At 64.8% G+C, this 57671-nt stretch carries 54 protein-coding genes (1 of these 54 running past the window's edge); 30 read left to right on the forward strand and 24 right to left on the reverse strand.

Annotation, left to right across the window (positions count from 1 at the left end):
- The 15 genes from hutU to AC0J5K_RS19315 form a co-directional block, all read left to right on the forward strand.
- On the forward strand, positions 1-1671 hold a 1671-nt coding region (hutU, locus tag AC0J5K_RS19245), incomplete at its 5' end, for a urocanate hydratase (protein ID WP_283639098.1).
- Positions 1672-1695: 24 nt separating this feature from the next.
- Complete coding sequence (locus tag AC0J5K_RS19250) at positions 1696-2781, forward strand: TRAP transporter substrate-binding protein (protein ID WP_420398573.1); 1086 nt, start codon at positions 1696-1698, stop codon at positions 2779-2781.
- Between the two features lie 63 nt (positions 2782-2844).
- Complete coding sequence (locus AC0J5K_RS19255) at positions 2845-3342, forward strand: TRAP transporter small permease subunit (protein WP_048534965.1); 498 nt, start codon at positions 2845-2847, stop codon at positions 3340-3342.
- Positions 3339-4889, forward strand: coding sequence for a TRAP transporter large permease (locus AC0J5K_RS19260; protein ID WP_283638682.1), 1551 nt, complete (start codon positions 3339-3341; stop codon positions 4887-4889). Before AC0J5K_RS19255 ends, AC0J5K_RS19260 begins: the two co-directional genes overlap by 4 nt.
- A 100-nt stretch (positions 4890-4989) precedes the next feature.
- A complete protein-coding gene (locus AC0J5K_RS19265) occupies positions 4990-5910 on the forward strand; it encodes a LysR family transcriptional regulator (RefSeq protein WP_274590277.1) in 921 nt (306 codons plus the stop codon).
- Between the two features lie 184 nt (positions 5911-6094).
- Positions 6095-7399 carry an extracellular solute-binding protein gene (locus AC0J5K_RS19270; RefSeq protein WP_074837130.1) on the forward strand — a complete coding sequence of 435 codons (1305 nt, stop codon included), beginning with the start codon at positions 6095-6097 and terminating at the stop codon, positions 7397-7399.
- Between the two features lie 55 nt (positions 7400-7454).
- Positions 7455-8330, forward strand: a complete 876-nt coding sequence (locus tag AC0J5K_RS19275; protein WP_074837129.1) for a carbohydrate ABC transporter permease — start codon at positions 7455-7457, stop codon at positions 8328-8330.
- A complete protein-coding gene (locus AC0J5K_RS19280; protein ID WP_048534974.1) occupies positions 8327-9211 on the forward strand; it encodes a carbohydrate ABC transporter permease in 885 nt (294 codons plus the stop codon). The genes AC0J5K_RS19275 and AC0J5K_RS19280 overlap by 4 nt, the downstream gene beginning before the upstream one ends.
- Positions 9212-9220: 9 nt before the next feature.
- A complete protein-coding gene (locus AC0J5K_RS19285; RefSeq protein ID WP_420398572.1) occupies positions 9221-10753 on the forward strand; it encodes a sulfatase in 1533 nt (510 codons plus the stop codon).
- Positions 10750-11676, forward strand: coding sequence for a DUF4432 family protein (locus AC0J5K_RS19290; RefSeq protein ID WP_420398571.1), 927 nt, complete (start codon positions 10750-10752; stop codon positions 11674-11676). Before AC0J5K_RS19285 ends, AC0J5K_RS19290 begins: the two co-directional genes overlap by 4 nt.
- A 1-nt stretch (position 11677) precedes the next feature.
- Positions 11678-12742 carry an ABC transporter ATP-binding protein gene (locus tag AC0J5K_RS19295; protein ID WP_048534979.1) on the forward strand — a complete coding sequence of 355 codons (1065 nt, stop codon included), beginning with the start codon at positions 11678-11680 and terminating at the stop codon, positions 12740-12742.
- Between the two features lie 191 nt (positions 12743-12933).
- Positions 12934-14109: an L-rhamnonate dehydratase gene (locus AC0J5K_RS19300; protein WP_283638679.1), complete on the forward strand. Its 1176-nt coding sequence runs from the start codon at positions 12934-12936 to the stop codon at positions 14107-14109.
- Positions 14106-15017, forward strand: a complete 912-nt coding sequence (locus AC0J5K_RS19305; protein WP_283638678.1) for a dihydrodipicolinate synthase family protein — start codon at positions 14106-14108, stop codon at positions 15015-15017. Before AC0J5K_RS19300 ends, AC0J5K_RS19305 begins: the two co-directional genes overlap by 4 nt.
- A 1-nt stretch (position 15018) precedes the next feature.
- Positions 15019-15759 carry a GntR family transcriptional regulator gene (locus AC0J5K_RS19310; RefSeq protein WP_274590369.1) on the forward strand — a complete coding sequence of 247 codons (741 nt, stop codon included), beginning with the start codon at positions 15019-15021 and terminating at the stop codon, positions 15757-15759.
- On the forward strand, positions 15756-17267 hold the full coding sequence (locus AC0J5K_RS19315) for an aldehyde dehydrogenase (NADP(+)) (protein ID WP_274590368.1): 1512 nt from the start codon (positions 15756-15758) through the stop codon (positions 17265-17267). The genes AC0J5K_RS19310 and AC0J5K_RS19315 overlap by 4 nt, the downstream gene beginning before the upstream one ends.
- 51 nt (positions 17268-17318) lie before the next feature.
- Here AC0J5K_RS19315 and AC0J5K_RS19320 read toward each other — a convergent pair whose 3' ends face one another.
- Together AC0J5K_RS19320 and AC0J5K_RS19325 are read right to left on the reverse strand one after the other, a co-directional pair.
- The gene (locus AC0J5K_RS19320; protein WP_420398570.1) at positions 17319-18263 is read right to left on the reverse strand and encodes a DUF4432 family protein; all 945 of its coding nucleotides are present in this window, start codon (positions 18261-18263) and stop codon (positions 17319-17321) included.
- Entirely contained in the window at positions 18264-19808 is a 1545-nt protein-coding gene (locus AC0J5K_RS19325; protein ID WP_420398569.1) for a sulfatase family protein, read from the reverse strand.
- Positions 19809-19897: 89 nt separating this feature from the next.
- Between AC0J5K_RS19325 and AC0J5K_RS19330 the strand changes: the two genes are divergently transcribed.
- The 13 genes from AC0J5K_RS19330 (at position 19898) to AC0J5K_RS19390 (ending at position 34259) form a co-directional block, all read left to right on the forward strand.
- Positions 19898-20665 carry a helix-turn-helix domain-containing protein gene (locus AC0J5K_RS19330; protein ID WP_083416052.1) on the forward strand — a complete coding sequence of 256 codons (768 nt, stop codon included), beginning with the start codon at positions 19898-19900 and terminating at the stop codon, positions 20663-20665.
- Positions 20666-20693: 28 nt separating this feature from the next.
- Positions 20694-21950 carry an ABC transporter substrate-binding protein gene (locus AC0J5K_RS19335; protein WP_074837119.1) on the forward strand — a complete coding sequence of 419 codons (1257 nt, stop codon included), beginning with the start codon at positions 20694-20696 and terminating at the stop codon, positions 21948-21950.
- Between the two features lie 80 nt (positions 21951-22030).
- Positions 22031-22924 (forward strand): carbohydrate ABC transporter permease, encoded by an 894-nt coding sequence (locus tag AC0J5K_RS19340; protein ID WP_244526510.1) that lies wholly within the window; start codon positions 22031-22033, stop codon positions 22922-22924.
- A gap of 4 nt (positions 22925-22928) precedes the next feature.
- Entirely contained in the window at positions 22929-23753 is an 825-nt protein-coding gene (locus tag AC0J5K_RS19345; protein WP_048534995.1) for a carbohydrate ABC transporter permease, read from the forward strand.
- Positions 23754-23763: 10 nt separating this feature from the next.
- Positions 23764-24846 carry an ABC transporter ATP-binding protein gene (locus AC0J5K_RS19350; protein WP_048534997.1) on the forward strand — a complete coding sequence of 361 codons (1083 nt, stop codon included), beginning with the start codon at positions 23764-23766 and terminating at the stop codon, positions 24844-24846.
- Positions 24847-25043: 197 nt separating this feature from the next.
- On the forward strand, positions 25044-25853 hold the full coding sequence (locus AC0J5K_RS19355; protein WP_420398568.1) for an IclR family transcriptional regulator domain-containing protein: 810 nt from the start codon (positions 25044-25046) through the stop codon (positions 25851-25853).
- A 34-nt stretch (positions 25854-25887) separates the two neighbouring features.
- Positions 25888-27162: an ABC transporter substrate-binding protein gene (locus tag AC0J5K_RS19360; protein WP_274590366.1), complete on the forward strand. Its 1275-nt coding sequence runs from the start codon at positions 25888-25890 to the stop codon at positions 27160-27162.
- 65 nt (positions 27163-27227) lie between these two features.
- A complete protein-coding gene (locus AC0J5K_RS19365) occupies positions 27228-28124 on the forward strand; it encodes a carbohydrate ABC transporter permease (RefSeq protein WP_244526508.1) in 897 nt (298 codons plus the stop codon).
- The gene (locus tag AC0J5K_RS19370) at positions 28121-28951 is read left to right on the forward strand and encodes a carbohydrate ABC transporter permease (RefSeq protein WP_074837115.1); all 831 of its coding nucleotides are present in this window, start codon (positions 28121-28123) and stop codon (positions 28949-28951) included. Before AC0J5K_RS19365 ends, AC0J5K_RS19370 begins: the two co-directional genes overlap by 4 nt.
- Before the next feature lie 2 nt (positions 28952-28953).
- A complete protein-coding gene (locus AC0J5K_RS19375) occupies positions 28954-30444 on the forward strand; it encodes a sulfatase family protein (protein ID WP_074837114.1) in 1491 nt (496 codons plus the stop codon).
- Position 30445: 1 nt separating this feature from the next.
- Positions 30446-31450 carry an ABC transporter ATP-binding protein gene (locus AC0J5K_RS19380; RefSeq protein ID WP_074837113.1) on the forward strand — a complete coding sequence of 335 codons (1005 nt, stop codon included), beginning with the start codon at positions 30446-30448 and terminating at the stop codon, positions 31448-31450.
- 74 nt (positions 31451-31524) lie between these two features.
- Positions 31525-32769, forward strand: a complete 1245-nt coding sequence (locus AC0J5K_RS19385; RefSeq protein ID WP_420398567.1) for a sulfatase family protein — start codon at positions 31525-31527, stop codon at positions 32767-32769.
- An 11-nt stretch (positions 32770-32780) separates the two neighbouring features.
- Positions 32781-34259, forward strand: a complete 1479-nt coding sequence (locus AC0J5K_RS19390) for a sulfatase-like hydrolase/transferase (RefSeq protein ID WP_283638672.1) — start codon at positions 32781-32783, stop codon at positions 34257-34259.
- Between the two features lie 12 nt (positions 34260-34271).
- Here the strand turns inward: AC0J5K_RS19390 and AC0J5K_RS19395 are convergent, their stop codons facing one another.
- The 11 genes from AC0J5K_RS19395 to AC0J5K_RS19445 form a co-directional block, all read right to left on the reverse strand.
- On the reverse strand, positions 34272-35120 hold the full coding sequence (locus AC0J5K_RS19395; protein WP_274590362.1) for an ABC transporter permease: 849 nt from the start codon (positions 35118-35120) through the stop codon (positions 34272-34274).
- Positions 35121-35124: 4 nt separating this feature from the next.
- Positions 35125-35982, reverse strand: a complete 858-nt coding sequence (locus AC0J5K_RS19400) for an ABC transporter permease (protein ID WP_420398566.1) — start codon at positions 35980-35982, stop codon at positions 35125-35127.
- Positions 35982-37073 carry an ABC transporter ATP-binding protein gene (locus AC0J5K_RS19405; RefSeq protein WP_274590360.1) on the reverse strand — a complete coding sequence of 364 codons (1092 nt, stop codon included), beginning with the start codon at positions 37071-37073 and terminating at the stop codon, positions 35982-35984. The genes AC0J5K_RS19400 and AC0J5K_RS19405 overlap by 1 nt, the downstream gene beginning before the upstream one ends.
- Before the next feature lie 54 nt (positions 37074-37127).
- Complete coding sequence (locus tag AC0J5K_RS19410) at positions 37128-38189, reverse strand: extracellular solute-binding protein (protein WP_048535006.1); 1062 nt, start codon at positions 38187-38189, stop codon at positions 37128-37130.
- Between the two features lie 140 nt (positions 38190-38329).
- A complete protein-coding gene (locus AC0J5K_RS19415; RefSeq protein ID WP_420398565.1) occupies positions 38330-39475 on the reverse strand; it encodes an iron-containing alcohol dehydrogenase in 1146 nt (381 codons plus the stop codon).
- Positions 39472-40854 carry an aldehyde dehydrogenase family protein gene (locus AC0J5K_RS19420; protein WP_048535009.1) on the reverse strand — a complete coding sequence of 461 codons (1383 nt, stop codon included), beginning with the start codon at positions 40852-40854 and terminating at the stop codon, positions 39472-39474. Before AC0J5K_RS19420 ends, AC0J5K_RS19415 begins: the two co-directional genes overlap by 4 nt.
- Positions 40855-40878: 24 nt before the next feature.
- A complete protein-coding gene (locus tag AC0J5K_RS19425) occupies positions 40879-42234 on the reverse strand; it encodes a glutamine synthetase family protein (protein WP_074837105.1) in 1356 nt (451 codons plus the stop codon).
- Between the two features lie 115 nt (positions 42235-42349).
- Positions 42350-43390 carry a TRAP transporter substrate-binding protein gene (locus AC0J5K_RS19430; RefSeq protein WP_048535012.1) on the reverse strand — a complete coding sequence of 347 codons (1041 nt, stop codon included), beginning with the start codon at positions 43388-43390 and terminating at the stop codon, positions 42350-42352.
- Between the two features lie 47 nt (positions 43391-43437).
- Complete coding sequence (locus tag AC0J5K_RS19435) at positions 43438-44760, reverse strand: TRAP transporter large permease (RefSeq protein WP_048535013.1); 1323 nt, start codon at positions 44758-44760, stop codon at positions 43438-43440.
- Positions 44760-45356 carry a TRAP transporter small permease subunit gene (locus AC0J5K_RS19440; protein ID WP_420398564.1) on the reverse strand — a complete coding sequence of 199 codons (597 nt, stop codon included), beginning with the start codon at positions 45354-45356 and terminating at the stop codon, positions 44760-44762. Before AC0J5K_RS19440 ends, AC0J5K_RS19435 begins: the two co-directional genes overlap by 1 nt.
- Complete coding sequence (locus AC0J5K_RS19445) at positions 45349-46110, reverse strand: N-formylglutamate amidohydrolase (protein ID WP_420398563.1); 762 nt, start codon at positions 46108-46110, stop codon at positions 45349-45351. Before AC0J5K_RS19445 ends, AC0J5K_RS19440 begins: the two co-directional genes overlap by 8 nt.
- A gap of 141 nt (positions 46111-46251) precedes the next feature.
- Between AC0J5K_RS19445 and AC0J5K_RS19450 the strand changes: the two genes are divergently transcribed.
- A complete protein-coding gene (locus AC0J5K_RS19450) occupies positions 46252-47130 on the forward strand; it encodes a MurR/RpiR family transcriptional regulator (protein WP_420398562.1) in 879 nt (292 codons plus the stop codon).
- Positions 47131-47278: 148 nt separating this feature from the next.
- On the opposite strand, the gene minE is transcribed toward AC0J5K_RS19450, so the two are convergent.
- The 9 genes from minE to AC0J5K_RS19495 form a co-directional block, all read right to left on the reverse strand.
- On the reverse strand, positions 47279-47551 hold the full coding sequence (minE, locus tag AC0J5K_RS19455; RefSeq protein ID WP_420398561.1) for a cell division topological specificity factor MinE: 273 nt from the start codon (positions 47549-47551) through the stop codon (positions 47279-47281).
- Positions 47548-48396, reverse strand: a complete 849-nt coding sequence (minD, locus tag AC0J5K_RS19460) for a septum site-determining protein MinD (RefSeq protein ID WP_048535023.1) — start codon at positions 48394-48396, stop codon at positions 47548-47550. Before minD ends, minE begins: the two co-directional genes overlap by 4 nt.
- Entirely contained in the window at positions 48393-49139 is a 747-nt protein-coding gene (gene minC, locus AC0J5K_RS19465; protein ID WP_420398560.1) for a septum site-determining protein MinC, read from the reverse strand. The genes minD and minC overlap by 4 nt, the downstream gene beginning before the upstream one ends.
- 224 nt (positions 49140-49363) lie before the next feature.
- Positions 49364-50866, reverse strand: a complete 1503-nt coding sequence (locus AC0J5K_RS19470; protein ID WP_048535027.1) for an inorganic phosphate transporter — start codon at positions 50864-50866, stop codon at positions 49364-49366.
- 56 nt (positions 50867-50922) lie between these two features.
- Positions 50923-51447, reverse strand: coding sequence for an NUDIX hydrolase (locus AC0J5K_RS19475; RefSeq protein ID WP_283638667.1), 525 nt, complete (start codon positions 51445-51447; stop codon positions 50923-50925).
- A gap of 187 nt (positions 51448-51634) precedes the next feature.
- Positions 51635-52750, reverse strand: a complete 1116-nt coding sequence (locus AC0J5K_RS19480) for an NAD(P)/FAD-dependent oxidoreductase (protein ID WP_283638666.1) — start codon at positions 52748-52750, stop codon at positions 51635-51637.
- Positions 52751-52756: 6 nt separating this feature from the next.
- Positions 52757-53953 carry a sialidase family protein gene (locus tag AC0J5K_RS19485; protein WP_074837174.1) on the reverse strand — a complete coding sequence of 399 codons (1197 nt, stop codon included), beginning with the start codon at positions 53951-53953 and terminating at the stop codon, positions 52757-52759.
- A 164-nt stretch (positions 53954-54117) separates the two neighbouring features.
- On the reverse strand, positions 54118-54612 hold the full coding sequence (locus AC0J5K_RS19490; RefSeq protein WP_420398559.1) for an isoprenylcysteine carboxyl methyltransferase family protein: 495 nt from the start codon (positions 54610-54612) through the stop codon (positions 54118-54120).
- The gene (locus AC0J5K_RS19495) at positions 54609-55610 is read right to left on the reverse strand and encodes a type III polyketide synthase (RefSeq protein ID WP_473009935.1); all 1002 of its coding nucleotides are present in this window, start codon (positions 55608-55610) and stop codon (positions 54609-54611) included. Before AC0J5K_RS19495 ends, AC0J5K_RS19490 begins: the two co-directional genes overlap by 4 nt.
- Before the next feature lie 352 nt (positions 55611-55962).
- Between AC0J5K_RS19495 and AC0J5K_RS19500 the strand changes: the two genes are divergently transcribed.
- Positions 55963-56427 (forward strand): rhodanese-like domain-containing protein, encoded by a 465-nt coding sequence (locus AC0J5K_RS19500; protein ID WP_274590351.1) that lies wholly within the window; start codon positions 55963-55965, stop codon positions 56425-56427.
- 11 nt (positions 56428-56438) lie between these two features.
- On the opposite strand, the gene AC0J5K_RS19505 is transcribed toward AC0J5K_RS19500, so the two are convergent.
- Together AC0J5K_RS19505 and AC0J5K_RS19510 are read right to left on the reverse strand one after the other, a co-directional pair.
- Positions 56439-57020: a L,D-transpeptidase gene (locus AC0J5K_RS19505; RefSeq protein WP_371398994.1), complete on the reverse strand. Its 582-nt coding sequence runs from the start codon at positions 57018-57020 to the stop codon at positions 56439-56441.
- Positions 57021-57169: 149 nt separating this feature from the next.
- Positions 57170-57671 carry the 3' portion of a multicopper oxidase family protein gene (locus AC0J5K_RS19510; protein ID WP_473009936.1) on the reverse strand. 305 nt of this gene lie beyond the right edge of the window, so only the last 502 of its 807 coding nucleotides appear in the window; the start codon falls outside the window, past its right edge; it ends in the stop codon at positions 57170-57172.

The raw sequence follows: 57671 nt of genomic DNA on the forward strand, positions 1-57671 counted from the left end.
ATGACCAACCCCCGCCACAACATCCGCGACGTCTTTCCCGACACCGGCCCCGAGATCAGCGCCAAGAGCTGGCTGACCGAGGCGCCGATGCGGATGCTGATGAACAACCTGCACCCGGATGTGGCCGAGAACCCGCATGAGCTGGTGGTCTATGGCGGTATCGGCCGGGCCGCGCGCACCTGGGAGGATTTCGACCTGATCGTCGCCAGCCTGAAGGCGTTGGAAGAGGACCAGACCCTGCTGGTGCAATCCGGCAAGCCGGTGGGCGTCTTCCGCACCCACAAGGATGCGCCGCGGGTGCTGATCGCCAATTCCAACCTGGTACCGCATTGGGCCAACTGGGATCATTTCAATGAATTGGACAAGAAGGGCCTCGCCATGTACGGCCAGATGACCGCCGGGTCCTGGATCTACATCGGCTCGCAGGGCATCGTGCAGGGCACCTACGAGACCTTTGTCGAGGCCGGCCGCCAGCACTACGATGGCGATCTCACCGGCCGCTGGATCCTGACCGCCGGTCTTGGCGGCATGGGCGGCGCGCAGCCCCTGGCGGCGGTGATGGCCGGCGCCTGCTGTCTGGCGGTGGAATGCGACGAGAGCCGCGCCGATTTCCGCCTGCGCACGCGCTATGTCGACGAAAAGACCCATTCGCTCGATGAGGCGCTGGCGATGATCGACCGCTGGACCAAGGCGGGCGAGGCGAAATCGGTGGCACTGATCGGCAATGCGGCGGATGTTTATCCCGAGCTGGTCAAGCGCGGCCTGCGCCCCGATATGGTCACCGATCAGACCTCGGCGCATGATCCGATCCACGGCTATCTGCCGCAGGGCTGGAGCGTGGCAGAGTGGCGCGAGGCCCAGGAAAGCGATCCCAAGGCGGTGGAAAAGGCCGCCCGCGCCTCGATGAAGGTGCATGTCGCTGCGATGGTCGATTTCTGGAACGCCGGCGTGCCGACGCTGGACTACGGCAACAACATCCGCCAGGTGGCGCTGGAAGAGGGGCTTGAAACCGCCTTTGCCTTCCCCGGATTCGTTCCGGCCTATATCCGGCCGCTGTTCTGTCGTGGCATCGGGCCGTTCCGCTGGGCCGCGCTCTCGGGCGACCCGGAAGATATCTACAAGACCGATGCCAAGGTGAAAGAGCTGGTCGATGACCCGCATCTGCACAATTGGCTCGACATGGCGCGCGAGCGGATCAGCTTTCAGGGGCTGCCGGCGCGGATCTGCTGGGTCGGGCTCGGCGTGCGTCACAAGCTGGGGCTGGCCTTCAACGAAATGGTGCGCAACGGTGAGTTGAAGGCGCCGGTGGTGATCGGCCGCGACCATCTCGACAGCGGATCGGTGGCCTCGCCCAACCGCGAGACCGAAGCGATGAAGGACGGCTCGGATGCGGTTAGCGACTGGCCGCTGCTGAACGCGCTGCTCAACACCGCCTCCGGCGCGACCTGGGTCTCGCTGCACCATGGCGGCGGAGTCGGCATGGGGTTTTCGCAGCATTCCGGCATGGTGATCTGCTGCGACGGCACCGAGGACGCCGACCGCCGCATCGCCAACGTGCTGTGGAACGACCCGGCGACCGGCGTGATGCGGCACGCCGATGCCGGTTATGACATCGCCATCGATTGTGCCCGCGACCACGGGCTGAACTTGCCCGGCATTCTCAAGAACTGATCCAATCCAACAGGGAGACAAAAAATGGACAGACGCAAATTTCTCACCACCGGCGCGCTTGGCGCGGCCGCCGCGCCGCTGGCGACACCGGCGATTGCGCAGGATGTGCAGCAATGGAAGATGGTCACCGCCTGGCCCAAGAACCTGCCTGGGCCGGGGGTGGCGGCGCAGATGCTGGCCGACCGGATCACCACGCTTTCGGGCGGGCGGATCGAGGTCAAGCTTTACGCTTCGGGCGAGATCGTGCCGGGGCCCGGCGTCTTTGACGCCGTCAGCGAAGGCACCGCCGAGCTTTACCACGCGGTGCCGGCCTACTGGGGGTCGAAATCCAAGGGCATCCTGCTCTTTGGCTCGCAACCCTTCGGCCTGCGCGCCGACGAGCAATTCGGCTGGCTCTACCACGGCGGCGGCCAGGCGCTTTATGACGAGATGTATGGCCGCTTCGGCATCAAGCCCTTTCTCTGCGGCAATTCCGGCCCGCAATGGGGCGGCTGGTTCCGCGATGAGATCACCTCGGTCGAGGATCTCAAGGGCATGAAGTTCCGCACCACCGGCCTGGCCTCGGAAATGGCGGCAAAGATCGGCATGGCAGCACAGGCCATGTCCGGCCCGGCGATGTTCCAGGCGTTGCAGACCGGGGCGCTTGATGCCGGCGAGTTCATCGGCCCCTGGACCGACAGCGCGCTGGGCTATCAGCAGGTGGCCAAGACCTACTACTGGCCCGGTGTCGGCGAACCCTCTTCGGCCGAGGAATGCGGCGTCAATGCCGAGGTTTTCGGCAATCTGCCCGAGGATCTGAAACAGGCGGTCTCGCTGGCCTGCGAAAGCCTCTACAACCCGGTCTGGACCGAATACACCACCAAGCACGCGGCTTCGCTGAAGAAGCTGGTCGAAGAGGATGGCGTGCAGGTCCGCATGTTCCCGCAGGACGTGATCGACGCCATGGGCGCGGCGGCGAAGGAGGTGATCGACGAGTTGCGCCAGGACGATGACGAGCTGGTGCGCCGTATCACCGAGAGCTTTGTTGCTTATCGCGACAGCGTCGGCGGTTACATGAGCTATGCCGACAACGGTCAGATGAACGCCCGCGCCCAGGTGATGGGCTACTGATCCGGCGGCGCGCGGGGGCATGTTCCTCGCGCGCGGCCCTGTGGCGACGGGAAGAGGTGGCGGATGCTGAGACTTGCAGGCTTGATCGATGGGCTGAACCGGGGTGTCGCCCGGGTGCTGCGCTGGTTTGCCCTGGCCATGGTGTTGATCCAGTTCGGCATCGTGATCGGGCGCTATGTCTTTGGCGTGAACTCGATCTGGGTGCAGGAAAGCGTGCTCTACCTGCATGCCATGCTGTTCATGCTGGCGGCCGGATACACGCTCTTGGTGGACAAGCACGTCCGGGTGGACATCTTCTATGCCAAGGTCACGCCGGCTGCCCGGCGCCGCATCGACATTGCCGGGCATCTTCTTTTCCTGCTGCCGTCGATGGCGGCGCTGGCCTGGTGGTCCTGGCCGTCGGTGCGCAACTCCTGGCGCATTCTCGAGGGCCCGATCTCGGTTGGCGGGATCGAGGCGGTGTTCCTGCTGAAATCGCTGATCCCGCTGTTCTGCGCGCTGGTGGCGCTGCAATCGCTGGCGATCCTCGCGCGGCTATTTGCCAATGAGGACGCGGCATGAGCGACACTCTCGATCTTCTGATGTTCGCGGCTCTCGTGGTGGCGATCCTGTCGGGCTTTCCGGTAGCCTTTTCGATTGCCGGTGTCGCGGTGCTCTTTGCCTATCTGGGCTGGGCTCTGGGCGCGATGGACATCTCGCTTCTGGGCGCTTTCGGGCAACGGGTGTTCGGGCTGATCTCGAACCAGGTGCTGATCGCCATTCCGCTGTTTGTCCTGATGGGCGCGCTCTTGGAGAAAAGCCGCATTGCCGAAGAGCTGCTGGATACCATGGGGCGCGCCTTTGGCCAGTTGCGCGGCGGGCTTGGCATCTCGGTGGTGCTGGTGGGCGCGCTGCTCGCCGCCTCGACCGGAATCGTCGGGGCGACGGTTGTGGCCATGGGAATGATTGCGCTGCCCACCATGCTGCGCTCGGGTTATGACCCGCGTGTCGCCTCGGGCATCGTCTGCACCGCCGGCACCCTGGGCCAGATCATCCCGCCTTCGACGCTTCTGATCATCCTCGCCGACGTGATGTCGAACGCCTATCAGCAGGCGCAATACGAGCAGGGCAAATTCGCGGTCGAGGCGCTGTCGGTCGGCCAGTTCTTTGCCGCCGCGCTGGTCCCCGGCCTCGTGCTCGTCTCACTCTATCTGATCTATGTGCTGGCCCGCGGCGTGCTGCGCCCCGACGACATGCCGCCGGCACCGCCGGATCTTCCGCGGCCGTCACGCCCCGAGGTGCTGGGCGCCATCGTGCCGCCGGTGCTGCTGATCTTTGCGGTGCTGGGCTCGATCCTCGGCGGGCTGGCCACTCCGACCGAAGCGGCGGCGGTGGGCGCGGTGGGTGCGCTCCTGCTGGCGGGGGCGCGGCGCGGGCGGCACCGGGGGGTGATCGCCGTCGCGGCGGCGGCGCTGATCGTTCTGGCGATCGCGGCGGGGCTGTTTCCGGTGCGGTTGCAGCGCGGCGATCTGGGGACAGGCGCCTACCTGGCCGGCGGGCTGTACATCGTTCTGACCCTGGTCGGGGTGACCGGCATCCTGGCCGCCCTGAACAACCTGCTGCGCGACCGGGTGGTGCATGGGGCGGTGGCCTCGACCATGACCATGACGGCGATGATCTTTGCCACCATCCTCGCCGCCGGCATGTTCTCGCTGGTGTTCATCGGGCTTGGCGGCGAAGAGCGGGTCGCGCATTGGCTGGAGAACCTGCCGGGCGGCGCAACCGGGGCGCTGCTGGTGACCATGGTAATCGTCTTCTTCATGGGGTTCTTCCTCGATTTCGTCGAAATCTCGGTCATCGTGCTGCCGCTGGTGGTGCCGACGCTGATCCTGCTCGGCCATGATCCGATCTGGCTTGGCATCGTCCTGGCCATCAACCTGCAAACCTCGTTCCTGACGCCGCCCTTCGGATTTTCGCTGTTCTATCTGCGGGGGGCGGCCCCGCCCGAGGTCACCACGGGCCATATCTATCGCGGGGTCCTGCCGTTCATCGTCTTGCAGGCCATCGGCGTGGCTGTCGTCTGGTTCTTCCCGGCGCTGGCCACCTGGCTGCCGCGGGTGATGTTCTAGCCGCAGGTGGCGCACGAGAAGGCGGCAATGCCCCTTTGCGCCCGGCCCTCGGGCGGCTTATGGTCCCGGCGTCGGCCATGCGCGCAAGGGAGAGGGAAACATGCACCCCCGCAATTTCGATCTGCGCCTTCTCGGCTATTTCTTTCGCACCGCCCAGACCGGCAACATCACCCGCGCCGCATCCGAGCTGAACGTCGCCCAGCCGACGCTGTCGAAAGCCCTGAAGCTGCTCGAGGATCAGGTCGGCACGCCGCTGCTGGAACGCCACGCCCATGGCATCACGCTGACGCCGATCGGGGTCCGGCTGGCGGAACATGCCGGGGTGGTGATGGCCCAGGTGCGCGACGCCGCCGATGAAATCGCCCAGTTGCGCGAAGGCCAGGGCGGGCATGTGCGGATCGGCGCCGGGCCGTCCTGGGTACGGCGCAAGCTGCCCGAGGCGATCAGCCGGATTACCGAACAGCGGCCCGACGTGCAGGTCGAGGTGCAGACCGGTTTCGACAGCTCGCTGCTGCGCGGGCTGGCCACCGGCACGCTGGATTTCGTCGTTGCGGAACGGCCGATCGACAGCGAAAGCGCCAACCTGGAATTCCACCTGCTCACGGCAGATGATCTGATCTGCGTCGGCCGGCCGCAGCATCCGCTGGCGGGCCGCACCAACGTGCCCCCGGTCGAGGCGCTGGCGCTGGCCTGGGCGCTGCCGCCCGACAATACCCTGGCCCGGCGCAAGCTCGACGGCCGGGTGATCAGCCTCGGCCTCACCCCGCCACGGGCCAATGTCGTCTCGACCTCGCTGACCTTTCTGCTGACCCATGCGGCGCAGACCGACACGCTGATCTATACCACCCGCTCGCAGCTGCTCTCGCCCGAGGGCAGCCGGCTGATCGAGATCGACGTGCCCGATCTGGTGACCAACCGCCAGGCCGGGCTGATCTATCGCAAACCGGGCCTGCTGACCCCGGCGGCGCGGGCGGTGGCCGACCGGCTGATCGAGGAATGCACCGCCGACCCCTTCAACTGATCCGCACCGCCAATCGGCCGGTGCAGGGGACAGCATTCGGGGAAGTGGCATAGCCATTGGCTATGGAGACCGGAATTCTTTTCATTTCTGGAATGGCTCGCCGCGAGTTAGGTTGGCCTCGGATCGGTGCGGGAGGCACTGGCATTTCAGACCCATGGGAGGATCTATGACTTACCAAAGCAGAATGACCGCGACACTTGCCGCCAGCGCCCTGGCGCTGAGCGCCTCGCTTGCGGCGGCCGAAGAGGCGCCGATCACCATCGTCATCAACCAGTCGCCCTGGTTCCCCGGCTTTCAGGCCGTGGTCGAGGCCTACGAGGACGAGACCGGCAATACCGTCGAGCTCGACGTGAACCCCTTTGCCGGCAGCCTCGAGAAACAGCGCACCGCCGTGCGCGCGGATGAGAGCCCGTTTGACATCCTGATCATGAACGCCGGCTTTTTCGTCGAGTTCTACACCGGCGGTTTCATCGCGCCGCTGCAAGAGATCGACGCCTCTTTCGAGCTCTCCGATGACATCTACACCTTCGACGACAGCACCTGCTGGAACGCTGAGGCCAAGACGATCACCTGCGACGGCGGCGATCTGCTGAGCGTTCCGGTCAATCCCAACGTGCTGATCCTGCACTATCGGCAGGATCTCTATGACGAGGCCGGCCTTTCCGTGCCCAAGACCTGGGATGAGCTCTACGAGAACGCCAAGACCCTGCAAACCGACCGCCGGTACGGTATTTCGCAGCGTGGCCAGCGCGGCACATTCGACGTGACCTATGACGTCTTTCCCTACATCTGGTCGCATGGCGGCGGTATCGTCGATCAGCAGGACGATGGCAGCTTCCAGGTCTCGATCAACTCGGAGGGCACTCTGGCGGGGATGGAAACCTATCTGAAGCTGGCCAATGACGTCGGCCACCCCTCGACCGCCGGCCAAACCCAGACCAATGTGATCCAGAACATGGCGACGGGGCGCGCGGCGCATATCAATTCGGTGCCGGCCCCGGGGCTGTTCGACGACGAAAGCAAGTCGATGGTTGTGGGCCAGGTGGCCTATGCGCCGCCGCCGGGCACCGCCGAGATCCCCTCGGCCACGCCGCTGGGCCATTGGCTGGCCGGCGTGCCCAAGAATATCTCGGACGACAACAAGCAGGCGGCGCTGGCCTTCCTGAGCTGGTTCCAGACCGACGCCGCGCAGCGCGCCTATGCCGAGGCCGGTTCGATGCCGGTCAGCCGGGCGGTGCTGGAAAGCGAGATGGCCGATCAACCGGAATACCGCTGGATGAAGGCGATGGCCGAGGCGCTGCCCAATGCGCGGCTGACCTTCACCTTTCCCGAGGCGACCCAGGTTCTGGCGATCACCGAACTGCGGCTCAACCAGGCGATCGGCGGCGAGATGCCGTTGAAGGAGGCGCTGAACACCGCCGCCGAAGAGATCACCAAGGTCATGCAGGACGCCGGTTACGACATTCCCGCGCCTGAACTGCTCCAGTAACCTCCCTGGTGGTCGCGGCACTGCCCGCGGCCGCCGAAATTCACGGAGCCCACCGATGAAAACCGATACCTTCTGGCGTCACGCGACGCTCTGGCCTGCGCTTGTCCTGTTTGCGCTGCTCACCATCTTGCCGCTGATCAAACTGCTGGCGCTGAGCTTCCACGATGTGGAATGGATCAACCGCGAAGCCGTCTGGGACTGGGTCGGGCTGGCCAATTACGCCAGGCTGCCGCAGGACAACCTGCTGCGCGCCGGCGCGCTGAACACGCTGATCTTTGCCGTGGTGGCGGTGGCGCTTCAGATGCTGATCGGTTTCATTCTGGCGCTTCTGACCACGCGGGTGGTGCGCGGGCGCGTGTTCTACCGGACGGTTTTCATCCTGCCGATCCTGGTGCCCGGCATCATCATCGGCGCGATCTGGAAGCTGATGTATTCCTATGATTTCGGGGTGCTGAACAGCCTGCTGCTCTGGCTCGGCCTGGCGCCGCAGGACTGGCTGGGCAACCCCGATCTGGCGCTGCTGTCGGTGATCGTCGTCGATGTCTGGCACTGGACGCCGTTCTGTTTCCTGCTGCTGCTGGCCGGGCTCGAAAGCCTGCCGGATGATATCTTCGAGGCCGCCAAGATCGACGGTGCCTCGCGCTGGCAACAGCTGCGCCACATCACCCTGCCGCTGATGCTGCCGACGATCGCCGTGACTTTCGTGTTCCGCATGATCCTGGCCTTCAAGGTGTTCGACGAGATCTACCTGCTCACCGGCGGCGGGCCCGGCACCTCGACCGAAGTGATCAGCTTCACCATCTACCGCCGGTTCTTCACCGAGGATCAGACCGGCTATGGCGCCGCCATGTCGATTGCGGTGATCGCGGTCATCGCCGCCGGCATCATCGCCGCCACCCGCGCCACCGCCGGCAAAGGAGCCAAGGCATGACCCATGCGACCGACACCCACACCGCGCTGACCGCGCCGCGCCGCCGCCGCTTCACCGCATCGGAACGCCAGGTCAGCGTGATCCGCCACCTCGTGCTGATGAGCTTTGCGCTGGTGGTGCTCTTTCCCTTCTTCTGGATCGTCTCGGCCGCCTTCAAGACCCAGATCGACCTGTTGATGGGCAAGGTGCTCTTTACCCCCAACCTCGACGGCTTTCTCGACGTGATCTTCGACAAGACCTCGGATTTCGCCCGCAACTTCGCCAACTCCATGGTGATTGGCCTGATCAGCACCTTCCTCGTGCTGGTAATCGCGACGCTGGCGGCCTTTTCGCTCTACCGCCTGCAATGGCCCGCTTGGGTGCTGCATTCGCTGCTCGGCTGGTCGGTGATCTTTCACATGGTGCCGCCGATCACCCTGGCGGGCGCCTGGTTCACCATGTTCCGCTCGGTCGGGCTCGACAACAGCTACACCGGCATCATCCTCGCCCACACCACGCTGCACCTGCCGATGGCGCTGTGGATGATGGGCGTCTTCGTCCGCGACGTGCCCAAGGAGCTGGTGGAGGCGGCGCAGATCGATGGCGCCAAGGTGCCGCAGATCCTCTGGCATGTGGTGCTTCCCATCGTGCGGCCGGGGCTGGCGGCGACCGGCATCCTGACCTTCATCTTCAGCTGGAACGAATTCCCGGTGGTTCTGGTGCTGAGCCAGCGACAGACCGCGACGGTGCCGCTTGGCATCGGCAAATATGCCCAGGAAAATACCATCGCCTTTACCGAAATGGCGGCGGCCTCGACCCTGTCGATCCTGCCGGCCTTCCTGCTTCTGCTCTTTGCACAACGGTTCATTGTCCGCGGCCTGACCTCTGGCGCGGTGAAATAAGGGTTTGTCATGAAAACGGTTCTTGTCCTCTTCGACTCGCTCAATCGCCACGCGCTCTCGCCTTATGGCGGCGATACGGTGCCGACGCCGAACTTTGATCGGCTGGCGGCGCGCAGTGCGCGGTTCGACAACCATCATGTCGGCTCGATGCCCTGCATGCCGGCGCGGCGGGATCTTTTGACCGGCCGGATGTCGTTCCTGCACCGCAGCTGGGGACCGATCGAGCCTTTCGACGTGACCTTCCCCGAGGTGCTGAGCCGCGACAAGGGTGTCTATAGCCATTTCGTCACCGATCACTTCCACTATTGGGAAGATGGCGGCGCCACCTATCACAACCGCTATGATAGTCACGAATTCTTTCGCGGCCAGGAAGGCGACCGCTGGAAAGGTGTCGCGGCGCCGGACTGGCCGGCGATTGACCGGCGCTTTGACCCGGCCCAGGTGTCGCGCAAGCCGCGCAGCTACAAGCGCCACAACGTCGTCAACCGCGATTTCATCGAGGACGAGGCCGGCCATCCCAGCTTTCAGACCTTTGCCGCCGGGGTGGACTTCATCGAGGCTAACAAGGCGGCCGACAACTGGTTTCTCCAGATCGAGACCTTTGCCCCGCATGAGCCGTTCTTTGCGCCGAAACGCTTTCGCGACATCGTCGGGGCGCGCGCCGATGGCCCGGCGCTGGATTGGCCGGAATACGGGTACAGCGACCGGCCGTTGGAAGAACAGGCGGAGCTGCGCGCCAGCTATCACGCCTCGCTGGCGATGTGCGACGAATTGCTCGGGCAGGTACTCGACGCTTTCGACCGCGACGGGCTCTGGCAGGATACGGCGCTGATCGTCACCACCGATCACGGCTTCCTGTTGGGCGAGCATGATCTCTGGGCCAAGAACCGCATGACGCTTTATCGCGAGATCGCGCAGATTCCGCTGTTTGTCCATGACCCGGGCCATCCGGCGGCCGATGGCACGCAAGTCGACGGCCTGAGCCAGACGCCCGATCTGGCGGCCACCATCCTCGATCTCTATGACACCCCGCGCCCGCCGCAGATGGCGGCGCCCTCGCTGCGGCCGATGCTGGCGGGCAAGCCCTCGGCCCATCAGGCGCTGATCTATGGATATTTTGGCGGGGCGGTGAATCTGACTGACGGAAGGCACAGCTATCACCGCTATCCGCCCGACATGGCCGAGCAGGAAGTTTATCAATACACCCTAATGCCGACGCATATCTTTGACTTCTTCCATCCCGAAGAGCTGACCCGCGCCGAGCTTGCGCCCCCGATGCCCTTCAGCCGCGATATGCCGCTGCTGCGGGTGCCGGTAAGCGAGAAATCGGCGATGTGGAACGCCTATGGCCCCGGCTGCCTGATCGAGAGCGAGACGCGGCTGTTCGATCTGGCGCGCGACCCGGGGCAGGCGGCGGCGCTTGACGATCCGGCGCTCGAGGCGCGGCTTGCTGGCCAGATGGCCGATCTGATGCGCGGGCTGGACGCGCCGGAAGAGGCTTTTGCGAGGCTCGACCTTCTGCCCGAAGCCGTGCCGGCATGAGGCAGGACTGGGCCGAAAGGGTGCCCGACCTGCGCCAGTTGGCCGCCGTGCGCCGGATCACGCTCGATGACGGGGCGGAACGCGGGGTCCGGGCGCTGAGCTTCGACACCGGCGGCGGGCTGGCCTTCTGGCTGCTGGCCGATCGCAGTCTCGATATCGGCCCGCTGAGTTTCCGCGGCATGCCGCTGGCCTGGCAGCATCCGGCGGGCTTCGTCGCGCCGGGGCTGCATGATGCGCAGGCCGATGGCGGCACCGGCATCCAGCGCGCCCTGTCGGGCTTTCTGGTGACCTGCGGGCTGGACAACGTCCGCCAACCGCGTGACGGCCTGCCGCTGCATGGCACCCTGCCGCTGACACCGGCGCGGGTGACGGCCTGTGGCGAGGATTGGGATCGCCCCGATCCGCTGCTTTTTGCCGAAGGCGTGGTGACCACGGCGCATAGGGGCGGCGCTTGTTTCCGGCTGCATCGCCGGATCGAGACGCCGGTGGGCGGGGCCGCGCTGACGCTGATCGACCGGGTCGAGAATATCGGTCCGGAGCGGGCCGAGATGCGCGTGCTTTACCACACCAATTTCGGCTTTCCGATGGTGGCGGAGGGCACCACCCTGCACCTTGATGGCGCGGAAGTGCTGGCCGAGGACCGGGAAACCACCTGTCACCCGGTGCCGGGCGGATGTGTCGCCGGGATCGCCCGACCGGCCTGCGCCGACTGGCCCGCCGTCGGCGCGCGGATCGAAAGCGATCTGCCGTTCTTTCAGATCTGGCGCGATGCCCGGCCGCGCCGCAACGTTCTGGCGCTCGAGCCCTGCAACTGCGACCGCGCGGCAGACGGCACCAGCGGACCGGGCACCTGGCTGGCCCCCGGCGAGAGCTGGCAGACCCGGCTGCATTACACCTTTTCATCCGGCAATCAGGAGGAATGACATGGCACATGTTCGGTTGAACGGCCTGTCCAAGAGTTACGGCAAGGTCGACGTCATCAAGGATGTCTCTCTCGATATCGAGGACGGCGAATTTGTCGTGCTGATCGGCCCTTCGGGCTGCGGCAAGTCCACGCTGTTGCGGATGATCGCCGGGCTGGAGAGCATCAGCGCCGGCACGCTCGAGATCGGCGGCGCGGCGATGAACGACGTGCCGCCGCGCGACCGGGGCATCTCGATGGTGTTTCAGAGCTACGCGCTCTATCCGCACATGAGCAGCGCCGACAACATGTCGTTCTCGCTGCGGCTGGCCGGCGAGGAAGAGGCGCAGCGGCGCTCCAAGGTCGACCGGGCGGCGGATATCCTCGGGCTGGGGCCATATCTCGACCGGTTGCCCCGGCAATTGTCGGGCGGCCAGCGGCAGCGCGTCGCCATGGGCCGTGCCATCGTGCGCAAGCCCGAGGTCTTCCTGTTTGACGAGCCGCTCAGCAATCTTGACGCCAAGCTTCGGGTCAAGATGCGGGCCGAGCTGAAGGAGCTGCACCAGAAGCTCCGCACCACCACGATCTATGTAACCCACGATCAGGTCGAGGCGATGACCCTGGCAGACCGCATCGTCGTGCTGCGCGATGGCGAGATCGAACAGATCGGCACGCCGCTCGAGCTTTACGACAACCCGGCCAATGCCTTTGTCGGCGCCTTCCTCGGTTCGCCGACGATGAACCTGCTAGAACTGGAGGTGGGCGCCGGCGAGGCCACCCTGGCGCGGTTTGCCGATGGCGAGGCGCTGCGGCTGGCGACGCCCGCCGCGCCCGGGCGGACAACCGTGGGCATCCGGCCCGAGGCCTTCACCATTGCGTCTGAGGCCGCGGCCGGGCGGATCAGCGCCGAGGTGGTGGTGGTCGAGCCGACCGGCGCCGCGACCGAGCTTCTGGTGCGCAAGGGCGGGCAGGCGATCACCGTGCTGACGCCGGAACGGCTGGCGGTGCGGCCCGGCGATACCGTCTGGCTGACCCCGGATGCGCAGCGCACCCGGGTCTTTGCCGGCGGGGCCGCCGACGCGGCCTGAACTCCCCGGTTCCCGTCAGTCTCTTTTCAGCAGTCATCACCTGTCCCCCGGCGCTTTTACGGCGCCGGGGGACAGGTTTTTGGCTTTTCGTAATTTTGGCATTCCAAAATTCCGATTACGTGCTATGACCATGTCATCACGAGTCGCGGCGCGGGCCTGGCGCCGCGCAGGAGAGCAAGAGAGGGGCCTTGATGACCAAGATCAAATCCGTGCGCACCCGCGTCTGGAGCTGGACCGGGCCGACGGTGCCGCCGTCGGGCAATTTCTGCACCAATGCGTCCGATGCCCTGTGGATCAAGGGCGACGCCATGGAGAGCTTTCGCTTTCACCAATGGCTGACCTGCGAGATCGAGACCGAAGACGGCACAGTGGGCATCGGCAATGCGGCGCTGGCGCCGAAGCTGGTGAAACAGGCGATCGACGAATGGTTCGCGCCGCTGGTTCTGGGCGAGGATCCGTTCGATTACGCCTATCTTTGGGAAAAGATGTACCGCCGCAGCCACGCCTGGGGCCGCAAGGGCGTGGGCATGACAGCGATCTCTGCCATCGACATCGCGATCTGGGATTTGATGGGCAAGCTGGTGGGCAAGCCGGTGTTCAAGCTGCTCGGCGGCCGCACCAAGGAGAAGATCCCGGTCTATTACTCCAAGCTCTACGCCGGCCCGGTCGAGAGCATGCAGGCCGAGGCGGAAGAGGCGATGAAACACGGCTATACCGGTTTCAAATCGCGCTTCGGCTATGGCCCCAAGGACGGCATGGCGGGGATGCGCGAGAACCTCAAACGGGTCGAGGCGCTGCGCGAGGTGATCGGCTATGACCGCGACCTGATGCTCGAATGCTACATGGGCTGGAACCTCGATTACGCCAAGCGGATGCTGCCGAAACTGGCGAAATACGAGCCGCGCTGGCTCGAGGAGCCAGTGATTGCCGACGATGTGGCGGGTTATGCCGAACTGAACGCCATGGGCATCGTGCCGATTTCGGGCGGCGAACATGAATTCTCGGTCATCGGCTGCGCCGAGTTGATCAACCGCCGCGCCGTCAGCGTGCTGCAATATGACACCAACCGGGTCGGCGGCATCACCGCCGCGCAAAAGATCAACGCCATCGCCGAGGCGGCGCAGATCCCGGTCGTTCCGCATGCCGGGCAGATGCACAACTATCACCTGACCATGGCCAACACGAACTGCCCGATCAGCGAATATTTTCCGGTCTTCGACGTCGAGGTCGGCAACGAGCTGTTTTACTACATCTTCGAGGGCGACCCGGAGGCGGAAGACGGCTTCCTGCAACTCGATGATGAAACCCCCGGCCTTGGCATCTCCATCACCGACAAACACCTCCACAATTTCGAGATCACCGAATGAGCGTCTATTCCGGCATCTGGCCTGTCGCGCCCACGCCCTTTCACGAGGACGGCAGCGTCGATTACGAGGGCATGAAACGCGTGATCGACTGCATGGTCGATCAGGGCAGCGACGGCATCTGCATCCTGGCCAATTTCTCCGAGCAATTCCTGATTTCGGACGAAGAGCGCCGCCGGCTGACCGAGGTGTCGCTGGCCCATATGGCCGGACGTCTGCCCGTGATCGTCACGATCAGCCATTACGCCACGCAGATCGCCGTGGACCGCGCGCGCCATGCCAAGGATCACGGCGCCGCCATGGTGATGATGATGCCGCCCTATCACGGTGCGCTTCTGAAAGGCACGGCGGCGCAGACCTTCGAGCAATTCGCCCGGGTCGGCGAAGTCGGCCTGCCGATCATGGTGCAGGATGCGCCGCTCTCGGGGGTCGATCTGCCGGTGCCGCTCTTGGTGCGCATGGCACGCGAGATCGAGATGGTGAAGCTGTTCAAGATCGAATGTCCGCAGGCCGCCGCCAAGCTGCGCGCGCTGATCGCCGAGGGCGACGATGCCATCGAGGGCCCGTTTGACGGCGAAGAGGCGATCACCCTGCTGGCCGATCTCGAGGCCGGGGCCACCGGCGCGATGACCAGCGCGATGATCCCCGACCAGATCAAGCCGGTGCTGGGCCATTTCGCCGCCGGCGATCTCGACGCGGCCACCGCCGCCTATGCCCGCGTGCTGCCGGCGGTGAACCACGAGAACCGGCAATGCGGCTTTCGTTCGGCCAAGGCGGCGATGGTCGAAGGCGGGGTGATCGGCTCGGAATTCTGCCGCCACCCGATCCCGCCATTGCATCCGCAGACGCGCGAGTCCCTACTCAGGCTGATCCGGCCGCTGGAGCCGGTGGTTCTGAGCTGGGGGAAATGACATGAGCAGGAAGGCCGAGATCGCCGATCTGGACACAGGAGAGCTGACGCTGGCGCGGCCGCGCGCCACGCTGGTCGAGGTCGCGGCCGACAAGCTGCGCGAGCTGATCCTGCTCGAGAAGCTGCCGGCCGGGGCGCAGATCTCCGAACGCGATCTGGCCTCGGCGCTCGGGATCAGCCGCACGCCGCTGACCCGCGCGCTGACCATCCTCGAACAGGACGGGCTGATCGAATATTCGGTCACCCGGCGGCCGCAGGTGGCCAATCCGCCGTTCGAGGAAATCGCCCAGAACCTGGTGGTGATGGGCGCGCTCGAGGCGCTGGCAGGCGAGCTAGCCTGCACGCGGATCACCGACGCCGAGATCGCCCGGGTGGCCGGGTATCAACAGCAGATGGAAGCGGGCGAGGGCACGCTTTCGCCGCTCGAGTCCTTTCAGCTCGACATGCAGATGCACGAGGCGATCGTCGCAGCCAGCGGCAATGCGCCGTTGATCGACACCCACCGCAAATACAATGCGCGCCTCTGGCGGGCGCGCTTTCAATCCTCGCAGCGTCGCGCCGGGCGCGATCAGACGCTGGCGGAGCACCGCGCCATCATCGCGGCGCTGTCGCAGCGCGACCCGGTGGCGACCGCCATTGCGCTGCGCCGTCACCTGGCTTCGGCCGTCACAAACATCAGAAACGTATTTCAGGACGCCGGCACCGCCCGGCCGCCCAACCCAGACACGGAGACCCCGGCATGAGCTTTGCCCCGCATGGAAACCACCTGATCGCTGGCGAATGGATCGGCTCGGACCAGACCTTTGCGTCCGACCCGGCACACGGCCCGTCGCATGACTTCAGCCGCGGCACACCGGCGCTGGTCGATCAGGCCTGCGAGGCGGCGGAAGAGGCCTTCTGGCGTTACGGCGCGACAACGCGGGCCGAGCGGGCGGCCTTTCTCAACGCCATCGCCGACGAGATCGAGGCCCGCGCCGAGGCGATCACCGAGATCGGCAGCCGGGAAACCGGCCTGCCGGAAGCGCGGCTCAACGGCGAACGCGGCCGCACCACCGGCCAGCTCCGGCTCTTTGCCGCGCATATCCTGGAGGGCGACTACCTCGACCGCCGCCACGACGCGGCCCTGCCGGAGCGGCAGCCGCTGCCGCGCCCCGATCTGCGCATGGTGCAACGTCCGATCGGCCCGGTCGCGGTCTTTGGCGCCTCGAACTTTCCGCTGGCGTTCTCCACCGCCGGCGGCGACACCGCGGCGGCGCTGGCGGCCGGCTGTCCGGTGGTGGTCAAGGGCCATTCCGCCCATCCCGGCACCGGCGAGATCGTCGCCGAGGCGGTGCAGGCGGCGGCGGAAAAATGTGCCATGCCCCGGGGCGTCTTTTCTTTCATCCAGGGCGGCAAACGCGATGTCGGCCAGCGGCTGGTGCAGCATCCGCTGATCAAGGCGGTGGGCTTTACCGGGTCGCTCGGCGGCGGGCGGGCGCTCTTCGATCTCTGCGCGCAACGGCCCGAGCCGATCCCGTTTTTCGGCGAGCTGGGCTCGGTCAATCCGATGTTCCTGCTGCCCGAGGCGGTCAAGGCGCGGGGCGCGGCCATCGGCGAAGGCTGGGCGGCATCGCTGCTCATGGGCGCGGGCCAGTTCTGCACCAATCCCGGCATTGCCGTGGTGGCCCGGGGCGCCGAAGGCGACGCCTTTGTGCGGGCGGCGGCCGAGGCGCTGAAAGACGCGCCGGCGCAGGTCATGCTGACCGACGGCATTGCGCATGCCTATCGCGACGGCACGGCGCGGCTGGACGGCCGGAACGGGGTGCGCCCGGTGCTCACCACCGACAGCGAGGGCCGCAGGGCGCTGCCCAATCTCTTCGAAGCCGAGGCCAGCGTCTATCTCGGCGATCACGCGCTTGGCGAAGAGGTCTTTGGCCCGCTCGGCCTCGTGGTGCGGGTCGAGGGCGCCGACGAGATGGCGGCGCTGGCGAAAGGGCTCGACGGGCAGCTGACCGTCACACTGCACATGGACGACGGCGACACCGAAGCGGCGCGCCGGCTGATGCCCATCGTGGAGCGCAAGGCCGGGCGGTTGCTGGTCAACGGCTTCCCGACCGGCGTCGAAGTGGCCGATACCATGGTACATGGCGGCCCGTATCCGGCCTCGACCAACTTTGGCGCAACCTCGGTCGGCACCCTGTCGATCCGCCGTTTCCTGCGACCTGTGTGTTACCAGAACATGCCGGAGGCGCTTCTGCCCGCGGATCTCTGAGCCCGGCGCCCTTTCCGCGGCTCCAGGTGCTGGCGGAAAGGGCCGCGACCTTCAGGCGAAGGTCATGGACAGCTGCCCATGCCAATGCGCGCCGGGCCGCAGGGTCGGGCCGGGGCCGCTGGTGCCATCGGCCAGAAGCGCGCAATTGCACGGCTCGAGTGCAAGGATATTTCGGCTGGCGCGGGCATCGCGCCAGGTTTGCAGATAGGGCAGCGAGGCGCCGTCGAATTCGAGCCTGATGTCAAGCCCGGGCCAGTCTGCGCCGGCCGGGCAGATCAACCGGACCTGCGCCGCCGGATCCACCGGGTGGCATTCTGGTGCGCCGGGTGCCGAGGTGATCTCGCTGTCCGCGATTTCGACAATCCGGCGGGCACCCAAAGCAACCGTGCAGCCCGGCTGCACCACGGGAAAGCCGAAATTGAGATGATAGAGGATCATCATCTCGGCCGCCGTGGCCGAGATGTTTTCGATCCGGTCGCTGATCGTCAGACGGGCCGCGCCGATTGGTGCGGTGATCCGGCGGTGCAGGCGGAACACGGCGCCATTGGGTTGGGGCTGGATGATTTCGCCTTCGACGAAAAGCTGCGGTTGCGCGGCGGCCCAATCTTCGCCCACGCCGGTGACACGCACCGGTGACATGGCCAGAGAGCCATGTTGGGCCATGCCGGCGCGCGGCGCGCGCACGTTTTCCAGCCCGCAGGTCACCAGGAAACCGGTCAAGGCGCGCTCGGGATTTCCCGGCTCGCCCGCCGGATGCTGCCAGCCGACGGGACGGCCACGAAAGTGCAGGTTGCGAATGTCCAGCGTGCCATTTTCCTTGATCTGGAAATCGAGGCCCCCGCCGGTGGAAAAGGCCAGCAGCGGCAGGCCCCGGTCGGGGCCGTCGCGCAGGGCGATCCGCTGCACCGACGCCAGTTGCCGCAGATCGCCCACCAGCTCGGGCAGGCGATGCCGCGCCGGCCGCAGCAGGCCGGGCAGGGGCGCCGGGCCCGTCATTCAGGCGGCCCTGCGCGCGGATCGCGCGGCGCTGCTGTCATGTTCGGGGACATCGCCGATCTCGGCCATGCGGGCGTCAAGCTGCGCCAGCATCTCGTCGAAGACATCGGCATAGGCCGGATCATCCGCCACGTTGACCAGTTCCAGCGGGTCGGTCTCGCAATCGAACAGCTCCCATTCCGGCGGCTCGTCGGGGCCATGGGCGCCGGGCTGGCCGAGATCGGAATTGTACCAGTAGATCAGCTTGTAGCGATGGCTGCGCAGCCCGTAATGCGCCCAGGCGTTGTGATGTTCGTCCTTGTGCATCCAGTAGCGGTGATAGGCACTGTCGGGCCAATCCTCGGGCGTTTCCCGTTCCAGCACCGGGCGCATCGACCGGCCCTGCATATAGCTCGGCACCGGCAGGCCGGCATAATCGAGGAAGGTGGGGGCGAAATCGACGTTGGTGGCGATCGCCTTGGCCACGCTGCCGGGGGCGATGGCCTTCGGGTAGCGGACGAGGAAGGGCATTTGCAGCGATTCCTCGTACATGAAACGTTTGTCGAACCAGCCGTGTTCGCCAAGAAAGAAGCCCTGATCGGAGGTATAGATGACGATGGTGTTCTCGGCCAAACCCTCTGCGTCCAGCCAGTCGAGCATGCGGGCCACGTTTTCATCGACCGCGTGGATCGTCGCCAGATAGCGTTTCATGTAGCGCTGGTACTTGAACAGGGCGAGCTCCTCTTCCGTCTCGAAGGTGAAGTTCTCGCCACTGTGCCGGTCGATCAGAACCAGCCCGCGCGGATCTTCGGGATGCGGCACACGCCGGTCGACATCGCCGGGGGTGCAGCGTTCGCCCACCTCGGCGCCGCCTTCGGGCTGGATCAGCCCGAGATCGGCGTATTTCAGATCCATCCGCACCCGCATCCGGGCCTCTTTGGCGGCGCGGGCGCGGTTAACATAATCATCATTATAGGTGTCGGGCACCTTGATATCCCGGCCCTCAAACATGTCGCGGTCGCGCGGATGGGGTTCGAAATTGCGATGCGGCGCCTTGTGATGGCACATCAGGAAGAATGGCCGATCCCTGTCGCGCTCTTTCAGCCAGTTCAGGCTCTTGTCGGTAATGATATCGGTGACATAGCCCGGCTCGGTCCGTTCCTCGCCCATTTCGATCATCAGCGGGTCGAAATAATCGCCCTGGCCCGGCAACACCGACCAATAGTCGAAGCCGGTGGGTTCATGCGGCTTGCCTTCGCCCAGATGCCATTTGCCCACCATCGCGGTCTGATACCCCGATTGCGCCAGATGTTTGGCCACGTTCGGCCAGCGGTTGTCGATATGGGTGTCGAGCGTGGTGACGCCGTTCACGTGGTTGTAGGTGCCGGTCAGGATCGCCGCGCGCGACGGCGTGCAGATCGAATTGGTCACGTAGCAATGATCCAGCCGCATCCCCTCATTGGCGATTCGGTCGATGCCGGGGGTCTGGTTGATGCCGTGGCCATAAGCGGAAATCGCCTTGGAGGCATGATCGTCGGACATGATAAAAAGGATATTCGGTCTCACGTGTGGCTCCGTCCCTAAGCGTCTTTCAGGTCAACTGTTGACCGTTTTCTCAAATGTGGTAATAACAAACCCAGATATAGGAATCAAGAATGTCCGGAACATCAAGCAGAGTGATCGCGATCCTGGAGGCCCTGACCGGCCCCGAAGCCGATGGTTTAAGCGCGCAAGAGGTCGTCGAACGCTCGGGGTTGCCGGCCTCGACGGGGTATCGAATCATCACCGAATTGCAGGAGCTGGGCCTTGTGCACCGCAGCGCCAGCCGCAAGATCATGGCCAATTTCAGCTTTCAGCGACGGTTGCATTGCCCCGGGCTCGAGCCGGAAATGCTGGCCGATGCCTGCGCGCTTCTGAGCGACCGGCTGACCGTTGCGGCCGAGGTCGTGGTGCTGAGCGGCCACAACATGCTGTGGCATATCGTGCAGCAGCACCCCGATCAGGCCATCCGCCTGCGGGCCTTTCCGGGCTTCATGCGCGGCGCCTATGAACTCGATTCCATCTCGCGGCTGGCGCTGGCGCATCGGCCGGTCGAGACGCTGGAAAAATCCTGGGACACCGGCGCGTTCTATACCGCCGGGGTGGACCGGCGGTCGCTGGACTGGGCCGAGGCGCGCGCGATGATCGCCGCCGTCGATCCGGCAGAGATGCAATACGACATGATGGGCAACGCCAAGGGCATCCGCCGCTACTGCGTTGCCATCCACGGGCCGGGCGGCGGCATGGTCTGCCTGCTGACCGTCGCCGAAGCGGCGACACCGGTGCGTGACGAGGCGCAGCATGTCGCCAATGTGCGCGGCCATCTGATGGCCCGGAAATCCGCAATCGAAAGCGCGTTCTCGGATCCGGCCAGAACCGGCTGAGACGCAAGTCAATCATAGGGAGGACACCATGAAATTCACCATATCAGCCTTGGCCACCGCAGCGGCCCTGACCGCGCTGCCCGGCTTTGCACAGGAGCTTGTGCTATCCATCGGATCGCGCGGCTACGGACCGGCGGTCGAGCGCAATATCGAACGCTACGCGGCGGAAAACCCCGATGTCAGCATCGAATGGAACAAGGTGTCCGACGTGCCGGGCGAGACCCGCAAGCTTTATGTCACCGGCCTGACCGCCAAGAGCCCGACACCGGATATCTATGCGGTGGATGTGATCTGGGCCGGCGAATTTGCTCAGCGTGGCTGGCTCGAGCCGCTGAACGGGTTGCTCGACGAGGCCACTATCGACGCTTTCAACCCCTCGCTACTGGCAGCCTCGACCGTCGATGGCGAGGTGCATGCGCTGCCGCTTTACGCCGATGGCATCCATTTCTTCTATCGCACCGACCTGCTTGAAAAATACGGCCTCGACGTGCCGCAGACCTGGGAAGAGGTGCTGGCCGCCTCGCAGACCATCACCGAGGGCGAAGGCAATCCGCAGCTTTACGGTTTTGTCTCGATGTGGGCCAAGATCGAAGGTCTGTTCATGAACTGGCTGGCCTTTGCCAATGGCAATGGCGGCGGCTTCTATGATGCCGAGGGCAATGTCGCGGTGAATTCGCCCGCCAATATCGAGGCGACGCAATTCATGGTCGATCTGCTGCACGAACACCGGATCACCCCGGATTCGATCCTCAACGCCCGCCCCGACGACGCCCGCACCCTGTTCCAGCAGGGTCGCGCCGCCTTCCTCATGGTGCAGGATTTCGTGCACGCGCCGCTGAGCGCCGACAACAGTCCCGTCGCCGGCAAGTTCGACTTCACCCGCGTGCCCTATTTCGAGGGCCACGAGGATGCCAATTCCACCACCATGGGTGGCTGGTTCCTGGGCATCAATCCGAACTCGGACAACAAAGAGGCCGCAGCGGACTTCCTGGCGCATTTCACCGCCCAGGAGCAACAGCTGACCGCCGCGGTCGAAGACAACCGCGCCCCGACCATCCCCGGCATCTATGACAACGACGCGATGAAGGGCAACGCGGTGCTGGCGAAATTCGGCAAGAACTACGATTACGGCGTGGTGCGCCCCTCTGCCGGATCGGGCAGCAAGTATCCCCGCGTGTCGGAGATCATGCAGCTCGAGATCACCAATGCCCTGCACCGGCAGAAAACGGTGGAAGAGGCGCTGAACGACGCGCAGGCGCAGCTTGACGCGCTTCTGTCCGAGTAAGAGCCGGACATTCCCGGCACCTCCTCTCCCGGCGGCGTCCCGTCGCCGGGCAGACCTTTGACACCCCCCACGGTGGACCCATGACAAACATGACTTCCCCGCTCGACAGGCGCAGGCACCTGACGGGCATGGCCTTTATCACCCCGACGATGGCCGTGATCATTGCGATCCTCGTCTATCCGATCCTGCAATCCATCGTTCTGAGCTTTGGCCAGTCCAGTATCGACGGGTCAGAACCCTACAGCTTCGTCGGCCTCAAGCATTACGCCACCCTGGCCGGCAACGAACGGTTCTGGAATTCGCTTTGGGTGACGCTGGTGTTCACCGGTCTGTCGATCCCGCTGGAGCTGGCGATGGGCATCGGGCTGGCGGTGCTGCTGAACGAACATTTCCGCTTCAAGGGCATCGCCCGGCTGGCGGTGCTGTTTCCCTGGGCGCTGCCCACGGCGCTGAACACGCTGATGTGGCGCTGGATGTACAACACCGATTACGGGTTGTTCAATGCCGCCGCCCTGCAAAGCGGGATCGTGGATCGGCCGATCAACTGGCTGGGCGACGAGACCCTGGCCATGGGGTCGATGGTTGTCGTCGCGGTCTGGAAAACCTCCAGTTTCATGGCGCTGATCATCCTCGCCGGGCTGCAATCGATCCCGCGCGAGCTTTATGAAGCGGGCCGCATGGATGGCATGACCCGCTGGCAGGAGTTCCGCGAGATCACCCTGCCGCTGTTGAAAGGGCCGATCCTGGTGGCGCTGATCGTGCGGTCGATGGATGCCCTGCGGACGTTTGAACTGCCCTTCAACCTGACCGACGGCGGCCCGGTGACCGCCACCGAGAGCCTGTCGCTTTACGCCTACAAGGTGATCTTCGACTTCATCGAGTTCAACTACGGCGCCGCCATCGTCGTGGTGCAGTTTCTGGTGATCTTCGCCATGAGCCTGCTCTACATCCTCACCCTGCGGAACAAGGACTGACGCCATGACCAAACGTCCCCGTTTCGGCCTCTATGCGCTGGTGATCCTGTCGGTGGTGATCTCCTTCCTGCCGATCATCTGGCTGGTGCTGACCTCGTTGAAAACGACCGAGGGCATCTATGCCTGGCCGCCGCAGTACCTGCCCGATCCCTTCACGCTCAAGAACTACATCAACATCTTCACCAATTCGCCGGAGCTGCTGCTCTACGTGCTGAACTCCTTCATCGTGGCGCTCGGCTGCACCGTGGTGGCGCTGAGCTTCGGCGGCATGGCGGGCTATGCGCTGTCGCGGCTGGGGATGCGGCGCGCGGGTGTGCTGATGGTCTTCATCCTCGCGGTGTCGATGTTCCCACCGGTGTCGCTGCTGCCGTCGCTGTTCCAGACCTTCCTGAACCTCGGGCTGCTCAACACCTACACCGGGCTGATCATCGCCCACACCGGGTTGTTCCTGCCCTTCACAGTCTGGATGCTGGCCAGCTATTTCGCCACGCTGCCGCCCGAAATCGAAGAGGCCGCGCGGATGGACGGCATGGGCTTCTTCCGCATCTTCTGGTCGATCGTGATCCCGCTGTCCTGGCCCGGCTTCGTGGCGACCGGGCTGATCGTCTTCATCTTCTCGTGGAACGAATTTCCGCTGGCGCTGGTGCTGATGACCCAGAACGCGATGCGCACCGCGCCGGTGGGCATCTCGCTCTACCCCGGCGAATACGCCTTTCCGTGGGAGACGATCTCGACCGCGACGGTGATCGCCATCGTGCCGATCCTGATCATCACCGCCATCTTCCAGAAACAGATCGTCGGCGGGCTGACCGCTGGCGCAGGCAAGTGAGACCCTGACAATGACCGAAGTGAAACTGGACCGTATCGGCAAATCCTATGGCAGCGTCGAGGCCGTGCAACAATTCGACCTGACAATCCGCGAGGGAGAGTTCCTGGTCCTGCTGGGGCCCTCGGGCTGCGGCAAATCCACGACGCTAAGGATGATCGCCGGGCTGGAAAGCATTACGAAGGGCGATCTGATGATCGGCGGCACGCGGATGAACGATGTCGATCCCAAGGATCGCGGCGTGGCGATGGTGTTCCAGAACTACGCGCTCTATCCGCACAAGACGGTGTTCGACAACATGGCCATGGCGCTGAAGCTGCAAAAGGTGCCGGCGGCCGAGATTCAGGACCGCGTGGGCCGCACCGCCGAGCTTCTGGGCCTGACCGACTACCTGCACCGCAAGCCCGCCGCGCTTTCGGGTGGCCAGCGCCAGCGGGTGGCCATCGGCCGCGCCATCGTGCGCACACCCGATGTCTTCCTGTTCGACGAGCCGCTGTCGAACCTCGATGCCAAGCTGCGCGTCAAGATGCGGATGGAATTGCAGGAGCTGCACGACCGCCTGGGCGCGACCTCGGTTTATGTCACCCACGACCAGGTGGAGGCGATGACCCTGGCCGACCGGATCGTCATCATGAACGGCGGCGTGGTGGCACAGGTCGGCACCCCGCGCGAGGTCTATGATCGCCCGGCGGATGAATTCGTCGCCGGCTTCATCGGCAGCCCGGCAATGAACTTCCTCGATCTGATGCGCGACGACACCGGGCGCTGGATCACCGAATGCGGCAGCCTCGTCCTGCCGTCCCTGCCGGTCGATGCCGGCGCCCGTCGACAGGTCAGGCTCGGCGTGCGGCCGGAACATATCGCCGTGACCGCCGGCGGCCAGCCGCAGGGCGATCTGGACTATCAGGCCGAAGTTCTGCTTGACGAGCTGCTGGGTGCCGATGCGCTGCTCAGCCTCGGTGTGGGCAAGGCGCGGCTTCTGGCGCGGGTCGGCGGCACCGATCACCCGGTGCAGGGCGATCGGGTGGCCATCGCGCTGACGGCAGCACAATTGCACGTCTTTGATGCCGACACCGGTGTCGCCCTTCGCGACTGACCGAAAGGGCCCGCGTCCGCGGCTTTGACCTCAAGAGCCCCCGCATCGAATGGCCGATGGGGGGGCTTGTTTTCGCGTGGGCCGCTGCCGCCGCATCCTGTTCCGGCCGGACGAGGATTGACAACAGGAGCAGGATTCGTCATAAGTCATATAAATTTCATTATTGGAATACAGAATTCCAAATAGGAAATAACGAGATGAATCCGACTGAACGAACCTTGCAAGTACTGGAGTACATCATGGCTGCGGGTCCGGGACCTTTGAAGCAGGTCGACATCGCCCGCGACTGCAGGCTGTCGCCGGCGACGCTCAATCGGATCATCAAGTCGCTGTCGGATTGGGGCTATCTGTTCCGGACCAGTGAAAAGTTCTGCGTCCGCAACTTTCGGCTCGACCGCAACGTGCCGATGTCGGAGACCTACCTTGCCAAGCTCGACGAAACGATGCGCGCGCTTTCGGAAAAGCTTGGCGTCTCGGCCGAGGTCGTGGTGGTCGCCGGGCACGAGCTGCTCTGGCATTCCAAGACCGACCACCCCGATCCCGAGGTGATGATCCGTGCCAACGTCGGCTTCCGCCGGTCGCTTTACGAGCTTGACGTGCTCTCCAAACTCTATCTCAGCCGGCTCGACTGGGACGAAGTCGAGGCGCGTTTTTATACCGACGGCTTCTTCGAGACCCAGTACACGCCCGGCCAGGCCACGTCCTGGCTCCAAGTGGCGACGGTGCGGCAGGCGCTCGAAGACATGCGCAATGACGCCTTTGCCGCCGATCAAGTCGGCAACCACGTCGGCATCCGCCGCTTTGCCACAGTGATCGAGGATCCCGAGGGCACTTTTCTGCATCTGCTCGCGCTGGCCGAACCGGCCGAGCGCGCCAATGGGGACGAAGACACCTATCGCGCCGCGCTGCTCGAGGCGCGGGACGAGTTGGCCGAGCTGGTCTCGGCCGAGAGCGCCGCGAACCGGTTGCGGCCGAAACATCAATCCATGCCGCTCCGAGGAGGATAACGGAGGCGGTGCAACTGACCCTTTGGGAGGACACATGAAACACCTTTGCACAACAGCTTTGGTGGCCAGCTTCGCTATGGCCGCCCCCTTTGCGCCCACTGCGGCAGACGCCGAAGAGATCAATGTCGTCATGTTCGGCATGCCCTACACCAACGGGCTGCGCAAACTGGCCGACGATTTCGAGGCCGAGACCGGCATCAAGGCCAATATCGACGTGATCGGCCAGGACGTCTTCGAGAACCGCATCACCCTGTCCTTTACCGGCGGCACCGGCGATATCGACGTTGTTCATGCGCCGGTCATCCAGGTGCAACGCTGGGTTGCGGCCAACTGGCTCAAGCCGATCACCGCCGAAGTCGCCGCCATGGCGGTCAAGGACGACATCCTGAAAGGCCCGCTCGACGCCTACAAGATCAATGGCGAGCAATATGCGGTGCCCTTCATGGCGGCCACCGGGCTGATGACCTATCGCCAGGACGTGCTGGAAGCGGCGGGCGTCGGCGTGCCCGAGACCTGGGCCGAAATGCTGGAGATCGCGCCGCAGGTCACCAATGACGACCGCGCGGCCATCGCGCTGCGCGCGGTGCCCGGCCAAGGCTTCAACATGTTTATCTTTCCGATGATCATGCGCGCCTATGGCGGCAAGTTCTTTGCCGATTACACCGGCGGCGACCTGACACCGGCTATCAATTCGCCCGAGACCCTGGAGGCCCTCAAGGTCTATATCGAGTTGATCAACGACTACGCCCCGCAGGGGGCCGGCAATTTCAATTTTGCCGAGGTCAATGCGGCGGCGCAGAACGGCCAGGTGGTTTTTACCGTCGAGGGCACCGGCGTCGTCACCCAGATCGTCGACCCGGATAAGAGCAAGTTCGCCGATGTCACTGGCATCGCCCTGCCGCCGGGTGGCCCGGCCGGCCGATCGCCCGCCATTGCGGTGCATGGCCTCGCCATCCCGAGCTCGGCCGAAAACCCCGAAGCCTCGGCCCGGTTCATCGAATGGGCGGTCAGCCCCGAGACGATGACCAAGATCGCGCTGGCCGAGCCGTTTTCGAACTTCACCACCGGTTCGGTCGCGCAGAACGCCGAAGTGATCGCGAAATACGACGCCGTTCACCCCGATTTCCTGCGCATGCAGGGCGAGGCGCTGAACCTTGCCATCGGCCATTACCGCCCGCTGCTGCCCGATTGGCCGTCGCTGGGGGCCGCCATCGGTGAAAACATCAACGCCGCGGTCAACGGGCTTATGTCGCCCGAGGATGCGCTGGCGGCGGCGGAACAGGAAATGAAGGACATCCTGGGCCAATGACGATCCTTCAGGCTCCGGACCGGCGGGATCATCCCGCCGGTCGCTCTCTCGCAAGAAAGCGCTCCATGACACAGGCCACCTCAAAACGGCGCGGCGCCACCTACGAGCTGGAACGCGGCTATCGCCGGATGATCATCCCCGCGATCCTCGCTGTTGCGATCTTTGCCATCGTGCCGCTGGCCGGCATGCTGGCGCTGTCGTTCAGCGACTACCACCTGATCCGCGGCTCCAAAGGCGAGTTCGGCTTTCACAACTTCGCCCGCCTGCTCAGCGATCAGCGGCTGGTCAATTCGATCTACGTGATGTCTGTCCTGTCGATCTTCGGCGTCGCCGCGCAAGTCGTCATCGGCACCGCCGTGGCCGTCGGCCTGCAAAAGATCGTCGGCAAGTGGCGGCTGGGCCGGGTGCTTTTTCTGGTGCCCTACGCCGTACCGCATGTCGCCGTGGCGCTGATCTGGCTGTCGCTCTTCACCCCCACCTTGTCGCCGATCAACGCCTTCTTCGATCTCTTCGGCTTCACCGTGCCGACCTTTCTGACCACCCAGAACGGCGCCATGTTCGCGATCATCGTGGCCGACACCTGGACCAACTTTCCCTTCGCCATGCTGATCATCCTGGCCGCGCTTCAGGGCATCTCGACGGATCTCGACGAGGCCGCCGCGATCGACGGGGCTTCTCGGGTCAAGACCTTCATCTTCATCACCCTGCCGCTGCTGATGCCGGCACTGCTGATGGTCACGCTGTTCCGCTTCATCGACTCGCTCAAGCATTTTCCGATGATCTTCGTTATCACCAAGGGCGGGCCGGGCCGGTCGACACAGGCCACCAACTTCTATGCCTATGTGCAGACCTTCCAGAACTCGAACGTCGCTTATGGCGCGGCAATCGCGGTGCTTTTGTTCCTGATGGCGGCGCTGATCAGCTTCTACGTCGCACGTCTCAACCAGAGGGTTTCGCAATGATCGACAACAGCCCTGAATTCCGCATCAAAAAGGCCATAGGAACCACCGTGATGCTGCTGCTGGTGACCTTTGCGGCGCTGCCCACGCTCTGGGCGCTGCTGCTGGCCTTTCGCGCCCCCGACGCGGTATTCGAGCCGATCTGGGAAAGCCCGCTGAAGCTCACCTTCGACAACTTCTTCAACATCACCCGGTCTGATTTCCCCAAGGCGCTGATGAACTCCTTCATCACCGCGGGCCTCTCCACCGTCTTTGCGATGCTGGTGGGCGTGCCGGCCGGGTTTGCCCTGGCCAAGAGCCGGGTCTCGGGCAAATTCATCGCGTCCTGGATCCTGCTCCTGCTGCGCATGGCGCCGCCGGTGGGCTTTGTGATCCCGCTGTTCCTGCTTTATGTCAACGCAGGGCTGATCGACACCTACGCCGGGCTGGTCTTTGCCTATATGACCCTGACCCTGCCGCTTGTCACATGGTCGATGTGGAATTCCTTTTCGCAGGTGCCGGACGAGCTGATCGAAGCGGCGATCATGGATGATGCCTCGCTGACCAAGGCCTTTCTGCTGATCGCCCTGCCCGCCGCACGGCCCGGGGCTGTGGCGGCGGCGATCCTGGCCTTCCTGGTGGCCTGGAACGACTTCTTCTATTCGCTGATCATCACCCGCTCCGACACCACGACGGCGCCGGTGGCGGTGATGAACTTCATCTCCTTCGACTCTGTCGACTGGGCCTCGATCGCCGTGGCCAGCATCGCGCTGACCCTGCCGATCCTGCCACTGATGGCAATTGCCAATCGCTATATCGTCCAGTCGCTCTCGGGCGCGGTGAAGGGCTGAGCATGACCAAGAGACCCAATATCGTCTTCATCATCACCGACCAGCAGCGCTACGACACCATCGCGGCGCTGGGCTTCGACCACATGATCACCCCCAACCTGGACCGGCTTGTCAAACGCGGTACGGCGTTTGAGAACATGTACATTACCTCGCCTTCCTGCGCGCCGTCGCGGGCCTCGCTCTTCACCGGCACCTATCCGCATACCAACGGCGTGTTCCGCAATGACGAGCCCTGGCAATATTGCTGGGTCAAGGATCTGGCCGAGGCGGGCTATCGCACGGTGAACGTGGGCAAGATGCATACCATGCCGGTCGAAGGCGCTTTCGGCTTTCACGAGCGCCACGTCACCGAGAACAAGGATCGCGACCATCCCAACCTGCCGTTCTACCTCGACAATTGGGACAAGGCGTTTTTTCTGCGCGGGCTGGAGAAACCCTCGCGCGTTACCAAGCGGCGCGACAACGGCTATGGCGACAAGCTGGGCGCCTGGGCCTGGCAATTGGACGAATGCCTGCACCCGGATGTCTTTACCGGCCAAATGGCCAAATGGTGGCTCGACCGCTACACCGGCGAGGGCCCCTTCTTCCTGCAAGTGGGCCTTCCCGGTCCGCATCCGCCCTACGACCCCACACAGGGCTACCTCGACATGTACAAGAACCGCGACCTGCCCGAGGTCATCCCGCCCGACCCCGAGGCACAACCGAAAGCCATGCAGGGCCTGCGAGATTTCATGCTGGGCGAGGATGCGGACGGCGTGGTTCACCTGCCCGACCCGAGCCCCGAGCAATCCCGCCGTCAGCGCGCGCATTATTACGCCAATGTCACCATGATCGACACCCAAGTGGGCGAGATCATCGAGACTCTGGAGGCGCGGGGCGTGCTGGACGACACGATCATCGTCTTCACGTCGGATCACGGTGACGCGCTTGGCGATCATGGCCATTCGCAGAAATGGAACATGTACCAATCCACCGTTCGGGTCCCCGCGCTGGTTGCCGGGCCGGGCATCCCTGCCGGCAGGCGGGTCACTGACAATGTTTCGCTGTTTGATTTCGGCCCGACCATTCTGGACTGGGCCGGCGTGCAGGTTCCAGGCTGGATGGAGGCATCCTCCCTAATCCCCTATTTCGGCAAGGAACCTGCACCAGGACGCAATCGGGTGTTTGCCGAACACTCCAACGACGCGCTGCTCAGCGGCACCCGCATGATGACCATGGTGCTCGAGGGCCGGATGAAGCTGGTGCATTTCGTCGACGCCGACGAAGGTATGCTGTTCGATCTCGACGCCGATCCGAGGGAACAGGTCAACCTGTGGGATGCGCCCGAACACCGGGCGACCCGCGACCGGCTGATCCACGAGATCCTGCTCTGGCGTTCCGATAGCGCCCTTAAATCTCAGGGTTTTATCGAAGCCTGCGTGCGTGGCGCGCAATCAATGATGTCTCCGCCGCTTCATATGGCGCGCGGACAACACCGGGAAGGGAGCCGCTGATATGGGCCGCATTCACCTGAAAGACGTGCGCAAGGACTTTGGCGAGATGACCGTCATTCCGCCGCTCAACCTCGAAATCGATGATGGCGAATTTGTCGTTTTTGTCGGCCCGTCAGGCTGCGGGAAATCCACCCTTCTGCGGCTGATCGCCGGGCTCGAGAACACCACTTCGGGCGCCATCGAGATCGACGGCAAGGATGCCACCGACCTGCCGCCGGGCAAGCGCGGGCTGGCCATGGTGTTCCAGTCCTACGCGCTTTATCCGCATCTCAGCGTGGCGCAGAATATCGCCTTTCCGATGCGCATGGCCGGTCTCGACAAGGCCGAACAGGCGCGGCGGATCGACAATGCCGCCCGGGTGCTGAACCTGACCGACTATCTCGACCGCAAGCCCGGTCAGCTGTCGGGCGGCCAGCGCCAGCGCGTCGCCATCGGCCGGGCCATCGTGCGCGAGCCTTCGGCCTTCCTGTTCGATGAGCCGTTGTCGAACCTCGATGCGGCACTGCGGGTGGGGATGCGGCTCGAGATCTCGGAACTGCACAAGCGGCTCGACACCACGATGATCTATGTCACCCACGATCAGGTCGAGGCGATGACCATGGCCGACAAGATCGTGGTGCTCAACAAGGGCCGGATCGAACAGGTCGGCTCGCCGCTCGAGCTCTATGACAACCCGCGCAACCTCTTTGTGGCCAAATTCATCGGCTCGCCGATGATGAACATCATCGAGGGCGAAGCGGCCAGCACCCAGGGCGCCGCGGCGCTGGGAGTCCGGCCCGAGCATGTCACCCTGTCGCCCGACCAAGGACTCTGGCAGGGCACGGTGGGCGTTTCGGAGCATCTTGGCAGCGACACCTTCATCCGCGTCGATGTTGATGGCGTGCCCGAAACGATGACCGTGCGCGCGCCGGGCAAGGTGCGGCTCAATTACCGCGACCGCGTCTTTGTCACCCCGCAAGAGGCCAGCATGCACCGCTTCGATGCGGAGGGTCTACGCGTCAGCTGACCCTTTACCGGCCGGGGGCAACGTCATGCGCCTCCGGCCTCGTCGCCCGCCCCGAGTGAACAAGGAGTGCACCCGTGACCTGCCCGACCCGGCACAACATCCTGTGGATTGTCTTCGACAGCCTGAGCGAAACCGCCTGCGCCGCCCTGCCGACGCTGTCGGCCTTTCGCGACAGCAGCCTGCATTTCGCCCGCGCCTATGCCCCCTCACCCGAGGCCGGCCCGGCACGCGCCAGCCTATTCACCGGGCTCGACATGGCGGCACATGGGGTCTGGACCGAGGGCGTCGCCCTGCCCGGGCGCGAAACCACGGTGGCGCAGCGGATGGCCGATGGCGGCATGCGCACCTGGCTTGTCGGACGGCGCCAGCTTGCCGGCGCCTCGCATTGGACGACGGAACATGCCCGGCCCTTCGAATATGCGCAATTCGATTGGGCGCACGGGCCGTTGCACCGCTCGCGCCAGAACGCCTATCTGGCCTGGCTCGAGGCACGGGCGCCAGAGGCCTATCAAGAGATTTTCCCGGCCCAGCCCGATCCTGACGCGACCGAAATCTCCGATCGGCAGCGCCATGCTCTGGCGGCGCTGCCCGAGGCGCTCGGATTCAACAGCTGGGTTGGCGCGCGAGTGTGCGCACAGCTCTCGCAGCCCGCGGGCGGGGCGAATTTCTTCGGGGTCGCGGGCCTGGTGGTGGGCGAGACCCAGGGTGGCGCGCCGAATCCGCATATTCCCTGCGAGACCGTCGATGCCGGCGCAATGCGCCAGGCCGATGCCGCCTTGGCGGCAATGCTTGAAAGGTTGGACAGCACCGGGCTGGCAGAGCGCACCGCCGTTGTCGTGACCGCTGCGCGCGGCGCGCTTGCCACGTCTCGCGGTCCGATGCAGGACAGCGCACTGCATGTGCCGCTGATGATCCGTATGCCCGGTCGCGCCCCGCGCCGCACCGAAGCTATGGTCTCGACCATTGACGTGGCGCCAACGCTTTATGCCTTGGCCGATATGCCGCCTCCGCGCCGCATTCAGGGCCGTTCGCTGCTGGACGGAACGCCGCGGGATTGGGCCCTGTCGCGGCTACGCAGCCCAGATCACCGCTGGCAGACCGCGCTTTGCATGGACCGGTGGAAGCTGGTGGTGACCCATGGCGCCAATGGCCGCGCGGCGCATGACAGCCTGTTCGACCTGACCGAAGACCCGGGCGAGGCCAGCAACCTGGCCGCCGACCCGGCGCATCAGGACCGGCTCGAGCAGATGGTCGACCGAATGATCGACGCCCGCGTCGCACTCGAAGATCGCACCGAGCCCCGCATCGCAAAATTCTGAAAGCGCCCCGGATGCCCGATACCCGCCCCAACATCCTATTCATCTGCACCGATCAGCAGCGCGGCGACAGCCTCGGTTGCACCGGCGCCGGTTGGGCCGTGAGCCCCAACCTCGACGCGCTGGCCGCCGAGGGCGCGCTGTTTCGCAATTGCTACGTCCAGAACCCGGTGTGCAGCCCGTCACGTGCGTCGCTCTTCACCGGGAAATATGTCGCCAATCACGGGCTGTATGCCAATGGCGTCCCGCTGCCCGAAGATCAGCGGATGTTCACCAAGACCCTTTCCGAGGCCGGATATGACTGCGGCATGATTGGCAAGCAGCATCTGGCTCCCTGCGACACCTGGCGGACCGAGCCGCGCCGCGACGATGGCTACCGCGTCTTCGAATGGGCGCATGGCCCCAATCACCGGGCGCTGGAGAACGACTATCACCGCTGGCTGCGCAAGACCCACCCCGCGATTTTCGCCCGGATCTTTCCCGACCGGGGTGCCAACGAGAACACCGAATACAGCAACCAGTCCCGCACCGGCACGCCGATCGATCATGTGCCGAAAGAGGCGCATTATTCGCACTGGGTTGCTGAACGCGCGATAGATTTCATCTCACACCCGCGCGCGGATGCGCCGTTCTTCCTGATGGCCAATTTTTTCGATCCGCATCATTCCTTTGGCGCGCCGCAGGAGTTTCGTGACATGATCGACGCCGACGCTATTGCGCCGATCACCACCAAGCCCGGCGAGCTTGACGAAAAACCGGCGCCGCACCGCGCATATTCCGAAAAGAGCTATAGTGGCACAGCGCCGGGGTTTCAGGAGTATACCGCGGAGCAGATCAAGGAAATCCGTGCGCAATACTGGGCGATGATCGCGCTGATCGATCATGAGGTCGGACGCATTCTTGCAGCGCTGGAGGTTGCCGGCATGGCCGAGAACACGCTTGTCGTCTTTTCGTCGGATCATGGCGAGATGCTGGGCAATCACCAGCAGCTTCTGAAAGGCCCCCAGCTTTACGACGATCTGACCCGCGTGCCGCTGATCGCTCGCTGGCCGCGCGAGATCGCGCCGGGCGCCGAGGTGTCCGAGCTGGTGCAATGGATCGATCTGCCCGCCACCTTTCTGGCGGCTTCGGGCTGCGCGCCGGCCGCGGGAGGGCAAGGCGCCTCGCTGCTGCCGCTGGCGCGGGGGCAGGCGGTGGATTGGCGGTCCTGGGCGCTTTGCGAATACCGCTATTCCGGCTTTGCCACCGATCCGCTGATCATGACTACCATGCTGCGCCACGGCGACTGGAAGCTGATCGTCTGGCATGGCGAACCGGCCTGCGGCACCACGCGGGACGGCGAGCTTTACAACCTGGCCGAGGATCCGGGCGAGCTCGATAATCTCTATCACCGCCCGGAGCACGCCGGCCAGCGACGGCGGATGAAGGCGCTGCTGCGCGACGCGATGGCCGAAGCCGAAGACCGGTCCGCCCCGCGCGCCCGGCCCTGGTAGGGACGGGCCGGCTCAGCGCCGCTGAAACAGGATCACCAGCAGGGCCAGCAGCGACGAGCCCAGCATCAGGAGCAGCGAGACCGCATTCAGGAGCGGCGTCGAGCCTTCCTTGAGCCGGTCGAACATGGCGATGGTCAGCGGCGCATCCGAGCCCACCAGCATCAGCGTGGTATTGAAATTCTCGAAGCTCATCAAAAAGGCCACCACCACGGCGCCGATCATCGCCGGCATCAGAAAGGGAAGAGTGATCGTGCGCACCGCCACCAGCCGCGTCGCGCCCAGATTCAGCGCCGCCTCCTCCAGCGTGCGGTCGAACTTCTGCAACCGCGCGGTGATCACCAGCGTGGCGATCGTGGTGATGAAGGAGAACTGGCCGAGGATCACCAGCAACAACCCGGGCCGCAACGCCTGAATATCGATCTGCGCCAGATCCCAGATGCCATTGGCCAGCGTCGAGGAAAAGACCAGGATCGAGATGCCCAGCACGATGCCCGGAATGACCAGCGGCAGCAGCATCAGCACATAAAGCAGCCCCTTGCCGCGAAAGTCGTAGCGGTTGAAGAGAAAGGCGTTGGTGGTGCCGACGCTGACCGACAGCACCGCCACGCAGAGCGCCACGAAGGCCGAGGTGCCCACCGCGCGCAGGATGCCGCGTTCGTGGAACACGCCGATCTGCGGGCGGTCCTCGCCGAAGAACCAGTTCCAGGTGAAGCCCTCCCAGGGCAGCGAGGGGAATTGGCTGTCGTTGAAGGCGAAGACCGCGACCACCGTCAGCGGCAGTGCCAGATAAAGGAAGAACGCCAGCACATAGCTGCCATAGATCAGCCGGAAGGCGCGCGAGCGGGGAATGGTGGGGATCATGCGGTCATCCCATCGTCTCTTGAAGGGTCCGGCCTGTCAGCCGCAGCATGCCCCAGACGATCACCGAGGACAGCACCAGCAACATGAAGCCGAAGGCGGCGCCCAGCTCCCAGTTCGAGCGCACGATGAACTGGTTGTAGATCATCTCGGTGAACCACAGGCTGTCCTTGCCCCCGAGCATGGTGGGCGTCAGGTAGTTACCGAGGCTGAGCATGAAAACCACGATGCAGCCCGAGACGATGCCCGGCATGGCATGGGGAATGATGATCTCGCGCAAGACCGACAGGCCGTTGCCGCCGAGATCATAGCCCGCCTCGACCACACTGTCGTCGAGGCTTTCCAGCGTGGTCACCAAAGGCACCACCATGAAGAGCATCGAGGTATAGACCAGCCCCACCATCATCGCCGCATCGTTATAGAGCATCTCGACCGGCTGGTCGGCCAGCCCCGTCCATTGCAGCAGGTTCGAGATCAGCCCGGTCTCGCGCAGCAGGATCATCCAGCCGAAGGTGCGCACCAGCTCCGAGACGTAGAACGGGATGAGGCAGAGCATGAAGAGCACCTGCTGCAAGCGCCCGCGCGCCATCTTGGCGATGTAATAGGCCACCGGAAAGGCGATCAGCAGGGTGATCGCCGTCGCCAGCACCGACATGACGGCGGTGCGCCAGAAGGTGCGCAGGTAAAGCGGCTCGGTCAGCGCCTTCTGGTATTGCAGCAAGCTGGTCTCGTAGACGCCAAAGCTGATGCGCTCGCGCAGCGAGATCAGAGCCATGTCGATATGCGGAATCAGGATCAGCAGCCCGAGCCAGAGAAGCAGCGGGGTCAGCAGCAGGATGAACGCGATGCGGGATTGGGCACGCATCAGCCCTGCCCCCCGAAACAGCTGGCCTGCGCCGCCCCCCAGCCGATATGCACCGTGTCGCCCCGTTGCAGGTTGGCGAATTCGCCCGATTGCGGCAGGGTCACTTCCAGCGTCTCGCCAGCCTCGTCCACGACCAGCACGCGCGAGGCGGCGCCGTTGAACAGGATACTGGTCACGCTGCCCTGCAAATGGTTGTCGACATCCGAAAGCGCGCCGGCGCTGCCCGCCAGCCGGATCGATTCCGGGCGAACGAAAATCTCTGCCCGGTCGCCTGCGGCCAACCCGCCGGCGGTCGTGGCACGAATGGCAAGGCCGGTCTCGGTGCGCAGTTGCAGCACGTCGCCCTCGGCCCGCTCGATGCGGCCCTTCCAGCGGTTGGCCTCGCCGATGAAACCCGCCACAAACGGCGTTTCGGGGCGGTAATAAAGGTCCTGCCCGGTGCCGACCTGTTCGAACCGGCCGGCATTCATCACCGCGATCTGGTCGGACATCACCAGCGCCTCGGACTGGTCGTGGGTGATATAGACGAAGGTGGTGTCAAACGCCGCCTGAAGCGCCTTCAGCTCGACCTTCATATGCTCGCGCAGCTTCAGATCCAGCGCCCCCAGAGGCTCGTCCAGCAAGAGCACATCCGGCTCGAGCACCATGCAGCGCGCGATGGCGACGCGCTGTTTCTGGCCGCCCGACAGCTCGTCGACCTTGCGGGCGCCGATCCCCGGCAGGCCGATCCGCTCCAGCGCCGCGTCGACCTTGCGGGCGATCTGGTCCTTCGGCATCTTCTGCCGCCGGAGGCCATAGCCGATGTTCTCGGCGATGGTCATCATCGGGAACAGCGCCAGATGCTGGAACACCATGTTCACCGGCCGCTTGTTGGGCGGGGTGTCAAGCACCGAGCGGCCCTTGATCCTGATGTCGCCCGAGGTCGGATCGAGGAAGCCGGCGATCATCCGCATGATCGTTGTCTTGCCACAGCCCGACGGCCCGAGGATCGAGAAAAAGCTCCCCGGCGGCACCGAGAAGGAGACATTGTCGACGGCCGTCGTCTCGTCGAACCGTTTCACGAGATCGACACATGCGAGATCAGGGGTCATTGCGGGGTCCGGTCTTGTGGCGGCACCCGAGGACCGGGTGCCGCCAGTTTCAAATCAATTGGCGGCCTGAACCCGGTCCAGCACTTCGCCCTCGATGGATTCCAGCCCGGCGGGAACCGGCGGATACCACTTGATGTTGTCGATCGCCTCTTGCGGGAAGCTGGCCTGATACTTGGCCTTCAACGCATCCTCGGCAAATTCGTCGGCGCCAGCCGAAGCGGTGAAGTTGCCCGCCGCCGCGGTGATCCTGGCCGCGATCTCGGGCTGCATGACAAAATTGATCCAGGCATAGGCGGCCTCGTCAGCCTGCCCCTTCGCCGGCAGAACGAAGGTGTCGATCCAGCCCAGGGCACCGGAGGCGGGCGCCACGAAGGTGATGTCGGCATTGTCGTCGTTCAGTTTCCAGCCGCCGGTGTCCCAAGCCATCGAGGCGGTCACCTCGCCCGAGCGCACCAGGTTCATCAGCTCGTCGCCGCCACCCCAATAGGTTTTCACATTGGCCTTGCACTCGATCAGCTTGGCTTCGACCTTTTCCATGATCTCGGTGTACTTGGCCTCGTCGCCATAAGCGGCAAAGGGATCCTCGCCCATGGCGAAGGCAAAGCCGATCAGCGTCGGGCGCTTGAGCCGGTAAGACACCTTGCCCGCGACCGCCGGATCGCAGAGATCGGTGTAATCCTTGACCACCTCGCCGGCTTCGGCGGTGTTCATCACCAGGCCGGAGGTGCCCCAGACATGCGGCACGCCATAAACGTCATCGCCGACGGTGGTATTGGCCATGGTGGCCATCAGCATCGACTCGATGAATTGCGACTGATCGATCTTGGACATGTCGATCGGCTTGTAAATGCCGAACTCCATCTGCGGGCCCATCACCCGGTCCTGGCTGGGCTGGGCCAGGTCAAAGCCGCCGCCGCCGGTGGCGCGCAGCTTGGCGATCATTTCCTCGTTGTTGGATTTGGTCACCTCGACGGTGTGGCCGGTCTGTTCCTCGAACATCTGCACCACGTCATCGGGCGCATAGCCGCCCCAGGTCAAGAGCCGCAGGGTTTCGGCCTGGGCCGCGCCGGCCAGCCCAGCAATCAGGGTGGAAGTCAGAAGGATGGTTCTGGTCATGGGTCGTCTCCTCTGTCGATTGGGCCCCGGACAGCACCGGGGCGGGATGCGGGCCTTATGGGCCTCTTTGGTATCAGTCTTGTGAAACCTTTTTGGTTTCAGAGGGTTGTGCCCGTTTTTTTGTCGCCGGGCACCGCATGTCAGAGCGCTGCCTTGAACAGCGCCGTCAGGTTCTCTTCGGTCAGCGCGATCGGGTTGCCGCCGCAGGAGGGGTCGGTGACCGCGCCCTTGACCAGCGCCGGGATCGCCTCTTCGGTGACGCCCAGATCGGAGAGCTTGCGCGGGATGTTCAGGCTGTCGTTCAGATCCTGCACGAATTCGCGGAAGCCGTCAAAACCGCCGTCGATCCCGAGGTAGGCCGCCGCCGCGTCAAAGCGGGCGCGGATCACCTCGGCGTTGAAATCGAGCACCGCCGGCATGCAGACCGCGTTGGTGGTGCCGTGGTGGGTGTTGAACCGCGCGCCCACGGGGTGGCTCATGGCGTGGATCGCGCCCAGCCCCTTCTGGAAGGCCGTCGCCCCCATCATCGCCGCCGACATCATCTGCGCCCGTGCCTCGAGATCCTGACCATTCTGGAAGGCGCGCGGCAAGTAGTCCTTGACCAGCCGCATGCCCTCGAGCGCGATACCCTGAGACATCGGATGGTAATGCGGGCTGCTGTAGGCCTCGACGCAGTGGGCAAAGGCATCGAGCCCGGTGCCCGCGGTGATGAAGCCGGGCATGCCGATTGTCAGCTCCGGGTCGCAGATCACCACCGAGGGCAGCACCTTGGGGTGAAAGATGATCTTCTTTTCGTGGGTTTCCGAATTGGTGATGACGCTGGCCCGCCCCACCTCGGAGCCGGTGCCGGCGGTGGTCGGTACCGCCACGATGGGCGCGATGGCATCGGCGTCGGCGCGGGTCCACCAGTCGCCGATATCCTCGAAATCCCACAGCGGCCGGGTCTGGCCGGCCATGAAGGCCACCATCTTGCCCAGATCCAGCCCCGAGCCCCCGCCAAAGGCGATCACCCCGTCGTGGCCGCCGTCATTATAGGCCGCTACGCCGGCGGCGAGGTTTTTCTCGTTCGGGTTCGGATCGACCTCGGCAAAAAGCGCGCGGCCAAGCCCCGCCTGCTCCAGCACGTCGAGCGTGGCCGAGGTGATCGGCAGATCGGCCAGACCCCGGTCGGTGACCAGCAGAGGCCGTGTCATGCCCGCCTGCGCGCAGGCGCCGGGCAATTCCGAGACGCGGCCGGCGCCGAACTTGATGGCGGTGGGGTAAGACCAGTTTCCCGTCAGGCTCATTGGGTGACTTTCTTCAGATGGTAGGATTTCGGACGTGTGAGGTTGTGATAGCCGATCACCGACAGCCCGCCGCCGCGCCCGGTCTGCTTGCAGCCGGTCCAGCACAATCCGGGGTCGAGGTAATCTGCGCGGTTCATGAACACGGTTCCGGTCTCGATCCGGTCGCCGATGGCCATCGCGCGGTCGACATCGGCCGTCCAGAGCGAGGCGGTCAGGCCGAAGTGGCTGTCGTTCATCAGCGCGATGGCCTCTTCGTCGTCCTTTACGCTCATGATGCCCACCACCGGGCCAAAGCTCTCGTCCCGCATCACCCGCATGTCATGGGTGACGCCGGTCAGGATTTGCGGTGTCAGATAGGCGGCGCCGTCATCCTCGGGGAAGGTATCGATATGCGCGGTTGCACCCATCTCCACTGCCTCGGCGATCTGCGCGCGCACCTCCTTGGCAAAGCGGACATGCGCCATCGGGCCGATGGTGGTTTCCGCCTCCAGCGGGTTGCCCAGCTTGTAGCCCTTCACGATGGCCACCGCCTTTTCGACGAAGGCGTCGAAAAGGCTTTCATGCACATAGATCCGCTCGATCCCGCAGCAGCATTGGCCCGAGTTGAACATCGCCCCGTCAATCAACGTGTCCAGCGCCGCATCGAGGTCGGCGTCCTCCATGACATAGCCCGGATCCTTGCCGCCCAGTTCCAGTCCGACCCCGGTGAAAGTGCCCGCCGCGGCCTGTTCCATCGCCTTGCCGCCGCCGACCGAACCGGTGAAATTCACGAAATCGAAAGCCTTGCCGGCGATCAGCGCCGAGGTGGTGTCATGGTCGACAAAGATGTTCTGGAACACCTCTTCCGGCACGCCCGCCTCGTGGAAGGCGCGGGCCATGCGTTCGCCCACCAGCAGCGTCTGGGTGGCGTGTTTCAGCATCACCGCATTGCCGGCGATCAGCGCGGGCGCAACGGTGTTGATCGCGGTCATGTAGGGATAGTTCCACGGCGCCACCACCAGCACGAGCCCCAGGGGCACCCGTTTGATGTAGCGCTTGAAAGTCGCATCTTCGCCGACCTCGATCGGCGCCAGCCCCTGCTCCGCGATCTCGGCCATATGCGAGGCGCGTTCGTTGAAACCGCCGAATTCACCGCCATAGCGCACCGGGCGGCCCATCATCCGCGCCAGTTCCGGCACGATCTCGTCATTCATCTCGCCGACGCGGGCGACGCCCGCCATCACCAGGCGGGTGCGTTCCGCCAGCGGCCGCGCCGCCCAGGCCGCCTGCGCGGCGCGGCCCTTGGCGGCCGCGTCCCGCGCCGCGTCGAGCGTCAGCACCGGGCGTTCGGCAAAGACCTCTCCGTCGATGGGCGAGACGCATTTCAATGTGTTGGTCATGGTATCCTCTGTCTGTCGGCCCGTTCAGGCCATCTCGAATCCGCGGGCGATCTCGTAATCGGTCACCGCGCGGTTGAAATCCTCGATCTCCACTTCGGCGGCGCGGGCGTAATGGGTCACCACGCCATCGCCAAAGGCCGCCCGCAGCATGTCGGAGGCGAGCAGCGCCTCGCGTGCGTCGCGCAGCGTGGTCGGCAATTGCGCGGCATCGGTGGCATAGGCGTCGCCGGTGAACGCCGGCTGCAACTCCAGCTTCTCCTCGATGCCCTTGAGGCCCGCGGCCAGCATCGCCGCCATGGCGGTATAGGGGTTGATGTCGGAGCCGCCGACCCGGCATTCGATCCGCACCCCCTTGGTGCCCGCGCCGCAAAGCCGGAACCCGGCAGTGCGATTGTCGATCGACCAGATGATCCGCGTGGGGGCAAAGCTGCCGACCTGGAACCGCTTGTAGCTGTTGATGTAGGGCGCAAGGAAGTACATGTAATCCTTGGCGTATTTCAGCATTCCGGCGGTGTAGCTCTTCATCAGCGGTGACATGCCGAGCCTGTCGTCAGCGTCGTAGAACGCCGGGCTGCCGTCCTGCCACAGCGACTGATGCACATGGCTGGACGAGCCCACCTTGTCGGGGGCCCATTTCGGCAGAAAGCTGACCGCGTGGCCCTGCTGGTGAGCGATCTCCTTGACCGCATGTTTGGCGATGGTGTGGTATTCGGCCGTGTCCAGCGCCGGGGCATATTTGATGTTGAGCTCTTCCTGCCCGGTCTCGGCCTCGCCCTTGGAATTCTCGATCGGCAGACCGGCGGCGTAGAGGTGATTGCGCACCGGGCGCATCACATGTTCCTCGCGGCTGGTCATCTGGATGTTGTAATCCTCATTGTAGCCCGAAAGCGTGGCGAGATCGCGGAAACCGGAGCGGCGGATCTCGTCAAAGCTCTTTTCGAACAGGAAGAATTCCAGCTCGGTCGCCATCATCGGTGTGAAACCCAGAGCCTCGGCACGGGCCACCTGTTTCTTGAGCATGGCGCGGGGAGAATGCGGCACTTCGTCGTGGCTGTGATGATCGAGCACGTCGCAGATCACCATGACCGTGGCCTCGAGCCAGGGCATCACCCGCAGCGTCGACAGGTCGGGCTTCATCACATAGTCGCCATAACCCATTTCCCAGGAGGTCGCGGCATAGCCGTCGGGTGTGGCCATCATCAGGTCGGTGGCCAGCAGATAGTTGCAGCAATGGGTCTCTTCCCAGGCGCTGTCGATGAAATGCGCGGCGTGGAACCGTTTGCCCATCAGCCGGCCCTGCATGTCGATGGTGCAGGCCAGAACGGTGTCGATCTCTCCAGCCGCGAATTTCGATTTCAGCTCTTCGAATGTCATGGGCATTCCGGTTCTTGTGTCCTGCGCGCGCCCCGGGCAAGACCCGGGGCCTCATGGTTGAGGGGGAGGTCCCGGCGCGGGGGCCGGGACGGGGTTGCCCGGACAGCGCCCGGGCAATGGCTCAGGTGTTGTAGCGATACGGCCGGCCGGCCTTGGCCATGTCGGCATTGTACTGCTTGAAGATCTCCACGACCTTGGCCTTGGTCTCGCTCTCCGCCGCGATCTCGTCCCAGAAGGTCTGCGCCGCGGCCTCGACCTGATCCCACTCCGCATCCGGGATGGTGGTGAGCTGCATTTTTTCGCCATGCACTCGAAGGCGCGCCTCGCCGCCCCAGTACCACCACTGGCGGTAATAATGCGACTGTTCCATGCAGGTCGCCAGCAAGAGCTTCAGGTCCTCGGGCAGCTCCTCATAGCGGCCCATGTTGGCAAAGAAATGCCCGATCCAGGCGCCCGAGATATTGTTGGTCAGGAAATAGTTGGTCACATCCGCCCAGCCGACGGTGTAATCCTCGGTGATGCCCGACCAGGCGATGCCGTCAAGCTCGCCGGTCTGTACCGCGACCTCGATGTCCTCCCAGGGAAGGGTCACCGGCACCACGCCGAACTGGCTCAGGAAGCGGCCGGCGGTGGGGAAAGTGAAGACCCGCTTGCCTTGCAGGTCGGCCAGCGAATTGATCGGATCCTTGGTGGCGAAATGGCAGGGATCCCAAGAGCCGGCCGAGATGTGCTTGACGCCGACCTTGGCGTATTCTTCGGCCCAGATCTCGTTCAGCCCGTACTGGTTGAACAGCACCGGCACATCCAGCGAGTAGCGCGAGGCAAAGGGGAAATAGCCGCCGAAAACCGTCACTTCGGTGGGCGAGGCCATCGAGTCGTCATCCGATTGCACCGCGTCGATGGTGCCGCGCTGCATCGCGCGGAACAGCTCGCCGGTGGGCACCAGCTGATCGGCATAGAACAGCTCGATCTGCATCCGGTCGCCGGCAATGGCGTTGAAGCGGTCGATGGCGGGTTTCACCACATGCTCGGCCAGCGCGGCGCCGGCATAGGTCTGCATCCGCCAGGTGATGGTGGATTGCGCCAGCGCGGGTGCGGCCAGCGGCGCGGCGGCGACACCCACCCCGGCAGTTTGCAGGAACTTTCTTCTCGAAGTCGTCATGTCCGTTCTCCTTGTTGCAATATGTCCCCTGTCCGGGGCTTCTGGGGTTATTGTCCGTATACGAGGCCCGGCAGCCAGAGCGCGATCTGCGGAAAGATCATCACCAGCGACAACGCCAGCACCATCACCAGAGCAAAGGGGATGATCGAGCGGTAGATGTCGGTCAGGCCGATCTCGGGCGGCGCCATGGCGCGCATGAGAAAGAGGTTATAGCCAAAGGGCGGCGTCATATAGGCGATCTGGGTGGTGATCGTGTACAGCACGCCGTACCAGATCAGATCAAAGCCCAGCGCCCCCACCAGCGGCACGTAAAGCGGCGCGACGATCACCAGCATGGCGGTGTCGTCGAGGAAGGTGCCCATGACGATGAACGACAGCTGCATCAGGATCAGGATCATCCAGGGCGAGAGGCCAAGGCGTTCGGTAAACAGCGTCTCGATGGCGCGCACCGCGCCCAGCCCGTCGAAGATCGCGCCAAAGCCCAGGGCGGCCAGAATGATCCACATGAACATGCAGGAAATCGCCAGCGTCTGGCGCACCGAAGTCTCGAAGACCTCGCGGGTCATCCGCCGCTTGAGCACCGCCGCGACAAAGGCCGCCAGCGCGCCGATGGCCGAGCTTTCCACCAGCGAGGTCCAGCCCCTGACGAAAGGCACCATCATCACCGCAAAGATCACCAGCGGCAGGATGCCGGCGCGCAGCAGGCGCAGCTTCTCGGCCCGGCTCACATCGCGTTCGTCTTCTGCCAGCGGCGGGCCGAGCTCGGGCTGCACCCGGCAGCGGATGTAGATGTAGACGATGAAGAGCGCAGCCATCAGCAGTCCGGGCATCACCCCCGCCAGCCAGAGCTGCCCCACCGGTTGCCGCGCGATCATCGCATAGAGCACCAGCACCACCGAGGGCGGCACCAGGATGCCCAGCGACGATCCGGCCTGGATCACCCCGGTCACCATGATCTTGTCGTACCCCCGGCGGAGCAGCTCCGGCAGGGCGATGGTGGCGCCGATGGCCATGCCCGCCACTGACAGCCCGTTCATCGCCGAGATCAGCACCATCAGCCCGATGGTGCCGATCGCCAGCCCGCCCCGCACCGGCCCCATCCAGACGTGGAACATCTTGTAGAGATCGTCGGCGATCTTGGATTCCGACAGGACGTAGCCCATGAAGATGAACATCGGCAGGGTCAGCAGCGGATACCATTTCATCAGCTTCATGGCCGCGGCAAAGGGCACGTCGACGCCGCCGGTCCCCCAAAGCAGGAGCCCCGCCGCCGCGCCGACAAAGCCGATGGCGCCGAACACCCGCTGACCGGTCAGCAGCATCAGCATCATGCCGGAAAACATCAGGATGGCGATCATTTCATGGGACATCAGATCTCCACCCCGCGAATGCGGCCAATATCGCGGAAAAACTCGGCAAGGGTTTGCAGCAGCATCAGAAAGATACCGACGGCCAGCAACAGCTTGACCGGCCAGAGGAACGGCCGCCAGGCGGTCGAGGAACGTTCAAGATAGCCCAGCGTCTCGCCTGCCTGGGCAAAACCGCCGGTAAAGAGTGCGCCAAGGAACTCGGAGAAATACTCCAGCGGCGCCATGCCGAAATAGCCCATGGCATAGGCCAGAGAACCGAGCGCGCCATAAAGCAGGACCCCGAGGTAGAACATCAGGAACAGCACGGTAAAGGCATCGACCCAGGCCTTGGTCTTGACCGACCAGCCGCCATAGAACAGGTCCATCCGCACGTTCGATCCGAGCTGGATCGAATAGGGCCCGCCCAGGATGTAATAGCCGACCATGACAAATTGCGCCGTCTCCAGCGTCCAGAGCGACGGCAGGAAGGCGACCTTGGAGATCGACGACCAGAGCAGCACGCCGATCAGCACAAAGATCAGATACATCGCGATCCGCCCGATGAAGCGGTTCATCGCGTCGACGCCGTGCACGAAAGCGGTGATCACCCTAGGCATCGGCGGCCTCCACCGGTACGGCGGCCAGCGCCGGGCGCAACATCGCCAGCAGCTCTTGGGCGATGCCCGAGATATCGCCGGGCGTGGTCAGAAGATCGTTGCGCACCTCGAGCATCACATTGGGCAGACCGCGCGCGATGCCGTGCAATTGCAGCGAATGGGTGACGCCATCCTCGGGGCCGTAGGGCATGTTGCGGTCGACCCGTCGCGTGGCGGGGGCATGGGCCAGCATCGCCTCGGCCAGCCGCGCATCGCTGTCATGCAGGATGCCGATCTCAGTCGGGCGGGCGGCGCCGAAATAGACCGGGGTGAAACTGTGCACCGTCACGATGGCGCGGGCCTCGGCATCCAGCAGCCCGGACACCGCCTCGCAGAAGGGCCGATAGACCGTTGCAATGCGCTCGGCGCGTTGCGCCGGGCTCAGATCGGCGTTACCGGGAATTTCCACCAGCTCCGAACGCGCCGGCATGGCGGCCGCGGCCTCGGGCGGGCGGTTGATGTCGTAGACCAGCCGCGACACGCGGCCCGACACCAGCGGTGCATCCAGCGCCTCGGACAAGAGCTGCGACAGCGCCAGAGCCCCCGGATCCCAGGCCGCATGGCTGTCGCGCCACTCGGGCCGCAGCCCGAGATCGCCGTACCGCGACGGGATATGCGCCGAGGCATGCTCGCAGAGCAGCAGCACAGCCCCGGCGCCTGCGGCATTTGTCACGCAAACCGTCGCTTCACAGCCGTCCTGCTGGCGCTCCGACATTGAATTCCCCCTGTTCTGAAAAAAACTTTCCACATGGCAGCGGGTTGTGTCAATATTTCTTCACAACACGCGCAGCAGATTGTTTGATTGACAGGCATCTGCCAAAGACCTGCGCAAAGCGATGCAAGGAAAGGGCCCCCCGTGAGCCAGCCCACCGCCACCGTCCGGGAATTGATCCGTGAGCATTACACCGACCTCACGCAATCCGAACGCAAGTTCGCCAATGCGCTGCTCGAGAATTACCCGGCCGCCGGGCTGGCCTCGATCACCATCGTCGCGGCACAGACCGGGGTCTCGACACCGACCATCGCGCGGATGGTGCAGAAGCTGGGGTTCAAGGGCTTTCCACAGTTTCACCAGGCGTTGCTCAAGGAATTGCAGGCCAAGGTCTCGGGCCCGACCGAGCGCCGTGCCAACTGGGCCGCCGAGGCGCCGGAGTCGCATCTGCTCAACCGCTTCGCCAAGGCGGTGACCCAGAACATCCAGACCACCTTCAGCAATGTGCCCTCCGAGGCCTTCGATGCCGCCGCACAGCTGTTGGCCAATACCGATCAGACCTTGTTCATCGTCGGCGGCCGGATCACCCATGCGCTGGCCGATTACGCCTTTACCCATCTTCAGGCGGTGCGGCCCCGGGTGATTCATCTCACCTCATCCTCCGCCACCTGGCCGCACTACCTGCTCGACATGGCGCGCGGCGACACCCTCCTGATGTTCGACATCCGGCGCTATGAATCGAACCTGCTGCGGCTGGCGGAACTGGCGCGCGAACGCGGGGTCGACGTGGTGCTGATCACCGATCAATGGGCCAGTCCGGTGGCCGAGATCGCCTCGCACAGCTTCACCTGCTGGGTCGAGATCCCCTCGGCCTGGGACAGCAACGTCTCGACGCTGATGCTGCTCGAGGCGCTGATCGCCGCCGCACAGGAAGAGGCCTGGCCGCAAACCAAGGCGCGGTACGAACGGCTTGACGGGTTGTTCGAACAGACCCGCCTGTTCCGCAAACCGGGCAGCCAGTAACCCGCCGGCCCTCACCCGCCCCGAAGGACGGCCGGAATTCTGTCATCCGGCCGGTCTGGCAAACATTCGCTTCTGGACCCAACGATGAGCGATTCGGATATTGCCAGGCCCGGGGTCAGGGATCGCCCGCCGGGACGGCGGGCGAACGTCAGCCGGCCGCCGTGGTCCGCGACGGCAGCTCGATATTGATCTCGAGGCTCGAGACCTCCTGCCCGTTTTCCATCCGAATATCGACGCCATCATCCTCGACGGTGACATATTTCCGGATCACCGCGATGATATCGCTCTGGAGCTGAGGCAGATAATCCGGCGAATGCGAGCCGCCCCGGCGTTCATGCGCCAGCAGCACCTGCAAGCGGTCCTTGGCAGTCTGCGCCGAGGAGGGACGGCGGGATTTCAGGGAAAATCCGAAAAAGCTCATGCCGTGCGCCCCAGCAAGCGATGGAACAGGTTGGGCCGGCGCTCGGCCAGAACCCGCATCTCGACCTCTTCGCCGATCAGCCGCGCCACCGCATCCTCATAGGCCGCGGCGGCGTTGGACGGACCGTCAAGGATCACCGGCGTGCCGACGTTCGAGGCCCGCAGCACCGCCTTGCTTTCCGGCACGATCCCGAGCAGCGGCACGGCGAGGATTTCGAGCACATCCTCCACCGTCATCATCTCGCCGGTGTCGATGCGGGCGCTGTCATGACGGGTCAGCAGAACCTGCGCCTTGATCGGATCGGCGCCTTCGGTCTCGGCGCGCCGGGTCTGGCTGCTGAGCAGGCCCAGCACGCGGTCGCTGTCGCGCACCGAAGAGACCTCGGGGTTGGTCACCACCACCGCCTCGTCAGCGAAATACATCGCCATCTGCGCGCCGCGTTCGATGCCCGCCGGGCTGTCGCAGATGATGTAGTCGAACTCGGTCTTTAGCTCGTCGAGAACCTTTTCCACGCCTTCCTTGGTCAGCGCGTCCTTGTCGCGGGTCTGCGAGGTCGGCAGGATCGACAGGGTGTCGATCCGCTTGTCGCGGATCAGCGCCTGTTTCAGCCGCGCGTCGCCCTGGATGACGTTGATGAAATCGAACACCACCCGCCGCTCGCAGCCCATCGTCATGTCGAGGTTGCGCAGGCCGACGTCGAAATCGATTACCACCGTCTTGTGACCGCGCTTGGCCAGCCCGGCCGAGATCGCCGCAGCCGAGGTGGTCTTGCCCACGCCCCCCTTGCCCGAGGTGATCACGATCACCTTTCCCTTGGGCGGCTCTTCCGTGAGTTGCGTCGTCATCCGAGCGCCTCCTTCTGCAATCTGTCGTCTTTGAGGAAAATCTGCACGCCACCTTCGCCGGGCGCCGGCCCCAGGGTTTCGCTGGTCTGGTAGAGACCCGCGATGGCCACCAGCTCGGCGTCGAGGCGTTGGCAGAAGATGCGCGCCCCCGTATCGCCCTGGACACCGGCCAGGGCCCGTCCGCGCAAGGTGCCGTAGATGTGGATATTGCCACCGGCGATGACCTCGGCGCCCGAACCGACCGATCCGATGATCGTCAGGTCGCCGCGCTCGGTGATCACCATCTGCCCGGAGCGGACCGACCCGGTGATGACCTTGTTGTCAGGTGGCAACAGCCGGTCCTTGCGCCGCTCGCGGCCCGCCTGCTCCGTCGGCGCCGGCGCGTCGCGACCGTTGCTGACCGCGATCAGCGCCAGCCGTTGCAACAGCTCGGGTGCGATCCTGCCGGCATTCTGCACCCCGAACACCTTGAGATCCCGCTGTCGCAGGGCCTCCACGAGATCGCTCAGGCGGGCGGCCTCGCTCAGCCCGCGGGCCCGGTCGAGGTCAAGCACCACCGGCGCATCGGCAAAGAACTGCGGCGTGGTTTGCAGATGTTCGTCCAGCGCGTCGAAAAAGCCCTGATCGGTGACATCGGTCTCCATCCGCAGCGCCAGCGCGGTGAGAAAATGGCCCCGAACCTGGAATGGCCTGACGGTGACCGGCGCCTGGGCACGCCGATCCTGCGCGTATCCTGCTGACACGGTGGGACTGCTCCTGCTCAATTGTCGCGCGACTCGTGTCGCGCCTTTGTTCTTGGGCGGCAGTGTACCTGCCCCGGATCCGGGCAGAAAGACAGCTTTTGCCGGCAATCAGCAGAATTCCGCCCGCCGCTCGGCCAAACCCCGCCTGCGCGGGGAAACCGCCTTGTCCCGGTCGCCTGCGCCCTGGGCTGGCCGAGGCCCGACACCGGGCCCCGGCCATGTGGTCAGAGGCTGATGCCCTTGATGACGACGAAGATGCCCGCCGAGAGCAGCGCCGCCGCCGGCACGGTGATGATCCAGGCGGCCACGATCGTCATGAAATGCGACCGCCGCACCAGCTTGCGGCGGCGGCGTTCTTCCGGCGCCAGATCGGGCAGGCCGGATACCGCCTTCTTGGCCTTGCGCATTCGCCGCTCGGTGTCCCATTCGCGGAAGAACCCGACGCCAAATACGCCGCCCACCGCGATATGGGTCGAGCTGACCGGCAGCCCCAGCCAGCTTGCCACGATCACCGTGATCGCCGCCGAAAGCGCCACGCAATAGGCCCGCATCGGGTTGAGCTTGGTGATCTGGTTGCCGACCATGCGGATCAGCTTGGGCCCGAAGAGGAACAGCCCAAAGGAAATCCCCAGCGCGCCGATGACCATGACCCAGAGCGGGATTTCCACCGCCTGGGTGAAATCGCCGGTCGACGAGGCCTGCACGATGGCCGCCAGCGGGCCGACCGCATTGGCCACGTCGTTGGCGCCATGCGCAAAGCTCAACAGCGCCGCCGAGACGATCAGCGGAATGCCGAACAGCACCTTGAGCGATTTGTTGCGGTTCTCGAGATTGGCCGATTGCCGCCGGATCACCGGGATCATGATCATCCAGGCGGCGATGGCAACGCCCAGGCCGATCAGCAGCGCGCTGCCCAGCTCGATCTTGACGATTTTCTTGAGCCCCTTGACCGCCAGGTAAGAGGCAAAGGCGCCGGCCATGATGCCGACAAGCACCGGCACCCATTTTCGCGCCGCCGCGATTTTGTCGTCGCGGTAGATGATGTTGGCCTTGATGAACCACAGGAACCCGGCCGCGATCAGGCCGCCCAGCAACGGAGAGATCACCCAGCTGGCCGCGATGGCGCTCATCTGGCCCCAGCTGACCGCGCCAAAGCCCGCCGCCGCGATCCCCGCGCCCATGACGCCACCGACCACCGAATGCGTCGTCGAGACCGGCGCGCCGATCCATGTCGCCAGGTTGACCCAGAGCGCCGAAGCCAGAAGCGCCGCCATCATCGCCGAGATGAAGGCCCCCGAGGTCGCCATGCTTTCGGGCGCGATGATGCCCTTGGCGATGGTCGATACCACATCGCCCCCCGCCAGGAGCGCCCCGGCGCTTTCGAAGATCGCCGCGATGACGATGGCAAGCCCCATCGACATGGCATTGGCCCCGACCGCCGGCCCCATGTTGTTGGCCACGTCATTGGCACCGATATTGAGCGCCATGTAGGCCCCGAACGCCGCCGCGATCACGACGATAAAGGTGTTGTCCGCCTGCCCAAAGATCAACGCCGCGATCAGCGCCGCAAAGACCACGAAGATCAGCGCAAGCCCGGTGCCCATCATGGGACGGCTTACATAGGCGGTGGCCTGTTCAAGCGTCGACAGCCGGCCGAGGTCGCGGTCCAGCGTCTCCAGATGGCTCGGATCAAGATTGCTGTTGTCCGAAGTGCTGTTGTCCGACATGTGTCCTCCCGATGATTCCGGCGCAGCTACATCAAGTGATCGCCATGGGCAACAGATCACCTAGCGCGGCGGGTATCGGCCTCAAATTCGAGCAGGATTTGTCGCAGGCCCGGTTCTCTGACCCGTTCGGCGGCCTCTGCCGGATCGAGCCAGCGGCGCTCGCGCTGCCCGGCTTCGGGAAAGCTGTCCTCGAGGACGCGGACCTCGACGGCAAAGACCAGGGTCTCGACGGTGACGGGCAGCCCGCTCGACTTGATCTTGTCATAGACATAAGAGCCGACCGGCTGCCGCGAGATCCGGCCCGGGCGCACCCCGGCTTCTTCCCAGGCCTCCACCACCGCGGCCTCGCTGGCGTTCTTGTCGCGCATCAGCCAGCCTTTGGGGATGATCCATCGGCCAGAATCGAGGCTGGTGATCAGCAGGACCTGCCGACCCTCATCCGTCGCGCGATAGCACAGCGCGGCAGTTTGCAACTGCCTGGGCCGTTGCACCATAGGAAGGGCAACGTCGGCGTAGAATTTCTTGATCAGCGCCCAAAGCCTGGTGATCAAGCCGTTGGAAATGCTCTTGTCTGGTGTCACGTCTCGCTGCTCCGCCCCTTTTTTCTTGGGCCTTTGAACCAGGCAATATAGGCGATGGCCGCCACGCTGGCAAATCCGCCGGCCCCGGCAAGGCGTTTAGAGGTGCGGCCCTCGGGCCCGGGCCGTGCCGGACCTCACGCAATCAGAGATTGCGGCCGAGGTGTTTCGGCGCAGCGCGCGCCGGCGATCAGCCCTCGGTCAGCCAGTCCGCCACCTTTCCGGCAATCGAAAGGGCGCTGGTCAGGCCGGGCGATTCGATCCCGTAAAGAAGCGCATGCGGGCCGGCGAGTTGACCCGGCCCGAGCATCACGAAATCGCCATAGGCGGCCCCCGCGATCTTGGGCCGCAATCCGGCGTAATCGGGGCTGAGATCCCGCGCCTCGATCGCTGGCCAATAGCGCGCGATCGCCTCGGCAAAACCCGCTCGCCGCTCCGGGTTCACGGTGTAGTCGATGCGCGCCGGATCGGTGTCGTCTAACCATTCGGTATCGGGGCCGAACTTGCCGCGCCCGGCCAGATCGAGCGTGAAGTGAACACCCAGCCCGCCGTCGCGCGGCACCGGGTAGATCAGCCGCGAAAACGGCGCCGGCCGGCTGAGCGCAAAGTAATTGCCCTTGACCAGCGCCAGACCGGGCGGCGGCGGCAGGCCGTCGATCCGCGCGCTGAGCGCCGGGGCCCAGAGCCCGGCGCAATTCACCAGCGACCGACAGCGCAGCAGCATCGGCTCGTCGCCGCCCACCGCAAGCTCGACCGAGCCGTCGCCGCACAGCTGCCCGCCCAAGACCGGTGCCCGGGTGACAAGCTGCGCCCCATGTGCCTCTGCCTCGCCCAGCAGTGCCAACATCAGCGCGTGGCTGTCGACGATGCCGGTCGAGGGCGAAAACAACGCCGCAGACGCCCGGAGCGCTGGCTCGAGCGCTTGCAGCTCTGCCGCTCCGATCAGCCGCAGGTCGGTGACGCCGTTGCCTTGGGCATGGGCCGCGATCTGTGGCAGGCGGGCCGCCTCGTCGGTGTCGCCGGCAACAATCAGCTTGCCACAACGACGGTGGCCGACACCGCGCGCCTCGCAATAGCGATAAAGCAGGTCGCGGCCGCGCCGACAGTGCCGCGCCTTGAGCGTGCCCGGCGGGTAATAGATGCCGGCATGGATCACCTCGGAATTGCGGGCGCTGGTTTCCTCGCCCATCACCGGATTCTTTTCGAGGATCAGCACCTCGCGCCCGGCCAGCGCCAGGGCCCGCGCCACCGCGAGCCCGACGACGCCGGCCCCGACCACCACAACATCGGTATCGAAACTTTCCATGCGGTCTCAGTATCTTGCCACGATCATCCTGATCCCGGCGGGGGTGCGGCCGGCAGCCGGCTGGCCCCAGGCGATATAGATCTCCTCGCCGCTCCCGGCCATGCGCGGGAAATTGATCGACCCGGCGGCGGTGTTCAGGGCAACCGCCTGCGGCGCCGGGCATCCGTCCTCGGGGGTGACGCGGCAAAGCCGGAGAATCTCGCCCAGCCTGGTCCATTCGACCCAGGAAACCACGGCCGATCCGTCTTGCAGAAGCAGCGTATCCACCCGGCCGGCCGCCTCGCCGCCGTCGATGCGGAATGGCGCATCAAAGCTGGCGCCGCTGTCACGGGAAAAGGCCACCTTGACCGCCGGATCGCTCTGCGCCGCGGTGAACCAGGCCACGACTGCATCGCTGCCTTCCGCGTCGATCGCCGGGCCGTTCACCGGGCAACCCGAAATCTCCCAGCCGTCGGCGTGAACCAGGCGGGGTTCGCTCCAGGCCCCCGCCACCTTGCGCACCACCGAGATATCGCGCACTTCTTCGACCGTGCGGTCCCGGTATGCCACCAGAATGCTGCCGTCGCCCGCCACCGCGGCTGATGTCTGGCAGCAAGAGCAGGCGCGGGAATCGAGCAGGCTTTCCGGAGACAGGGTTCCGTCGGCATCAAGCGAGGCCGACCGCAGCTGCATCGCGCCGGTGTCCTCGGTGCCATACTCCCGGCCGTCCAGCCAGAACACCTCGAACCGGCTGTCCGAGACCGGCAGGAGCGTGACGAAGCCATGCTGGCTTTGGGTGCCATCGCGGTGCGGAACAACCGGGGCGCTCCAGGTTTCACCCTTGTCGGATGACAACGCGATGTTCACATCATAAGAAAAGGACGTCACATCGGTCTCTTTCAGCCAATGCGCGGCCATCGTGCCGTCGGGCAGCACCGCGACCGAGGCGAAATCCGACCAGTTGACGATCAGATCGCCGGCGGCGACCACCGTGGACGGCGCACTCCACCCGGCCTCATTGCCGAGCGCAACCTTCACCGCATGGCCCGCCTCGGTAGGTTCCGTCCAGCTGACAGCGACGCGCCCATCCGCAAGCGCAAAGAGCGATGGCTCGCTCGATCCCGGGCCCGCCGGCACCGGGATTTCGGCGACCGTGGCCCCCACCTGCTCCTGAGCCTGAGCGGTGAAGGCGGCGCAAAAAACCCCCAGCGCGAGCCCGGACATGCGGGTTGCGCCGCCAAATTTAAACGCGATTTTGCCCATTTCAGCCATGATCATGCAGTCCTCACATCAAGTTGGGTCGTCGTTGCGGGCGCGGGATTGCCCAAGTTGGCGGCACCGCGCGGCAGAGGTCAATTGATTTCCGGCCCTCGGCGCCCCGTCCCACATCACGATATCGTCGGCCGGAGCGCGCGGTCCTCGGCCCGTATTCGAATGGCGAGGATGGCGGCGTTCAGAGCCGAGAACACCAGAGCGACCCAGCCGAGTCCCAAGACCAGGGGCGCTACCGCGATCTCGGCGACCACCAGCAGGTAATTGGGATGGTTGATCCAGCGGTAAGGGCCGCGCGCCACAAGCGGCGTGTCGGTGACGATGATCCGGGTCGTCCAGCGCCCGCCCAGCGACACGAGGATCCAGAGGCGGATCGCTTGCAGCACGACGAAGACGACAAGCCAGCCCGGGCGGATCGCCGCGTCATATCCGAAGGCCGCCAGACAGAGCAGCCAGCCCGTGTGCAGCGCGACGATGAGCGGGTAATGCTCCGGCGCGACCTCGCGTGCGCCCTGCGCCAGAAGCCTGGCGGTATTGCGCCGGGCTAGCGCCAGTTCGGCCAGCCTCTGGACAACGAGAAAACTCAGAAAGAGCGCCGCGCCCGGGGTCATGCCGCGTCTGCTCCGACGTGAAATGGCAGAAAGGCGGCGGTGAAGCCCGGGCCCAGCGCCGTTGCCATCATCTGTCCCTGCACCTCTTGCTTCAACACCTGCTCCAAAACGAAGAGCACGGTCGGCGCCGACATGTTGCCCGCCGCCCGCAGCACGTCCCGCTCGGCCTGCAAGGTGCCCTTTTCAAGCTGAAGCGCGCCTTCCAAGGCGTCGACGACCTTGGCCCCGCCGGGGTGGCACACAAAACGCGCGATGTCGCCGCGTTCCAATCCCGATCGGTCCAGCGCGCCCTCCATCGCCGCCTCCAGGTTTTTCTCGACAAAGCCGGGGATTTCCTGGCCGAAGACCACGCCGAGGCCGGTGTCGTCAACATCCCAACCCATGATGCCCAAGGTATCGGCCCAGGTCGTCTGTGTGCCGGCCCCGAGCGAAACCTGCCGGCCATCGGCCTTCTGCCCCGACAGGCAGGCCGCTGCCGCACCATCTCCGAAGAGCACGGTCGCGATGATATCCGCCTTTTGCAGCCGGTCGGTCCGAAACGACAGGGTGCAGGTTTCGACCACGACCAGCAGCACCTTGTCATCGGGGCGTGCCGCGGCCAGCGACTGCGCCAGAGACAGCCCCGAAACACCGCCCGCACAGCCGAGGCCAAAGACCGGCACCCGGCGCACATCGGCGCGAAACCCCAGCCGGTCCATGGCACGCGCTTCCAGTGTCGGGGTCGCGATGCCGGTGGAAGAGACGGTCACGATGCAATCGACCTCCTCCGCCGCCCATCCGGCACGCGCCAGAGCCAGTTCCGTGCTCACGCCAAACAACGCCAATGCGCCGTCGATATAGGCGTCGTTGCGGTCCTGCCAGCCGTGATCGGCCTCGAACCAGTCGATCGGAACCACCGAGTAGCGCCGATCGATGCCGGCCGTCACAAAGGTTTTCAGAAGCCGTTCGAATTGCGGATACTTGTGGCCGAGGATCTCTTGCGCCTTGGCCTGCACCAAATCCTGCGGGAGAAGATACGGCGGAAGGGCAGTGGCAAGACCGTGCAGAAAGACCGACAATAGGAAAGACCTTTGCTCAATTGAATGAAATCCATCGTTTTCAGAGAGGCTGGCGCGTTCTCCAGATCGTGGACCTAGCCCAGAGCATACGCACGGCAAGAAAATGCGGATCACAGACAATTGCGATGAGGTGAGCCGGTACAGGGCTGGCGGCCATTGATACGACCGGGCCAACGCCTGTACCGTTCGGCGGGATAGGACCGGATCGGCTGCCGCCGCCTGCTCGGATACGCAACCGCGGGAATGGGCGGAGATCGCCGTCCAAATCCGGTTTCGACAAAGGGTGCACACAATGAACCTTCACCGACGTGCTTTTTCGACCGGGTTGCTCTGTCTTCCCTTGGCCCAGGCCCTGCCGGCGCAGGCGCAGTCGGCGGATGTCTGGCCGGCACAGCGCGCCTGGGACGCCTTGAATGCCGATGATATCCGCATGATCGACGTACGCGCGCGGTCGGAATGGGCCGCCACGGGTGTGGCCGCGCAGGCCTGGCCGATCAGCATGCACGAGAACCGGTTTTCCGACCGGCTCTTTGCGGCCCGCGATCTGGCCGGAGAGCGGCAGATCGCCCTGATCTGCGCGACCGGCGGGCGTTCGGGCTATATCCAGCGCAGCCTTCGCAAGGCGGGCTATACTGGCTTCATCGATGTGTCGGAAGGCATGCTCGGCTCGGATCTGGGCGTCGGCTGGATCGCCGCCGGGCTGCCTGTGGTGCCGCTGGACGACGCCCTGGCAGCCTTGCCGCCTGCCCTGCTCTGATCGGCGCGGGCTCAGGCCGTTTCCTGTTTGGGATGTAGCGTGACCTTCGCGCCGACCTCGACCCGGTCGTACAGTTCCTTGATGTATTCGTTGGTCAGCCGGGCGCACCCATTGGAAACTGCGGTGCCGATGGTGCCTGGCTTGTTGGTGCCGTGGATGCGCAGATAGGTGTCCCGCCCCTTGTCGTCGTAGAGGTAGAGCGCGCGGGCGCCCAGCGGATTGTCGGGGCCGCCTTTCATGCCATCGCTGTACTTGGCGTATTTCTCCGGCTCCCTGCGGATCATCGCCTGCGTCGGCCTCCAGAACGGCCACTTCGCCTTGCGTGCCACGGTAAAGGTTCCGGGCGTATAAAGCCGGTCACGCCCGACGCCGACACCATAGCGGATGGCCAGACCGTCGTTCAGCATGAAGTAGAGAAAAAATTCGTCGGGCACGACATGCAGATTGCCGGCGCGCCAATCCTTGCGCCGGGTATTCACCAGCTGCGGCAGGAACTTCTCGGCTAAGGTGGGCTTGTGCGCCAGCGCCAGTCGCGGCGCGGCCAGGACGGCGAGGCTCGATATCAGGAAAATGCGTCGGTTGGAAACGGTCACGTGGGCAACTCCTTTTATTCAAGGGAATATCGGCCGGGCACCGGAACGAATAAAATTCCCCGTGAGCGCGAGAGACAGGCCGCAGGTGTGGCGGTGCGGCCACGTTCTTTGCGCTTTCGGGGGGTTGATCCCCGGGCCCGCGGTGCCGCTCAGCGCACCCGGACCCAGGTTGCCATGCCATCGGTCTGATGGCTCAGCATGTGGCAATGCAGCATCCATGATCCGGGGTTGTCGAGCACGCAGAGAATGTCGCGCGCGGCCCCTGCCCCCACCAGCGTCGAATCGCGGTAGGCGCCGGATGCGCCCTTGGCATCGAGTTCGTGAAAGTGATGCCCGTGCAGGTGCATGACATGCGGAAACGCCGTCGCATTGCGCAGGGTCATCCTGACCGTGGCACCGCGCCGGACATCCACCAGCGGCCGGCGCGGCAGGCCCGAGACGTCGTTCAGCGCCCAGGTGCCGAAACCGTCGTGATCTCTGCCTCCGGCGCCACCCTGCATGACCAGATCAACATGGGCGTCCACCGGGCCGGGGGCCGGCATGGCATTCGCGGGCAGGCCCGGGATGGCGGAACGGCGCGGCGTCCGGCTGCCCTCTATGGCGATCTCGCCCAGGGTCACGGACGTGCCGCCATAGCTATCGGTCAGCCTG

This window comes from Marinovum sp. E3 (assembly GCF_055755275.1).

Coding starts and splice junctions, on each gene's coding strand:
- AC0J5K_RS19250 (WP_420398573.1), top strand. CDS start 1,696: ATGGACAGACGCAAATTTCTCACCACCGGCGCGCTTGGCGCGGCCGCC.
- AC0J5K_RS19255 (WP_048534965.1), top strand. CDS start 2,845: ATGCTGAGACTTGCAGGCTTGATCGATGGGCTGAACCGGGGTGTCGCC.
- AC0J5K_RS19260 (WP_283638682.1), top strand. CDS start 3,339: ATGAGCGACACTCTCGATCTTCTGATGTTCGCGGCTCTCGTGGTGGCG.
- AC0J5K_RS19265 (WP_274590277.1), top strand. CDS start 4,990: ATGCACCCCCGCAATTTCGATCTGCGCCTTCTCGGCTATTTCTTTCGC.
- AC0J5K_RS19270 (WP_074837130.1), top strand. CDS start 6,095: ATGACCGCGACACTTGCCGCCAGCGCCCTGGCGCTGAGCGCCTCGCTT.
- AC0J5K_RS19275 (WP_074837129.1), top strand. CDS start 7,455: ATGAAAACCGATACCTTCTGGCGTCACGCGACGCTCTGGCCTGCGCTT.
- AC0J5K_RS19280 (WP_048534974.1), top strand. CDS start 8,327: ATGACCCATGCGACCGACACCCACACCGCGCTGACCGCGCCGCGCCGC.
- AC0J5K_RS19285 (WP_420398572.1), top strand. CDS start 9,221: ATGAAAACGGTTCTTGTCCTCTTCGACTCGCTCAATCGCCACGCGCTC.
- AC0J5K_RS19290 (WP_420398571.1), top strand. CDS start 10,750: ATGAGGCAGGACTGGGCCGAAAGGGTGCCCGACCTGCGCCAGTTGGCC.
- AC0J5K_RS19295 (WP_048534979.1), top strand. CDS start 11,678: ATGGCACATGTTCGGTTGAACGGCCTGTCCAAGAGTTACGGCAAGGTC.
- AC0J5K_RS19300 (WP_283638679.1), top strand. CDS start 12,934: ATGACCAAGATCAAATCCGTGCGCACCCGCGTCTGGAGCTGGACCGGG.
- AC0J5K_RS19305 (WP_283638678.1), top strand. CDS start 14,106: ATGAGCGTCTATTCCGGCATCTGGCCTGTCGCGCCCACGCCCTTTCAC.
- AC0J5K_RS19310 (WP_274590369.1), top strand. CDS start 15,019: ATGAGCAGGAAGGCCGAGATCGCCGATCTGGACACAGGAGAGCTGACG.
- AC0J5K_RS19315 (WP_274590368.1), top strand. CDS start 15,756: ATGAGCTTTGCCCCGCATGGAAACCACCTGATCGCTGGCGAATGGATC.
- AC0J5K_RS19320 (WP_420398570.1), bottom strand. CDS start 18,263: ATGACGGGCCCGGCGCCCCTGCCCGGCCTGCTGCGGCCGGCGCGGCAT.
- AC0J5K_RS19330 (WP_083416052.1), top strand. CDS start 19,898: ATGTCCGGAACATCAAGCAGAGTGATCGCGATCCTGGAGGCCCTGACC.
- AC0J5K_RS19335 (WP_074837119.1), top strand. CDS start 20,694: ATGAAATTCACCATATCAGCCTTGGCCACCGCAGCGGCCCTGACCGCG.
- AC0J5K_RS19340 (WP_244526510.1), top strand. CDS start 22,031: ATGACAAACATGACTTCCCCGCTCGACAGGCGCAGGCACCTGACGGGC.
- AC0J5K_RS19345 (WP_048534995.1), top strand. CDS start 22,929: ATGACCAAACGTCCCCGTTTCGGCCTCTATGCGCTGGTGATCCTGTCG.
- AC0J5K_RS19350 (WP_048534997.1), top strand. CDS start 23,764: ATGACCGAAGTGAAACTGGACCGTATCGGCAAATCCTATGGCAGCGTC.
- AC0J5K_RS19355 (WP_420398568.1), top strand. CDS start 25,044: ATGAATCCGACTGAACGAACCTTGCAAGTACTGGAGTACATCATGGCT.
- AC0J5K_RS19360 (WP_274590366.1), top strand. CDS start 25,888: ATGAAACACCTTTGCACAACAGCTTTGGTGGCCAGCTTCGCTATGGCC.
- AC0J5K_RS19365 (WP_244526508.1), top strand. CDS start 27,228: ATGACACAGGCCACCTCAAAACGGCGCGGCGCCACCTACGAGCTGGAA.
- AC0J5K_RS19370 (WP_074837115.1), top strand. CDS start 28,121: ATGATCGACAACAGCCCTGAATTCCGCATCAAAAAGGCCATAGGAACC.
- AC0J5K_RS19375 (WP_074837114.1), top strand. CDS start 28,954: ATGACCAAGAGACCCAATATCGTCTTCATCATCACCGACCAGCAGCGC.
- AC0J5K_RS19380 (WP_074837113.1), top strand. CDS start 30,446: ATGGGCCGCATTCACCTGAAAGACGTGCGCAAGGACTTTGGCGAGATG.
- AC0J5K_RS19390 (WP_283638672.1), top strand. CDS start 32,781: ATGCCCGATACCCGCCCCAACATCCTATTCATCTGCACCGATCAGCAG.
- AC0J5K_RS19395 (WP_274590362.1), bottom strand. CDS start 35,120: ATGATCCCCACCATTCCCCGCTCGCGCGCCTTCCGGCTGATCTATGGC.
- AC0J5K_RS19400 (WP_420398566.1), bottom strand. CDS start 35,982: ATGCGTGCCCAATCCCGCATCGCGTTCATCCTGCTGCTGACCCCGCTG.
- AC0J5K_RS19405 (WP_274590360.1), bottom strand. CDS start 37,073: ATGACCCCTGATCTCGCATGTGTCGATCTCGTGAAACGGTTCGACGAG.
- AC0J5K_RS19410 (WP_048535006.1), bottom strand. CDS start 38,189: ATGACCAGAACCATCCTTCTGACTTCCACCCTGATTGCTGGGCTGGCC.
- AC0J5K_RS19415 (WP_420398565.1), bottom strand. CDS start 39,475: ATGAGCCTGACGGGAAACTGGTCTTACCCCACCGCCATCAAGTTCGGC.
- AC0J5K_RS19420 (WP_048535009.1), bottom strand. CDS start 40,854: ATGACCAACACATTGAAATGCGTCTCGCCCATCGACGGAGAGGTCTTT.
- AC0J5K_RS19425 (WP_074837105.1), bottom strand. CDS start 42,234: ATGCCCATGACATTCGAAGAGCTGAAATCGAAATTCGCGGCTGGAGAG.
- AC0J5K_RS19430 (WP_048535012.1), bottom strand. CDS start 43,390: ATGACGACTTCGAGAAGAAAGTTCCTGCAAACTGCCGGGGTGGGTGTC.
- AC0J5K_RS19435 (WP_048535013.1), bottom strand. CDS start 44,760: ATGTCCCATGAAATGATCGCCATCCTGATGTTTTCCGGCATGATGCTG.
- AC0J5K_RS19440 (WP_420398564.1), bottom strand. CDS start 45,356: ATGCCTAGGGTGATCACCGCTTTCGTGCACGGCGTCGACGCGATGAAC.
- AC0J5K_RS19445 (WP_420398563.1), bottom strand. CDS start 46,110: ATGTCGGAGCGCCAGCAGGACGGCTGTGAAGCGACGGTTTGCGTGACA.
- minE (WP_420398561.1), bottom strand. CDS start 47,551: ATGAGCTTTTTCGGATTTTCCCTGAAATCCCGCCGTCCCTCCTCGGCG.
- minD (WP_048535023.1), bottom strand. CDS start 48,396: ATGACGACGCAACTCACGGAAGAGCCGCCCAAGGGAAAGGTGATCGTG.
- AC0J5K_RS19470 (WP_048535027.1), bottom strand. CDS start 50,866: ATGTCGGACAACAGCACTTCGGACAACAGCAATCTTGATCCGAGCCAT.
- AC0J5K_RS19480 (WP_283638666.1), bottom strand. CDS start 52,750: ATGGAAAGTTTCGATACCGATGTTGTGGTGGTCGGGGCCGGCGTCGTC.
- AC0J5K_RS19485 (WP_074837174.1), bottom strand. CDS start 53,953: ATGTCCGGGCTCGCGCTGGGGGTTTTTTGCGCCGCCTTCACCGCTCAG.
- AC0J5K_RS19490 (WP_420398559.1), bottom strand. CDS start 54,612: ATGACCCCGGGCGCGGCGCTCTTTCTGAGTTTTCTCGTTGTCCAGAGG.
- AC0J5K_RS19500 (WP_274590351.1), top strand. CDS start 55,963: ATGAACCTTCACCGACGTGCTTTTTCGACCGGGTTGCTCTGTCTTCCC.